General features: G+C 72.0%; 56 protein-coding genes, 2 tRNA genes and 1 pseudogene (1 of these 59 only partly in view). 22 read left to right on the forward strand and 37 right to left on the reverse strand.

The features are described from left to right. The 3 genes from ABTY62_RS41290 to ABTY62_RS41300 all read right to left on the reverse strand — a co-directional run. The coding region (locus ABTY62_RS41290; protein WP_352134521.1) for a hypothetical protein at positions 1-435 on the reverse strand (435 nt) is incomplete at its 3' end. A gap of 91 nt (positions 436-526) precedes the next feature. Further along, positions 527-1,090: a hypothetical protein gene (locus ABTY62_RS41295; protein WP_352134522.1), complete on the reverse strand. Its 564-nt coding sequence runs from the start codon at positions 1,088-1,090 to the stop codon at positions 527-529. A gap of 118 nt (positions 1,091-1,208) precedes the next feature. Beyond that, on the reverse strand, positions 1,209-1,448 hold the full coding sequence (locus ABTY62_RS41300) for a hypothetical protein (protein ID WP_352134523.1): 240 nt from the start codon (positions 1,446-1,448) through the stop codon (positions 1,209-1,211). Between the two features lie 143 nt (positions 1,449-1,591). Here ABTY62_RS41300 and ABTY62_RS41305 point away from each other — a divergent pair, with 143 nt between their 5' ends. Next, on the forward strand, positions 1,592-2,425 hold the full coding sequence (locus tag ABTY62_RS41305; protein ID WP_352134524.1) for a DUF6461 domain-containing protein: 834 nt from the start codon (positions 1,592-1,594) through the stop codon (positions 2,423-2,425). 55 nt (positions 2,426-2,480) lie between these two features. On the opposite strand, the gene ABTY62_RS41310 is transcribed toward ABTY62_RS41305, so the two are convergent. Further along, positions 2,481-2,954: a hypothetical protein gene (locus ABTY62_RS41310; protein WP_352134525.1), complete on the reverse strand. Its 474-nt coding sequence runs from the start codon at positions 2,952-2,954 to the stop codon at positions 2,481-2,483. 117 nt (positions 2,955-3,071) lie between these two features. Between ABTY62_RS41310 and ABTY62_RS41315 the strand changes: the two genes are divergently transcribed. Both ABTY62_RS41315 and ABTY62_RS41320 read left to right on the forward strand, forming a co-directional pair. Next, positions 3,072-3,680, forward strand: coding sequence for a class I SAM-dependent methyltransferase (locus tag ABTY62_RS41315; RefSeq protein ID WP_352134526.1), 609 nt, complete (start codon positions 3,072-3,074; stop codon positions 3,678-3,680). Positions 3,681-3,689: 9 nt separating this feature from the next. Next, complete coding sequence (locus tag ABTY62_RS41320) at positions 3,690-4,046, forward strand: hypothetical protein (RefSeq protein ID WP_352134527.1); 357 nt, start codon at positions 3,690-3,692, stop codon at positions 4,044-4,046. Here the strand turns inward: ABTY62_RS41320 and ABTY62_RS41325 are convergent. Continuing rightward, complete coding sequence (locus tag ABTY62_RS41325) at positions 4,040-4,621, reverse strand: cysteine hydrolase family protein (protein WP_352134528.1); 582 nt, start codon at positions 4,619-4,621, stop codon at positions 4,040-4,042. The two genes, ABTY62_RS41320 and ABTY62_RS41325, sit on opposite strands and share 7 nt — an antisense overlap. 41 nt (positions 4,622-4,662) lie before the next feature. Beyond that, complete coding sequence (locus ABTY62_RS41330; protein ID WP_352134529.1) at positions 4,663-5,283, reverse strand: TetR/AcrR family transcriptional regulator; 621 nt, start codon at positions 5,281-5,283, stop codon at positions 4,663-4,665. 139 nt (positions 5,284-5,422) lie between these two features. Between ABTY62_RS41330 and ABTY62_RS41335 the strand changes: the two genes are divergently transcribed. Next, positions 5,423-6,391 (forward strand): quinone oxidoreductase family protein, encoded by a 969-nt coding sequence (locus ABTY62_RS41335; protein ID WP_352134530.1) that lies wholly within the window; start codon positions 5,423-5,425, stop codon positions 6,389-6,391. 102 nt (positions 6,392-6,493) lie between these two features. Here ABTY62_RS41335 and ABTY62_RS41340 read toward each other — a convergent pair whose 3' ends face one another. After that, positions 6,494-7,114, reverse strand: a complete 621-nt coding sequence (locus tag ABTY62_RS41340) for a hypothetical protein (RefSeq protein ID WP_352134531.1) — start codon at positions 7,112-7,114, stop codon at positions 6,494-6,496. Positions 7,115-7,371: 257 nt separating this feature from the next. Here ABTY62_RS41340 and ABTY62_RS41345 point away from each other — a divergent pair. Next, positions 7,372-7,445: transfer RNA gene (locus ABTY62_RS41345), tRNA-Met, on the forward strand. A 45-nt stretch (positions 7,446-7,490) separates the two neighbouring features. Here the strand turns inward: ABTY62_RS41345 and ABTY62_RS41350 are convergent. Both ABTY62_RS41350 and ABTY62_RS41355 read right to left on the reverse strand, forming a co-directional pair. Beyond that, the gene (locus ABTY62_RS41350; protein WP_352134532.1) at positions 7,491-8,108 is read right to left on the reverse strand and encodes a DUF4352 domain-containing protein; all 618 of its coding nucleotides are present in this window, start codon (positions 8,106-8,108) and stop codon (positions 7,491-7,493) included. A gap of 376 nt (positions 8,109-8,484) precedes the next feature. Next, a complete protein-coding gene (locus ABTY62_RS41355) occupies positions 8,485-9,450 on the reverse strand; it encodes an LLM class F420-dependent oxidoreductase (RefSeq protein ID WP_352134533.1) in 966 nt (321 codons plus the stop codon). 183 nt (positions 9,451-9,633) lie between these two features. Between ABTY62_RS41355 and ABTY62_RS41360 the strand changes: the two genes are divergently transcribed. The 6 genes from ABTY62_RS41360 to ABTY62_RS41385 all read left to right on the forward strand — a co-directional run bounded on the left by ABTY62_RS41360 (position 9,634) and on the right by ABTY62_RS41385 (position 18,367). Further along, a complete protein-coding gene (locus tag ABTY62_RS41360) occupies positions 9,634-10,371 on the forward strand; it encodes a response regulator transcription factor (protein ID WP_352134534.1) in 738 nt (245 codons plus the stop codon). A 112-nt stretch (positions 10,372-10,483) separates the two neighbouring features. After that, a complete protein-coding gene (locus ABTY62_RS41365) occupies positions 10,484-12,139 on the forward strand; it encodes a sensor histidine kinase (protein ID WP_352134535.1) in 1,656 nt (551 codons plus the stop codon). 26 nt (positions 12,140-12,165) lie between these two features. Beyond that, positions 12,166-13,491: a bifunctional glycosyltransferase family 2/GtrA family protein gene (locus ABTY62_RS41370; RefSeq protein WP_352134536.1), complete on the forward strand. Its 1,326-nt coding sequence runs from the start codon at positions 12,166-12,168 to the stop codon at positions 13,489-13,491. Next, positions 13,488-15,791: an ArnT family glycosyltransferase gene (locus ABTY62_RS41375; protein WP_352134537.1), complete on the forward strand. Its 2,304-nt coding sequence runs from the start codon at positions 13,488-13,490 to the stop codon at positions 15,789-15,791. The genes ABTY62_RS41370 and ABTY62_RS41375 overlap by 4 nt, the downstream gene beginning before the upstream one ends. 176 nt (positions 15,792-15,967) lie before the next feature. Next, positions 15,968-17,494, forward strand: a complete 1,527-nt coding sequence (locus tag ABTY62_RS41380; protein ID WP_352134538.1) for an MFS transporter — start codon at positions 15,968-15,970, stop codon at positions 17,492-17,494. 75 nt (positions 17,495-17,569) lie between these two features. Next, a complete protein-coding gene (locus ABTY62_RS41385; RefSeq protein ID WP_352134539.1) occupies positions 17,570-18,367 on the forward strand; it encodes a TetR/AcrR family transcriptional regulator in 798 nt (265 codons plus the stop codon). 10 nt (positions 18,368-18,377) lie between these two features. On the opposite strand, the gene ABTY62_RS41390 is transcribed toward ABTY62_RS41385, so the two are convergent. From ABTY62_RS41390 to ABTY62_RS41400, 3 genes are all read right to left on the reverse strand, one after another. Continuing rightward, complete coding sequence (locus tag ABTY62_RS41390) at positions 18,378-19,235, reverse strand: YceI family protein (protein WP_352134540.1); 858 nt, start codon at positions 19,233-19,235, stop codon at positions 18,378-18,380. 262 nt (positions 19,236-19,497) lie between these two features. Further along, positions 19,498-22,002: an MFS transporter gene (locus tag ABTY62_RS41395; protein ID WP_502997623.1), complete on the reverse strand. Its 2,505-nt coding sequence runs from the start codon at positions 22,000-22,002 to the stop codon at positions 19,498-19,500. A gap of 118 nt (positions 22,003-22,120) precedes the next feature. Beyond that, positions 22,121-22,606 carry a MarR family winged helix-turn-helix transcriptional regulator gene (locus ABTY62_RS41400; protein ID WP_352134542.1) on the reverse strand — a complete coding sequence of 162 codons (486 nt, stop codon included), beginning with the start codon at positions 22,604-22,606 and terminating at the stop codon, positions 22,121-22,123. Between the two features lie 208 nt (positions 22,607-22,814). On the opposite strand from ABTY62_RS41400, the gene ABTY62_RS41405 reads away from it, so the two are divergent. Continuing rightward, positions 22,815-23,024 (forward strand): hypothetical protein, encoded by a 210-nt coding sequence (locus ABTY62_RS41405; RefSeq protein WP_352134543.1) that lies wholly within the window; start codon positions 22,815-22,817, stop codon positions 23,022-23,024. Here ABTY62_RS41405 and ABTY62_RS41410 read toward each other — a convergent pair. From ABTY62_RS41410 to ABTY62_RS41425, 4 genes are all read right to left on the reverse strand, one after another. Then, positions 23,021-23,911 carry a hypothetical protein gene (locus tag ABTY62_RS41410; RefSeq protein WP_352134544.1) on the reverse strand — a complete coding sequence of 297 codons (891 nt, stop codon included), beginning with the start codon at positions 23,909-23,911 and terminating at the stop codon, positions 23,021-23,023. The two genes, ABTY62_RS41405 and ABTY62_RS41410, sit on opposite strands and share 4 nt — an antisense overlap. Positions 23,912-23,989: 78 nt before the next feature. Then, entirely contained in the window at positions 23,990-24,820 is an 831-nt protein-coding gene (locus tag ABTY62_RS41415; protein WP_311726146.1) for an RNA polymerase sigma factor SigF, read from the reverse strand. Between the two features lie 188 nt (positions 24,821-25,008). Then, on the reverse strand, positions 25,009-25,842 hold the full coding sequence (locus tag ABTY62_RS41420; RefSeq protein ID WP_352134545.1) for an RNA polymerase sigma factor SigF: 834 nt from the start codon (positions 25,840-25,842) through the stop codon (positions 25,009-25,011). A gap of 257 nt (positions 25,843-26,099) precedes the next feature. After that, a complete protein-coding gene (locus ABTY62_RS41425; protein ID WP_352134546.1) occupies positions 26,100-26,264 on the reverse strand; it encodes a hypothetical protein in 165 nt (54 codons plus the stop codon). Positions 26,265-26,491: 227 nt separating this feature from the next. Here ABTY62_RS41425 and ABTY62_RS41430 point away from each other — a divergent pair, with 227 nt between their 5' ends. Next, positions 26,492-27,517, forward strand: a complete 1,026-nt coding sequence (locus ABTY62_RS41430; protein WP_352134547.1) for a 6-phosphofructokinase — start codon at positions 26,492-26,494, stop codon at positions 27,515-27,517. Between the two features lie 68 nt (positions 27,518-27,585). Here the strand turns inward: ABTY62_RS41430 and ABTY62_RS41435 are convergent, their stop codons facing one another. After that, positions 27,586-28,470, reverse strand: a complete 885-nt coding sequence (locus ABTY62_RS41435) for a universal stress protein (protein ID WP_352134548.1) — start codon at positions 28,468-28,470, stop codon at positions 27,586-27,588. Positions 28,471-28,562: 92 nt separating this feature from the next. On the opposite strand from ABTY62_RS41435, the gene ABTY62_RS41440 reads away from it, so the two are divergent. Together ABTY62_RS41440 and ABTY62_RS41445 are read left to right on the forward strand one after the other, a co-directional pair. Then, positions 28,563-29,024, forward strand: coding sequence for an Hsp20/alpha crystallin family protein (locus tag ABTY62_RS41440; RefSeq protein ID WP_352134549.1), 462 nt, complete (start codon positions 28,563-28,565; stop codon positions 29,022-29,024). A 117-nt stretch (positions 29,025-29,141) separates the two neighbouring features. After that, positions 29,142-30,368, forward strand: coding sequence for an amidohydrolase family protein (locus tag ABTY62_RS41445; protein ID WP_352134550.1), 1,227 nt, complete (start codon positions 29,142-29,144; stop codon positions 30,366-30,368). On the opposite strand, the gene ABTY62_RS41450 is transcribed toward ABTY62_RS41445, so the two are convergent. Beyond that, positions 30,365-32,512 (reverse strand): MMPL family transporter, encoded by a 2,148-nt coding sequence (locus ABTY62_RS41450; RefSeq protein ID WP_352134582.1) that lies wholly within the window; start codon positions 32,510-32,512, stop codon positions 30,365-30,367. The genes ABTY62_RS41445 and ABTY62_RS41450 overlap by 4 nt on opposite strands. A gap of 108 nt (positions 32,513-32,620) precedes the next feature. Between ABTY62_RS41450 and ABTY62_RS41455 the strand changes: the two genes are divergently transcribed. Together ABTY62_RS41455 and ABTY62_RS41460 are read left to right on the forward strand one after the other, a co-directional pair. Further along, positions 32,621-33,307, forward strand: coding sequence for a MerR family transcriptional regulator (locus ABTY62_RS41455; RefSeq protein WP_352134551.1), 687 nt, complete (start codon positions 32,621-32,623; stop codon positions 33,305-33,307). A 74-nt stretch (positions 33,308-33,381) separates the two neighbouring features. Further along, positions 33,382-33,606: a hypothetical protein gene (locus tag ABTY62_RS41460; protein ID WP_352134552.1), complete on the forward strand. Its 225-nt coding sequence runs from the start codon at positions 33,382-33,384 to the stop codon at positions 33,604-33,606. 83 nt (positions 33,607-33,689) lie between these two features. Here ABTY62_RS41460 and ABTY62_RS41465 read toward each other — a convergent pair. The 3 genes from ABTY62_RS41465 to ABTY62_RS41475 form a co-directional block, all read right to left on the reverse strand. Further along, positions 33,690-33,776, reverse strand: a tRNA-Ser gene (locus ABTY62_RS41465). A gap of 42 nt (positions 33,777-33,818) precedes the next feature. After that, a complete protein-coding gene (gene tadA, locus ABTY62_RS41470; RefSeq protein ID WP_352134553.1) occupies positions 33,819-34,325 on the reverse strand; it encodes a tRNA adenosine(34) deaminase TadA in 507 nt (168 codons plus the stop codon). 82 nt (positions 34,326-34,407) lie between these two features. Continuing rightward, positions 34,408-34,947 carry a tRNA adenosine deaminase-associated protein gene (locus ABTY62_RS41475; RefSeq protein WP_352134554.1) on the reverse strand — a complete coding sequence of 180 codons (540 nt, stop codon included), beginning with the start codon at positions 34,945-34,947 and terminating at the stop codon, positions 34,408-34,410. A gap of 273 nt (positions 34,948-35,220) precedes the next feature. Between ABTY62_RS41475 and upp the strand changes: the two genes are divergently transcribed. Further along, the gene (upp, locus tag ABTY62_RS41480) at positions 35,221-35,856 is read left to right on the forward strand and encodes a uracil phosphoribosyltransferase (RefSeq protein WP_352134555.1); all 636 of its coding nucleotides are present in this window, start codon (positions 35,221-35,223) and stop codon (positions 35,854-35,856) included. A gap of 63 nt (positions 35,857-35,919) precedes the next feature. Here the strand turns inward: upp and ABTY62_RS41485 are convergent, their stop codons facing one another. The 3 genes from ABTY62_RS41485 to ABTY62_RS41495 all read right to left on the reverse strand — a co-directional run bounded on the left by ABTY62_RS41485 (position 35,920) and on the right by ABTY62_RS41495 (position 37,855). Continuing rightward, positions 35,920-36,585 (reverse strand): LytR C-terminal domain-containing protein, encoded by a 666-nt coding sequence (locus tag ABTY62_RS41485; RefSeq protein ID WP_352134556.1) that lies wholly within the window; start codon positions 36,583-36,585, stop codon positions 35,920-35,922. A 113-nt stretch (positions 36,586-36,698) separates the two neighbouring features. Continuing rightward, entirely contained in the window at positions 36,699-36,995 is a 297-nt protein-coding gene (locus ABTY62_RS41490) for a type II toxin-antitoxin system VapB family antitoxin (RefSeq protein WP_003986294.1), read from the reverse strand. Positions 36,996-37,498: 503 nt separating this feature from the next. Continuing rightward, positions 37,499-37,855, reverse strand: a complete 357-nt coding sequence (locus ABTY62_RS41495) for a PRC-barrel domain-containing protein (protein ID WP_352134557.1) — start codon at positions 37,853-37,855, stop codon at positions 37,499-37,501. A gap of 166 nt (positions 37,856-38,021) precedes the next feature. Here ABTY62_RS41495 and ABTY62_RS41500 point away from each other — a divergent pair, with 166 nt between their 5' ends. Then, on the forward strand, positions 38,022-39,506 hold the full coding sequence (locus ABTY62_RS41500; RefSeq protein ID WP_352134558.1) for an SDR family oxidoreductase: 1,485 nt from the start codon (positions 38,022-38,024) through the stop codon (positions 39,504-39,506). A 16-nt stretch (positions 39,507-39,522) separates the two neighbouring features. Continuing rightward, positions 39,523-40,908 (forward strand): cryptochrome/photolyase family protein, encoded by a 1,386-nt coding sequence (locus ABTY62_RS41505; RefSeq protein ID WP_352134559.1) that lies wholly within the window; start codon positions 39,523-39,525, stop codon positions 40,906-40,908. A 25-nt stretch (positions 40,909-40,933) separates the two neighbouring features. Here ABTY62_RS41505 and ABTY62_RS41510 read toward each other — a convergent pair whose 3' ends face one another. The 6 genes from ABTY62_RS41510 to ABTY62_RS41535 form a co-directional block, all read right to left on the reverse strand. Next, positions 40,934-42,187, reverse strand: coding sequence for a cytochrome P450 (locus ABTY62_RS41510; RefSeq protein ID WP_352134560.1), 1,254 nt, complete (start codon positions 42,185-42,187; stop codon positions 40,934-40,936). A 28-nt stretch (positions 42,188-42,215) separates the two neighbouring features. Beyond that, positions 42,216-43,607 (reverse strand): NAD(P)/FAD-dependent oxidoreductase, encoded by a 1,392-nt coding sequence (locus ABTY62_RS41515; RefSeq protein ID WP_352134561.1) that lies wholly within the window; start codon positions 43,605-43,607, stop codon positions 42,216-42,218. Further along, positions 43,597-43,839, reverse strand: a complete 243-nt coding sequence (locus ABTY62_RS41520; RefSeq protein ID WP_352134562.1) for a ferredoxin — start codon at positions 43,837-43,839, stop codon at positions 43,597-43,599. The genes ABTY62_RS41515 and ABTY62_RS41520 overlap by 11 nt, the downstream gene beginning before the upstream one ends. A gap of 85 nt (positions 43,840-43,924) precedes the next feature. Continuing rightward, positions 43,925-45,034 carry a polyprenyl synthetase family protein gene (locus tag ABTY62_RS41525; RefSeq protein WP_352134563.1) on the reverse strand — a complete coding sequence of 370 codons (1,110 nt, stop codon included), beginning with the start codon at positions 45,032-45,034 and terminating at the stop codon, positions 43,925-43,927. Then, complete coding sequence (locus ABTY62_RS41530) at positions 45,031-46,080, reverse strand: tetratricopeptide repeat protein (protein WP_352134564.1); 1,050 nt, start codon at positions 46,078-46,080, stop codon at positions 45,031-45,033. The genes ABTY62_RS41525 and ABTY62_RS41530 overlap by 4 nt, the downstream gene beginning before the upstream one ends. Positions 46,081-46,207: 127 nt before the next feature. Next, positions 46,208-46,615: a winged helix-turn-helix transcriptional regulator gene (locus ABTY62_RS41535; protein WP_352134565.1), complete on the reverse strand. Its 408-nt coding sequence runs from the start codon at positions 46,613-46,615 to the stop codon at positions 46,208-46,210. Between the two features lie 78 nt (positions 46,616-46,693). Between ABTY62_RS41535 and ABTY62_RS41540 the strand changes: the two genes are divergently transcribed. Beyond that, positions 46,694-47,407: an SDR family NAD(P)-dependent oxidoreductase gene (locus tag ABTY62_RS41540; protein ID WP_352134566.1), complete on the forward strand. Its 714-nt coding sequence runs from the start codon at positions 46,694-46,696 to the stop codon at positions 47,405-47,407. Positions 47,408-47,508: 101 nt separating this feature from the next. On the opposite strand, the gene ABTY62_RS41545 is transcribed toward ABTY62_RS41540, so the two are convergent. Continuing rightward, the gene (locus tag ABTY62_RS41545) at positions 47,509-48,507 is read right to left on the reverse strand and encodes a hypothetical protein (protein WP_352134567.1); all 999 of its coding nucleotides are present in this window, start codon (positions 48,505-48,507) and stop codon (positions 47,509-47,511) included. A 35-nt stretch (positions 48,508-48,542) separates the two neighbouring features. Here ABTY62_RS41545 and ABTY62_RS47645 point away from each other — a divergent pair. Continuing rightward, positions 48,543-48,632: pseudogene (locus tag ABTY62_RS47645) on the forward strand (short-chain dehydrogenase); the annotation flags it as partial. Positions 48,633-48,659: 27 nt separating this feature from the next. On the opposite strand, the gene ABTY62_RS41550 reads toward ABTY62_RS47645, so the two are convergent. The 6 genes in view from ABTY62_RS41550 to ABTY62_RS41575 are tightly spaced (at most 22 nt apart) and all read right to left on the reverse strand, a layout consistent with a single transcriptional unit that may run on beyond the window. Continuing rightward, positions 48,660-50,045 (reverse strand): NAD(P)/FAD-dependent oxidoreductase, encoded by a 1,386-nt coding sequence (locus ABTY62_RS41550; protein WP_352134568.1) that lies wholly within the window; start codon positions 50,043-50,045, stop codon positions 48,660-48,662. Positions 50,046-50,067: 22 nt separating this feature from the next. Beyond that, the gene (locus ABTY62_RS41555; RefSeq protein ID WP_352134569.1) at positions 50,068-51,192 is read right to left on the reverse strand and encodes an ABC transporter ATP-binding protein; all 1,125 of its coding nucleotides are present in this window, start codon (positions 51,190-51,192) and stop codon (positions 50,068-50,070) included. Beyond that, positions 51,182-51,964 (reverse strand): ABC transporter permease, encoded by a 783-nt coding sequence (locus ABTY62_RS41560; protein WP_352134570.1) that lies wholly within the window; start codon positions 51,962-51,964, stop codon positions 51,182-51,184. Before ABTY62_RS41560 ends, ABTY62_RS41555 begins: the two co-directional genes overlap by 11 nt. Beyond that, the gene (locus ABTY62_RS41565) at positions 51,961-52,899 is read right to left on the reverse strand and encodes an ABC transporter permease (protein ID WP_352134571.1); all 939 of its coding nucleotides are present in this window, start codon (positions 52,897-52,899) and stop codon (positions 51,961-51,963) included. The genes ABTY62_RS41560 and ABTY62_RS41565 overlap by 4 nt, the downstream gene beginning before the upstream one ends. Further along, positions 52,896-54,065, reverse strand: a complete 1,170-nt coding sequence (locus tag ABTY62_RS41570; protein WP_352134572.1) for an ABC transporter substrate-binding protein — start codon at positions 54,063-54,065, stop codon at positions 52,896-52,898. Before ABTY62_RS41570 ends, ABTY62_RS41565 begins: the two co-directional genes overlap by 4 nt. 3 nt (positions 54,066-54,068) lie before the next feature. Then, positions 54,069-54,331 carry the 3' portion of a helix-turn-helix domain-containing protein gene (locus ABTY62_RS41575; RefSeq protein ID WP_352134573.1) on the reverse strand. It continues 340 nt past the right edge of the window, so the window shows 263 of its 603 coding nt (coding positions 341-603); its start codon lies beyond the right edge, outside the window — the gene reads right to left on this strand; the stop codon is at positions 54,069-54,071.

Genomic DNA, 54,331 nt, shown 5'->3' on the forward strand with positions numbered 1-54,331 from the left:
CTCGCCGATGGAGTTGATTTCGGCGTTGGACCTGGAGTCTTCGCCGTAGTTGACCAGATCGGTGCACTTGATTCCGGGCTTCTTGGGGGTGCCCGACGGTGCCATGTCCTTGTTCGGCTCCGGGCAGTAGCCGGTGTCCTCGCCGATGGAGTTGATTTCGGCGTTGGACCTGGAGTCTTCGCCGTAGTTGACCAGATCGGTGCACTTGATTCCGGGCTTCTTGGGGGTGCCCGAGGGCTTCGCGCTCGCGGAGGTGGATGACGAGGGCGAGGCTTCGGTGTCGCTGCCCTGACAGGCGGTGAGCCCGAACGCGGCGATGGCGATCACCACGGCGGCGGCGTTGCGGGCGTGGCGGACTGCGGTGCGGTGCGACATGATCTTCCCCGTTTTCTCGACGTGGCGCTTCAGGTGCGTGAGAACAAGGTTGTCGGCCATCGCTGACGCTCTAGCGCCGTACGGCTAACGTGCCGCTAACGCGTCCGAAGTGGGCCGTCGGGCCCTCGGGTCCGCCCTGGCGGGTGCTTGCTCACCGGGCGGACGCTACGGCGATGCGTCGGGCTGTGCCGCCACCGCCGGTGTTCACTCCGCCGTGCGGGGACCGCGCGTTGTGGCCTTTGGCCCCGAACTTCCCGTCCTGTAGCTCGAAGTGCTCGGGCAGCGAGCAGCCGATCGCCGGGGTGATGAGCAGGCTCGTAATAATGGGCGCGGGGTTGGTGCTTGCCGTCGAGAACTGGCAGATCGCGGCCGGTCCGGTGACCGGGAACCAGAACCAGCCGTCGACCGCGCCGACCCGTACCTCGTCCGACAGCACGAGCCGGCCGTGCTGTTTGGTGAAGGCCTTCAAGCGGACGGTGGCTCTCAGCGGGTCGGCGGTGGATCGGATCGCGGTCAGGGTGAACTTGACGTTCTCGTCCGCGTCCAGGACGGAGGACGCGATCTGCTTGGTCTCGGCCTCCTTCCCGCCGCCTGTTCCCCCGCCGCGGGCTTCGGCACCGACGGTTTCGGCCGGAGTGGCCAGCATGGCGACGGTCGCGGCTGCGGTGACCAACACCGCGCCGCCGCGCACGAGCGCGTTCGCGCGTATCCGCATGTTTCCTCCTGGTGCTCATACGTCTTGTTCGCGCATGAATGCCACCTATTTCCTTCCACTTGGCAATGGGAAAACCACCAGAATCACCCGTTCGCGCGCGGTGTCACCCGGTCGGAAGTCAATTCTTGCGGCGACGCCCTTGGGCATAGGGGCCGTGGCGATCGTGTGCCCGCCACTCCTCCTCATGGATGTCGCGGTCTTCGTCGTCCGCCGCGCTGCCCGGAGTCGGAATCTCCTCGCCGTTGTCGACCTTGGCCAGCAGCGAGGCGAGCGGGTCGGGTTGCTCGTCGTCGAAACGCTCGCGGTCGCGCTCGGGCAGTGGGAGCGGGGAGGGCGGCTTGAGAGCGATCTGCTTCACCTTGGGGTGCTGCGGCTCCGGTGCCGCGCGCCCCGCTTCCGTGCCGTTCGGATGCGTCCGTGACGTACCGCTCACCTAACAGGCCCCCGTTTCACCGAAATCCGTGCGCAGTATGGAGAAATCATTCCCCGGAGGAGGCTCAGGTGAACGACTCGGTGACCGATCCTTGGGGCTGGGTTCGCGGTGGCTTGATGTGGTGCGTGACATTCACGCGGGGGATTGCGCCGGAGGAGGTTCTCACCCGATTCGGGGCCGATATCCGGGACGCGCGGCTCCTCGATGGGCAGCAGGCCGCGGCGCTCATGTTCGGCACCTACGACCAGGAGCCGAGAGGGTCGGTGATACGCGTCGGGGCGCTGGGCGAATGGTCGTTCTCGACGGAGGAATACGGCCTCATGGGAAGGATGCCCGGTCCGTTGTCCGCGCTGTCCGAAGGAAGGGAGACCTTTTCCATTCTGAAGGGCGGAGACGGCATGAACATCTTCGAGCATTGGCGCGATGGGCGGCGCACCGAGTGGTTCGAGCCCGGCTATTCCTATACGCGGCCCGTTGCGCCGCACCCTTGGTGGGACGCGGCGCAGGCGGGGATTGAGGCAGCGGGGTCGGAATACACCCGGCTCGAGATCGTGATGCGGGTGGTCGCCGACCACACGGGGGTCGTTCTCGACGATGACACGCTCAATGGCCCGCTTCTCGGCTTGCTGCTCGAGGACCGCCGCCGAACGCCGGACCCACCGCCGCCCAGCCGTCCGCGGCCGGCGGGCCGGCCGGGGCTGGGGCTGGGGCGTTTGCTGGGGACCATCGTCCCCGGGGACCCGTCGGCTCCCCGAGCGGACCGGATCCCCGCAGATGATCACGTCGTTCCGGTCGGGTCGTTCCGCGCGAGCGGCGTCATCGTGGAGGGCTCCGGAGACCCGCCGCGTTCAGCCCGCCGTCCTGAGGGCATGCCGGACCCAGACATTGGGCGCCTGCCTTGACGTGGACCCGTAGCCAGGGGTCTTCGGGCAGTCCGTCCTCGTGTCGCTGCCGGAGCTAGTCGGACATGGGGACGCGGGGTTGCAGATGCTTGGCGGTCGGACGGACCGGGGCCAGCAGCACGCTGTGGCCCTGGCCCTCCGCGGCGTCGCGGAGCGCCCGCAGCATGCGGTAGGACAGGCCGCGGCCGAGGTATTCGGTGTCCACCGTGATCTCCAGCGCGCTGGCCACGGTCGGCGGAAGTCCGTGCCGCCGGTCGCGGTCGCGGTCCCAACCCTGGTCGGGTGTTTCCGTACGGCCGTCCGCCTCGGCATTGAACGGTACGGCCAGGGCCCGCGCGATCACGCGGTCGCCGTCGGTGGCCACCGCGCAGTACTCCGGGAACTCCTCGACGACTCGGCTCAGCAGGGTACTTGCGACCAGGTCATGAGAGGTGAAGGGAGGCCAGGTCTCGTTGATCTCGTAGACACGGGAGATCAACGAAGGGCGGTCGGCGAGCGAGGTGATCGTCGGGGTGGTGCTGTCCGTCACGATCGGCACACTGTCATACGGGATACGGGATACGGGATACGGGATACGGGATACGGGATACGGGATACGGGCGAGCGAACCCTTTGCGGGCCGCCGGGCCCGGGTAGGTCCGCTCGCATGGGCTTGAACTACAACGATCACTACCACCGGCTGCTGCTGAAGCAGGTGCCGGACGGGGCGCTGACGGCGCTGGACGTCGGGTGCGGTGCGGGGCGGTTCGCGCGGCTGCTCGCGGGGCGTGGGCTGGACGTCGAGGGGGTGGACGCCGACGCGGGCGTCATCGAGGCGGCGCGGGCGGCCGGGGGCGGGCCTCGGTACCGGCGGGCCGATGTGCGTGAGTGGCAATTACCGGACGCCCACTACGACGTCATCTCGTGCATCGCCAGCCTCCACCACATGCCGTTCGACACGGTGCTGACGCTGCGAAGGGCCCTCGCCCCGGGCGGCGTTCTGGCGGTGCTGGGGCTCTATCCGATCAAGACGGCGGCCGACTTCGCATGGGCCGCCCCGGCGTCCTCGCTGCTCAAGGCGGAGCGGCTGCTGCGCGGGCGCCACGCCGCCCCGTCCGTGCGGGTCCCGATCGTCTGGCCGCCCCCGCTGACGTACGCCGAGACCCGCGCCGAGGCCGCCCGGCTGCTGCCCGGCGCGACGCTGCGCCGCCTGCTGTTCTGGCGGTATCTGCTGATTTACCGGGAGGAGCGGGGACGCGGGTTCGATGCGGCGTAGGGTCGGTTCATGGATGCGCTGCTGCCGCTCGCGATCGTTTTCGGTGTCCTGGCCGCGGTTCTGGGCGGCTTTGTGTGGCTGGCATCGCGCATCCGTCGCCGGGGGCTCGCCGGCGGCGCCATGAGTGCCGCCCTGGCCTCCTATGAGGAGGCGTTCCGGGTGACGTCTCACGAGGCCCACTACGAGATCAGGGCGCAAGCGGAGCGCAAGGCGCCGATCCTGTCGCCGGATGACGACTGGCGGCGGAGCCGTGCCGGGGTCGGTCGGCTGGGGGCGGGGGAAGGGCCGGAGCGGCCGTCTCGGTCGGCCCGCCGGCCGCGACGGGGCCTTGCGCGCTGGGCCGGTCGTCTGAGGCGCGGTCACTGACCCCGGCGCTCGGTTCGGAACGTGACGTCGGCGGCGCGCGGGACGATTTCGGCGTCGGATCCCAAGGCCCATTCGGCGACCCGTGACACCATCGCGGCCGGAACGGCGTCGCTGATGTCGGGCGCCGCCGGGATGTCGTAGGTCCCGTGGGCGTCGTGGGGCAGGACCACGCGGTATCCGAGGGCCAGCGCCGTACGCGCGGTCGCGCTGACGCACATCTCGGACATCACCCCGCACACGGCCAGGTCCGATATCCCGGCCTCGGTCAGCAGCGCGCCCAGGGGCGTCCCGTGGAAGCCGTCGTCCTCCGTCTTGCGGATCACGACTTCCCGCCGGCCCTTGTGGATGGGCAGATGCAGCTCCCAGCCCGGCGTCTTCGGTTCGTCGGCCGCGCCCGCGGGGCCGTCGTTCTGGAGGTGGACGACGAGCGCGCCTTCCGTACGCGCCCTGGCCAGCAGGCCCTCGATGCCCTCCAGCATCCGTGGCGCGTCGGGCACCGCGTCCGGGCCTGAGACGAAGGCCGCTTGGACATCCACGACGATCAGGGCCTGGACGGGCGGTACTTGAGTGGTCATGCCGGCGATTGTTCATCAGCTCGGCCGGGGCGGCACGCGGGTTATGGCCGTGGCGGGGCGTCGAGTGCGGCGGTGGCCAGGGTGTGGAGGCAGGCGGTGAGGCGCTGGCCGTCGCCCTGGCGCAGCAGGGCCAGGATCGGGTCGCTGTGCAGGGCGCTCAGGAGGATGTGGGTCAGCAACTCGGCGTCCAGGTCGGGGCGTTCCTCGGTGATGAGGGTGCTGATGTGGCGGTGCCAGGCGGTGTAGACCGGGTGCGCGTCCTGGGCGGTGGCCGGGGAGTCCTCGGCGGCGGGCTTGGGGGCGGTGGCCATGGCGTGGTCGAGCGCGGCGATGAGGCCCTTGTTGCGGGTGACGACGTCGACCATGGCGGCGAGGAAGGCCAGCAGGCGCTCGCGCGGGGGTGCGCCCGGGCCCAGCGGCGGTGGGCCGCCGGCGACGGACTCGCTCAGGGTGAGGGCCCGTTCCTCCATGAGCGCGCGCATGAGGCCCATGCGGTTGCCGAACCGGTGGAAGACGGTGCCCTTGCCGACGCCCGCCGCGGCGGCGACCTGTTCCATGGAGATCTGCTCGGGCCGGTACCTGGCCAGCAGTTCTTCGGTCGCGCACAGGATCGCGCGCCGGTTCCGTACGGCGTCGGCGCGTTCGCGGCGGCCCCCGGTCATGAATTCCACTCCCCTCGCATGCTCCTTCTGGCCTGCCCGCATGGTGTCACGCATGGACAACTGGACCGGCGGTCCAGTACGGTCTCGGACCATCCGGATAAGTTGACCGATGGTCCAGTTATTGGGGAGGGGTAGCGGCATGCGGCAGGTGCGTTACTACGAGTACGGCGGTCCCGAGGTCCTGCGGATCGAGGAGGTGGACACCCCCGTTCCGGGCGAGGGGCAGGTGCTCATCCGGGTCGAGGCGATCGGCGCCAACTTCGTCGACACCAAGTTCCGGAGCGGGGCGCAGGGGATCTTCCAGTGGCCGCTGCCCGGCACGGTCACCGGGGATGTGGTGGGCAGGATCGAGGCCGTGGGGCCCGGGGTCGACGAGGGACGGGTGGGGGAACGGGTGGCGACGCTCGTCAACGACGCGTTCGCGGATCAGGTCGTCGCCGACGCGGCCTGGCTGGCTCCCGTGCCCGAGGGGCTCGACGTGGGGGCGGCCACCATGCTGCCGATGGGCGCGCCGGTGGCCTTGCGGGTGCTGCGCCTGGGGCGGCTCACGGAGGGCGAGAGCGTGCTGGTGCACTCGGCCGCGGGAGGCATCGGCCATCTCGCCGTACAGCTCGCGCGGGTGCTGGGGGCCGGCACGGTCGTCGCCACCGTGGGCTCGCCCGCCAAGTTCGACTTCGCGCGGGAGCTGGGCGCCGATGTCGTCGTCGACTACACCGACGACGACTGGCCGGAGCAGGTGCGGAAGGCCGTGCCGGGCGGCGTGGACGTGGCCGTCGGGTCGGTCGGCGGGCGGGTGCTGCGGCAGACCGTCGAGCTGCTGGCCCCGTTGGGCCGGGCCGTCGAGTACGGGGCGGCGAGCGGGGAGTTGGGGGAGGTCGGGGTCATGGAGCTGATCGCGATGAAGCAGGTGGCCGGGTTCTCCCTGCTGGCCTGGCGGGCGGCCCGCCCCGAGCTGGCCCGCGAGGACATGGTGGAGGTCGCCGGTCACTTCGCGTCGGGGCGGCTGCGCACCGTCGTACACGGGCGCTTCCCGCTCACCGAGGCGGCCGAGGTCCACCGGCTGTTCGACGCGCGGGCTCAGCTCGGCCGGGTGCTGCTGGTGCCGTGACGCGGCGGGAGGCCGGTTCCGGGGTACGGAGCCGGCCTCCCGCGGGGCGGTGGAGGGGAGAGCGGCGGTCTCCCTGCGCTCGTCGGCCCTCCTTCGCCTGTGTCAGTCGTCCTTCGCCTTCCAGAACACCGGCTCCTTGTCGAAGTCACCCGTGTACGAGACGACCGACGGCGTCTCGTCCGAGGGGAGCAGGAAGACCTTGCAGAGCGTGGCGGTGTCGCCCGCCTTGAAGTCGTCCGGGTCCTCGCCGGGGCACTTGGCGACGTCGCCGCCCAGGGTGAGGAGGGACTTCCCCTCCTCGCCGCGGCTGTCGCGCAGGTGGGTGGGGGTGTTCAGGAAGGGGTACTCGATCGCGTCCTTGCCGATGTTCTTGAAGCTGACCGTCACGTAGTACGGCTGGAGCTTCCGCTCGTCGGCGTTGAGCGCCACCTTGTCCAGGTCCGACTGCGAGCCCTTCACCACGCTCTTCGCCGCGATGTTCAGGACGCCCGTCTTGTCCGAGCGCTTGTAGGTGATCGGGGTGGTCTCGCCGAGGGCGAGGGTCTTGCCCGCGTCGGAGTCGAGCGCCTTGCTGGCGGTGGCGGAGGGCTTGGGAGTCTTGGTGGGCGTGTCGTCGCCGCCGTCCTGGGCGAGGTTGTCGTTGCAGCCGGTGGCCAGCAGGGCGAAGCCGGCGGCACACAGGACTGCGGCGGCGGTGCGGTTATGCGTGGATCGGATGCGCATGAATGGGTCCCCGTTGAGTTGAGATGGTGCGAGTCGTGTCGGTGCGAGCTGGGCTCGCGTGAGTTGTGTTCACGGTGTTCGGGCCGGGTTCGGCGGGCCCGTCAGTGTGCGGTGCACACATCATGGCCGCGACAAAGCGCCAGGCCAGAGGCGAAGATCCACTCGAAGCGAGGCTGAGACCGGGTCGTTGCAAAGTAACCGGGAGCCGAAACGGATTTCCCTGGCGGCCCGGAATGACGTACAGTTACAAACACCGACGCGGGGTGGAGCAGCTCGGTAGCTCGCTGGGCTCATAACCCAGAGGTCGCAGGTTCAAATCCTGTCCCCGCTACTCATACGAGGGGCCCGGCGCATCAGCGCCGGGCCCCTCGGCCGTTCAGCCCGGGACCTTCCAGGACACCGGCTCCTCGGTGTCACCGCCCGTGGCATAGGTCACAGTGGCCGGGGTGACGCCCTTGGACAGCAGAAAGACCTTGCACAGGGTGGCGGTGTCGCCCGCCGCGAAGTCGTCCGGGTCCTTGCCGGGGCACCGCTTCACGCCGTCATCCGCGGTGATCAGGACCTCCTGGGACGCGCCGCCGCCGTCCTCCAGGCTGGTGGGGGTGTTCAGGAAGGGGTAGTGGATGGAGTCCTCGCCGATGTTCCTGAAGGTCATGGTGACGTAGTACGGCCGCAGCCCGCGGTCCGAGGCCTGGAGCGAGCCCCTGGGCAGGTCCGCCGGGATGCCCTTCACCACGCTCTCCGCCGTGACCCTCAGGGCGCCCCGGACGTTGTCCGAGCCGCGCTTGTAGGTGACCGTGGTGGCCTTGCCCAGGGCGAGGGTCCGGTGTCCGCCGCCGCCCGGCGCCCCGTCGTCCGTCGAGCCCGCGGTTCCCGGTCCCCGGCCCGGCCGCCCGGAGGCGGTGTCGTCCTCGCAGGCGAGGGCGAGCAGGGCGAGGCCGGCCGCGCAGCAGGTGAGGGCGGTGGCGCGGGTGCGGGCGGAGCGGTTGGGCACGTGGGCGGTCCCTCTGTGGTGGTCGTTCGCCGGCCGTCGGTTCGTCGTCAAGAACGTAGTGATCTTGTATGGCAGATCATCGTGGTCGTGACAAAAGACCTCTGGGATCCCGGTACCAATCCGCAGCGAGCCCGAGACGGGGCCGTGACGCGCCGCCCGCGCGCCCGGGGCCTGGCGAAGATGCAGGTCAGGACGATTGTCAGTGGGGGCTGCCATGCTGCTTGGCAGTGGTCGTCGCCGCCTCTGTGGCGGTCCTCGTCCCCGGGGGTCTCCCACGCCCGGGGACGGGCCTCCGGCTGAGCCGGCGGCGGCCGGAGCGGGCCCGACGGGGGTGGGCCCGCTCCGGCCAGGAGCCAACGGCGGGGGCCGGCCGGGCTCAGCCGCCGTGGCCGAGCGGCAGGGCCTCGGCCAGGGCGCGCCACTCGGCCAGCGGGAGGGTGCCGAAGGGGTCGGCGGTCACGACCTGGACGGCCAGGTGGTCCGCGCCGGCCGTCAGGAACTCGTCGGCGCGGCGGCGGATCGCGTCAACATCACCAAGGGCAAAAACAGATGAGACGAGGCGGTCGCTGCCACCGTCGCGGAAGTCGTCCTCGATGAAACCCAACCGGAGGAGGTTGTTGGTGTAGTTGGGCATCGGGAGGTAGTGGGCGAGATAGCCGCGGGCGATGGCGCGGGCGCGGTCGAGGTCCGGTTCGAGGACGACCTTGAGGTCCGGGGCGAGGAGCGGGTCGGCGCCGAGGATTTCGCGGGCCTCGGCGGTGAACTCGGGTGTGACGAGGTAGGGGTGGGCGCCCGCGGCGCGGACGCGGGACAGCTCCAGCATCTTCGGACCGAGGGCCGCCAGCACCCGGCGGGAGTCGGGGACGGGGGTCGGCGCGGCGTCGAGGGCGTCGAGGTACTCGCGCATCGCCGTGTACGGGCGGGAGTACTGCTTGACCATGTGGCCGTGGCTCACCCCGAGGCCGAGCAGAAAGCGGCCGCCGTGGGCCGCGTCGAGGGCGGCGTGGCGCTCGGCCACATAGGCGGCCTCGTGGTCCCAGATGCTGAGGATGCCGGTCGCGACCGTGATCCGGGAGGTCGCCTCCAGAAGGAAGGCGGCCTGGTCGGGCGACGGGCTGCCGCCGAGCCACAGCGCTCCGTACCCCAGCGCCTCCAGCTCGGCCGCGGCGTCCCTGACCGCGTCGTGCTGCGCGGGGTCCGCCGAGGGATCCGTCGCGGGGTCCGTCACGCGGAGGGCCGCGGTCCAGATGCCGGTCCTGCCGAGTGCGGTGGCGAGCGTCCTGCCGGGGGTCGGGTCAGGGGTGGTGCCGGGGGCGGTGCCCGGCTCGTGGTGAGAGGCCATGCGGTCATTCAACCGGAGGTGGCATCCGGTTGTTCCTCGCCGCGCGGTCGGGTACCGATTCGACACGGGTTTCTCACCTGAGAGGGCCTGGCGGCGGGCGCTGACGGGGGCGGCACAGGATTCTCAGGCTATTCACAGACAGTGGAAAGGGGACTCTCAGACGGCCGCCCGAAGGTGAGAACCATGAAGGCGACCTCGCCCCATGGGCGTTCCGAGCTGCTGCGACCCGACGGGAGCCCCGTCCGGGTGCTGGTTGTGGACGATGAGTCGGCCCTCGCCGACCTGCTCTCGATGGCCCTGCGCTACGAGGGCTGGGAGGTGCGGACGGCCGGCAACGGCGCGGAGGCACAGCGCATCACCCGCGAACTGCGCCCGGACGCCGTCATCCTGGACATCATGCTGCCCGACATGGACGGGCTCACGCTGCTGGGGCGGGTGCGCAACGAGCTTCCCGAGGTGCCGGTGCTCTTCCTGACCGCGAAGGACGCGGTCGAGGACCGGATCGCCGGGCTGACCGCGGGCGGCGACGACTATGTCACCAAGCCGTTCAGCCTGGAGGAGGTCGTCGCCCGGCTGCGTGGCCTGCTGCGCAGGTCGGGGGCCGCGGCGGCGCGCAGCGAGTCGCTGCTGACCGTCGGCGACCTGGTCCTGGACGAGGACAGCCACGAGGTCTCCCGGGCCGGTCAGGAGATCCACCTGACCGCGACCGAGTTCGAGCTGCTGCGCTATCTGATGCGCAATCCGCGCCGCGTGCTCAGCAAGGCCCAGATCCTCGACCGGGTGTGGAGCTATGACTTCGGCGGCCAGGCCAACGTCGTCGAGCTGTACATCTCGTATCTGCGCCGGAAGATCGACGCGGGCCGCAGCCCCATGATCCACACCCGGCGCGGCGCGGGGTATCTGATCAAGCCGGGCGAGTAGGCGAGCCGGATCGATGGCGTTCTCCCCTGCCGCCGGTGTGCCCTCCGCGCCTCAGCCGTCTCCTGTGCCTCAGCCGTTTCCGGTATCCCCGCCGCCCGCGTCCCCGCCGCCCGTGCCCCCGGCGCGCGGCAGGCGCTCCGCGCGCCGCCGGCGCAGGCCGTGGTCGCTGCGCACCCGGCTGGTCTTCTCCGCCGTCGGGCTGATCGCCGTCGTCTGCGCCGTGATCGGCACGGTCACCACGATCGCCCTCCACACCTATCTGTACGACCAGGTGGACAAGCAGCTCACCGGCGTCAGCATGCGGGTCGCCGGCCCGCCCTTCGACCTCGGCAAGGACCCGCGGCTCGGGGACGACCGGCGTACGCAGAACATCCGCGACACCGTGGCCGGGCCCGGCCAGCCGATGGGGACTGTCGCTGCCGAGGTTGAGGACGGTGAGCTCGGCGACGGCGCGATCAGCTCCCAGCAGGAGTCGAGCACGGGTGAGCCCAATATCTCCGGCAACTACCTGACCAGTGCTCAGCGAAGGGCGCTGAGCGAGGTCCCGCGGGACGGGGCCGAACACACCGTCGACATCCCCGGCAACGGCGAGTACCGCGTCAAGTACGTCACCGGGGCTCACGGCCACTTCCTCGTCGGCATCTCGACGTCCGACGCGCAGAACACCATCGACACCCTCATCCTCGCCGAGGTCTCCGTCACCGCCGCCGGGCTGGTCGCCGCCGGGATCGCCGGCGCGGCCATGGTCGGCATCTCGCTGCGCCCGCTGCGCCGGGTGGCGGCCACCGCCACCCGCGTCTCCGAGCTCCGGCTGCACAGCGGCGAGGTCGCCCTGCGCGAGCGGGTCCCGCAGTCCGAGGCCGACCCGCGCACCGAGGTCGGCCAGGTCGGCGCGGCCCTGAACCGCATGCTCGGGCATGTGGAGTCGGCGCTCGCGGCCCGCCAGGAGAGCGAGACGCGGGTACGCCAGTTCGTCGCCGACGCCAGCCATGAGCTGCGCACGCCGCTCGCCTCGATCCGCGGCTACGCCGAGCTGACCAGACGCGGCCGCGAGGAGATCGGGCCCGACACCCGCCACGCCCTCGGCCGCGTCGAGTCCGAGGCGGCGCGGATGACCGGCCTGGTCGAGGACCTGCTGCTGCTGGCGCGCCTGGACGCGGGCCGCCCCGTCGAACGCGCGGAGCTGGACCTGTCGCCCGTGGTGGTCGACGCGGTCAGCGACTCCCGGGCGGCCGGGCCGGACCACAAGTGGCGGCTGGAGCTGCCCGACGACCCCGCGGTCGTCCACGGGGACGACGCCAGGCTGCGCCAGGTCCTGGTCAACCTGCTCGCCAACGCCCGTACGCACACCCCTCCCGGGACGACGGTCACCGCGCGCGTGCTGTGGCGCGGCCCGTACGGGGCGCCGCACCCTGCTCCCTCTCCGTCCCCGTATTCCACGCCCTGGGTGTCCCTGGAGGTCGAGGACGACGGGCCGGGCATCCCGCCCCACCTCCTGCCGCATGTCTTCGAGCGCTTCGCCCGCGGCGACGCCTCGCGCTCGCGCGCCGCCGGGAGCACGGGGCTGGGCCTCGCCATCGTGCACGCCGTGGTCACGGCGCACAGCGGCCGGGTGACGGTGGACAGCGTGCCGGGCCGCACCGTCTTCGGCGTCCACCTGCCCGTCCACCTCGCCGGCGACGTCCCCGCGGACGTCCCTGCCCACCTTCCTGTTCACCACCCCGTAACGCACTCACAGGCAGGGCACAGGCTGACCACACAGCCATGACAGCGCCGCTCGCGAATGTCGGTCACATGCGAACTGACACACCTCTCGAGGCACCGCCCGAGACACCCCTGGAGACCTTGCCCGCTCGCGAGCACGTGACGGTCGGCCGGAGCCAGCCGGTGCTCGACGTCGTGGTCCCCGTGTACAACGAGGAGGCCGACCTCGAGCGGTGCGTGCGGCGGCTGCACGACCACCTGGCCCGCACCTTCCCGTACGCCTTCCGCATCACCATCGCGGACAACGCGAGCACGGACCGCACCCCCGAGATCTCCGCCTACCTCGACGACGCCATCGACGAGGTCACGGCGGTCCGGCTGGAGCAGAAGGGCCGCGGGCGCGCGCTGCGCACGGTCTGGTCGATGTCGCAGGCGCCGGTGCTGGCGTACATGGACGTCGACCTGTCCACCGACCTCAACGCGCTGCTGCCGCTGGTGGCCCCGCTCATCTCCGGCCACTCCGACCTGGCGATCGGGTCGCGGCTGGCGCGCAGCTCGCGCGTGGTGCGCGGCCCCAAGCGGGAGTTCATCTCGCGCGCGTACAACCTCATCCTGCGCGGCAGCCTGGCCGCCCGCTTCTCCGACGCCCAGTGCGGCTTCAAGGCGATCCGCAAGGACGTCGCCGAGCGGCTGCTGCCGCTGGTCGAGGACACCGGGTGGTTCTTCGACACCGAGATGCTGGTGCTGGCCGAGCGGGCCGGGCTGCGCATCCACGAGGTGCCGGTGGACTGGGTCGACGACCCCAACAGCACGGTCCACATCGTGAAGACGGCCACCGACGACCTCAAGGGTGTCTGGCGGGTGGGGCGCGCGCTGGCCACCGGCGCGCTGCCGCTCGACCGGCTGCGCCGCCCCTTCGGCGACGACCCGCGCGACCGCGGGCTGAGCGGGGTCCCGGGCGGGCTGGCACGGCAGTTGGTCGGCTTCTGTGTGGTGGGCGCCCTCAGCACCCTTGTCTACCTGCTGCTCTACTCCCTCTTCCGGATGGGCACGGGCCCGCAGATCGCCAACGCGCTGGCCCTGCTGCTGTCGGCGCTCGGCAACACCGCGGCCAACCGGAGGCTCACCTTCGGCGTACGCGGCCGGGACCGGGCGGTGCGTCACCAGGCCCAGGGGCTGGTGGTGTTCGGCATCGGCCTCGCCCTGACCAGCGGCTCCCTGGCCGCCCTGGACGCCGCCGCCTCCGGCACCCCGGCGCACAGCACCGAACTGGCCGTCCTGATCGCGGCCAACCTCGCCGCGACCGTCCTGCGCTTCCTGCTCTTCCGGGCCTGGGTCTTCCCCTCCGAAGGCCCGCAGGGCGGGACCGCCACCGACCACGACCTGACCGACCACGATCCGAGGAACCCCCGATGACGACCTACGACCAGGGCCTCCGCGCAGCGGGGCCGCCGCCCCCGACCCCCCCGGCCGCGCACCACGCACGGCCGGCGGCCCCGCAGGGCTCGCGCCTGGCCCGGGCGTGGCGCGGCCGGCCGGAGGACCCGCGCTGGGCGCGGCCCGCCCTGTGGGTTCTGCTGGCCGTCACCACCGTGCTCTACCTGTGGAGCCTGGGCGCGTCCGGTTACGCGAACCAGTTCTACTCGGCGGCGGTGCAGGCGGGCAGCGAGAGCTGGAAGGCGTTCTTCTTCGGCTCCTCCGACGCCGGGAACTCCATCACCGTCGACAAGCCCCCGGCCTCCCTGTGGCCGATGGCCCTGTCGGTGCGGGTGTTCGGCCTCAGCTCCTGGGCGATCCTGGTCCCCGAGGCGCTGATGGGCGTGGCGACGGTCGGCGTGCTCTACGCGGCGGTGCGGCGCCGGTTCAGCGCGGCCGCCGGTCTCATCGCGGCGGCGGCGCTGGCGGTGACCCCGGTCGCGGCGCTGATGTTCCGGTTCAACAACCCCGACGCGCTGCTGTGCCTGCTGATGGTCTCGGCGATCTACTGCGTGCTGCGCGCGCTGGAGGACGCCCGCACCAAGTGGCTGCTGCTGGCCGGGGTCTGCTTCGGGTTCGGCTTTCTGACCAAGACGCTTCAGGCCTGGCTGATCCTGCCGCCGCTCGCCGTGGTGTACGCGGTGTGCGCGCCGGCGAAGCTCGGCAAGCGGATCCGCCAGCTGCTGCTCGCCGGGGTCGCGATGGTCGTCGCCGGCGGCTGGTGGGTGGCGATCGTCGAGCTGTGGCCGAAGTCCTCGCGCCCGTACATCGGCGGCTCGCAGGACAACAGCTTCCTGGAGCTGACCTTCGGCTACAACGGCCTGGGCCGGATCAACGGCAACGAGACCGGCAGCGTCGGCGGCGGCGGTGGTGGTGGCGGGAACGGCGGCGGCCAGTGGGGCGAGACCGGCATCGACCGGCTGTTCAGCTCCGACATGGGCGGTCAGATCGCGTGGCTGCTGCCCGCGGCCTTCATCCTGCTGCTCGCGGGGATCTGGCTGACCTGGCGGGCCAGGCGCACCGACACCCAGCGCTCGGCGTTCCTGGTGTGGGGCGGGGCGCTGCTCATGACCTTCGCCACCTTCAGCTTCATGTCCGGGATCTTCCACCAGTACTACAACATCGCGCTCGCGCCGTATATCGCGGCGATCGTGGGCATGGGCGCCGCGATGCTGTGGGAGCGGCGGTCCACCGCCGCGGCGTCGGTGGTGCTCGCGGTCGCGGTCGCGGTGACGGCCGTCTGGTCGTACGTGCTGCTGAACCGCTCCGCCGACTGGCACCCCTGGCTGCGCTGGGCGGTGCTGATCGCCGGGCTCGCGGCGGCGGCCGGGCTGCTGGTCGCGTCGCGCCTGGGCGGGCGGCTGGCGCTGGGCGTGGCGGGTCTCGGCCTCGCGGCGTCGCTGGCCGGGCCCATCGCGTACACGCTCAACACGGTCGACACGGCGCACGGCGGCTCGATCGTCACGGCCGGTCCCGCGGTGTCGGGCGGCATGGGCGGCCCCGGCGGCGGCCGTCCGGGCGGCTTCCCGGGCGGGGGCAACGGCGGTCCGCCGGGGATGCGGAACGGCAACACCCAGGGCCAGACCGGTGGCCAGACCGGCGGTCAGACCGGCCAGCAGGGCATGCTCCCCGGCGGCGGTCAGCAGGGCGGTCAGACCGGTGGTCAGAACGGGGGCTTCCCCGGCGGCGCCTTCCCGGGCGGCGGCTCGTCGCAGCAGAACGGCAACGGCCAGGGCCAGGGCCAGAACAGCCAGGGCCAGAACAGCCAGGGTCAGCAGGGCAACCGGCAGGGCATGTTCCCCGGTGGCACGGGCGGCGAAGGCGGCCGGCGCGGCGGCGGCATGGGCGGTCTGCTCGACGGCCCGAGCGTCAGCTCCAAGGTCAAGGCCGCGCTGGAGAAGAACGCGAGTGCGTACACCTGGGTCGCGGCGGCGATCGGCTCGCAGAACGCCGCGGGCTACCAGCTCGCCACCGAGGACCCGGTGATGGCGATCGGCGGCTTCAACGGCAGCGACCCGTCCCCGACCCTCGCGCAGTTCCAGGCCTATGTGAAGCAGGGGAAGATCCACTACTTCATCGGCTCGAGCGGCATGGGCGGCATGGGCGGCGGTCCCGGGGGCGGGAACGGCACCTCGTCCAAGATCAGCTCCTGGGTCCAGGCCAACTTCAAGAAGGTCACGGTCGACGGCACCACCCTCTATGACCTGACCCAGAAGGCGTCGAAGTCCTCGAAGTCCTGACGCGGGCGAACGCGCAGGTCCACGGGCCGGTGACGGGCCGGTGGCGGAGGAACCCCCTCCGCCACCGGCCCGTCCGCATGGCCCGCCGGAAATCTCCTGTACGGCGTAGGGGAGTCGCTGTACGGTGTACATCGCCGCCCGAGCCCGTACACCGTATAAGCGCGCAAGGAGAGTCCATGACGGCGCAGACCGCCGACCCCACGTCCGACAGCCCGCCCGGTCCACCGGCCGGCGGGCACCCCCAGCGCTGGCTGATCCTCGGCGTCATCTGCCTCGCCCAGCTCACCGTGTTGCTGGACAACACCATCCTCAACGTCGCGATCCCCTCCCTCACCGAGGAGATGGACGCCACCACGGCCGACATCCAGTGGATGATCAACGCCTATTCGCTCGTCCAGTCCGGCCTGCTGCTCACCGCGGGCAACGCCGCCGACCGCTACGGCCGGAAGAAGATGCTCTTCACGGGGCTCGCCCTCTTCGGGATCGGCTCGCTGGCCGCCTCGCTGGCGCAGGGGCCGGGCCAGCTGATCGCCGCCCGCGCGGGCATGGGGATCGGCGGGGCGCTGCTGATGACCACGACCCTCGCCGTGGTCGTGCAGGTCTTCGAGGCGAGCGAACGGCCCAAGGCCATCGGCCTGTGGGGGGCGGTCAGCTCGCTCGGGCTCGCCGCGGGCCCGCTGATCGGCGGCGCGCTCCTCGAACACTTCTGGTGGGGCTCGATCTTCCTGATCAACCTCCCGGTGGCGCTGCTCGGCCTCGTCGCCGTCGTCTGGCTGGTGCCGGAGTCGAAGAACCCCACCGGTGACCGGCCCGACCTGCTCGGCGCGCTGCTGTCCACGATCGGCATGACCGGCGTCGTCTTCGCCATCATCTCCGGGCCCGAGCACGGCTGGACGTCCCAGCGGGTGCTGCTGTCGGCCCTGGTGGGTGTGGTGGTGCTGGCGGCCTTCGCGCTGTGGGAGAGCCGCATTCCCTACCCGATGCTGGACATGCACTTCTTCCGCGACCGCCGCTTCGTGGGCGCCGTCGCGGGCGGCATCCTCGTCGCCTTCGGCCTGGGCGGCTCGATGTTCCTGCTCACCCAGCATCTTCAGTTCGTGCTCGGCTACGACCCGCTGGGCGCGGGTCTGCGCACCGCTCCGCTCGCCCTGGTGATCGTGGTGCTCAACCTCACCGGAGTCGGCGCCCGGCTGCTGCCCAAGCTAGGCACCCCGGCCACGATCCTGTGCGGCATGGGGATGCTGGCCGTGGGACTGGCCCTGATCGCGACGCTCGGCGCCGACGAGTACAGCGGGATGCTTCTCGGACTGGTGGTCATGGGCTCGGGCATCGCGATCTCCATGCCCGCGATGGCGACGGCGATCATGTCGGCGATCCCGCCGGAGAAGGCGGGCGTGGGCGCGGGCGTCAACGGCACGCTCACCGAGTTCGGCAACGGCCTGGGCGTGGCCGTCCTCGGCGCGGTCCTCAACTCCCGGTTCGTCGGGCTGCTGCCCGCGGTCGCCGTCGGGGCGGGCTCGCTCCCGGCCGCCTACGCGTCGGCGCGCACCGACGAGGACCGGGCCGCCGTCGCGGACGCCTTCGCCTCCGGTGTGCACACCAGCCAGCTGGTCGGAGCGGTCGCCGTACTGGCGGGCGGCGCGCTGACGGCGCTGCTGCTGCGCCGGGCCGAGCGATCTTCACAGGAGACCTCGGCGGCATAGCATCGGGTAGTAAGACGCCATCGGCCGCGCGCCCCAGCCGCGCGGCCCTGGCGCATGGAAGAAGGAGAGCGCGCCATGGCGACAGGCAGCCGGGTCATCCGTCCGCGGACCAGCATCTGGCTCTCCGAGCGCAAGGCCCCGAAGCGCAGGGCGGAGCAGCAGCCGTCCGGGCTCGACCATGTGAAGATCGTCGCGGCCACGGTCCGGCTGCTGGACGCCGAGGGGCTCGCCGGGTTCTCGATGCGCCGGCTGGCGGCCGAGCTGGAGGTCACCGCGATGTCGGTCTACTGGTACGTCGAGACCAAGGACCAGCTTCTCGAACTCGCCCTCGACACGGCCATGGGCGAGATGTCGCTGCCCGCCGGGAGCCTGGGCCCCGTCGAGGGCTATGAGCACCTGGAGCCGCCCCAGGAGCGGGACTGGCGCGACCAGCTGCGCCAGATCGCCTCCGAGTACCGCAGGCTGCTGGTCGCCCACTCCTGGGTCCCCCCGCTGCTGGGGGAGTACATGAACATCGGGCCGAACGCCATGGCCTTCTCCACCGCGGTGCAGCGCGTGTTGCGCGACAGCGGCCTGCCCGCCTCGCAGGTGCCGGGCGCGCTGGCCCTCGTGTTCCAGTTCGTCTACGGCTTCAGCACCATTGAGGGCCGCTTCGCCGCCCGCTCCCGCGCCGCGGGCATCACCCAGGACGAGCTCTTCGCCGAGACGATGGCCAGTATCGAGGGCCGCCCGGAGTTCGACGAATCGCGGGCCGTGATGGAGGCCCGGGGCGGCTCCACCGTCCAGGAGATGCGCGAGCGGGACTTCACCTTCGCCCTGGACTGCGCCATCGTCGGCATCGAGGCCCTCCGCGACGCAGGCGGCCAGGACTGAAGGCGGCGCCTCAGACGCCCGGCAGCTCCGTGCCCTGGACGGCCTGGACGTCCAGCTCCACCCGCAGCGTCGTGCCGATGGCGGCTATGCCCGCCGCGACCACCTGGTTGTAGTTCATCGCGAAGTCCTCGCGGTGCAGCTGCGCCGTCGCGCGGAAGGCCGCCCGCACCCCGCCCCACGGGTCGGGGCCCGTCCCCAGGTACGTCAGGTCCAGGTCCACCTCCCGGATCACGCCGTGCAGGGACAGCTTGCCGTGCACCGTCCAGCGGTCCGCGCCGGCCGGGGTCAGCCCGGTGCTCTGGTACGTCAGGACCGGGAACCGCTCCACGTCGAGGAAGTCGGCCGACCGCAGATGGCCGTCCCGCATCCCGTTTCCCGTGTCGATGCTCACGGCCTGTATGACCGCCTCGACCCCGGACTTCTCGATGTCCTCGGCTATCTCGATCCGCCCGCTGAACTCCGTGAACCGGCCGCGCACGCTGGAGATGCCCAGGTGCTGGGCGATGGCCCCCACCGTCGAGTGCGCCGGGTCGATCGTCCACGCGCCGGGCGGCGGCAGCTCCACCCCGCCCTGCCGCGCCAGCACCACCGTGCCGACATCGGCGCGGCCCGAGGCCGTGACGATCGACGTCGAGGCGGCGGGGGCGTAGCCCACGGCCGTGGCGATGACCGTGTACGGCCCGGGCGGCAGCGGCTCCCGCGTGCGCACCGCGCCGTTGTCGTCGGCCTGGGCGCGCAGTACCTGAGCGCCCGTCATGTCCGTGACGGTCAGCACGGCGTGCTGCACCGCCCAGCCGTCGCGCGTACGGATCTGGGCGCGCAGCCCCCCGCCCGCGCTTCCGCCCGTTCCTGCTGCTGTGGTCGTCATGCCGCCTCTCGCTCTCGCTCCCGTTTCCGTTTCCGTCAGGGCTGTCTCGTCTGTGCTGTGCGCTGTCTGTGGGGTGTCTTCGTACGCCGGACCCGGACGGCGGTGTCAGGCCGTCCCCTGCCTGGCAGGTCTTCACCTGCTATACACCGCCGCCGGGTTCCGGGTTCCGGGACCGGCGCTCCGGCGCCGTCCCGGCCGGGGCCGGGGCGCGTCTCCGCTCTGCGCGCTCCGGCCCCGGGGGTCCTCAGGACGTTCAGGCCACCTAGTCGACGGGGTGGGCGAGCTCGACGTCGTGTCCGTCGACCCCCTGCCCCTGGACCGTCAGCGCCCCCGCGACGGGCGGGTAGCCGCTCGCGATGACCGTGTAGTCGCCCGCGTCCAGGTCGGTGAAGGCGTACGCCCCGTCCTCGCCGGTCGTCGCGGTGGCAACCACGTTCCCGGCCGCGTCCACCAGCGTGACCCGCGCGTCCGGCAGCGGCCGCCGGTCGGCGCCGGCCCGCACCACGCCCTGCACCCGCGCACCGGCCTGGAGCGCGATCTCGACCCGGGTCAGACCCTGGGCGCCGACGTCGACGGGCAGCGCGGCGGGCCGGAACCCGGCGGCGTTGACCGCGACCGTGAAGGTCCCGGGGACCAGCTCCTCGAAGCGGAAGTCGCCCCGCTCACCGGTCTTGCCGGTGGCCAGCACCTCGCCGCGGACATCGGTGATCACGACCATGGCCGCCTCGACCGGCTCCCCGTCGGAGGCGCCGTGCACGGTGCCCGCCAGGCCGCTGGTCGCCGCCAGTACGACGTCGAACGCGAGCGGCTCGTCGCCGACCACGACGGTGGACGCCTGCGGCTGGTGGCCGTCGGCGGCCGCGATCAGGACGTAGGTGCCGGAGCCCGGCGCGTCCAGCGCGAACGAGCCGTCGACGTGCGCCACCGAACGGCCCAGCTGCCGCCCGTTCAGCGAGATCAGCGTGACCGCGGCGCGCGGGACGGCGGTGCGGTCGGCGTTCCGTACGAAGCCGTGCACGCCCTGCCGGGGGTGGTGGCCGTCGCCGCCGTCGCCGCCATCAGCGACAGAGGCAAATGCGGAAAGCCGCTGCGGAACGGTCGCGTCCGCCAGGGCGTACTCCGACGCGGTGTCGGACGAGCCGGCGGCCGGCGCGCCCACGAGCGCGGGCTCCGGCTGCTCCACGGCGGGCGGCTCCTGGTCCGCCGGGGTGCCCCCGGCCGCGGCCGGGGTCTCGACGGCGTCCTCGGAGGAGGCTGCCTGGGAGCCGGACCGGGTCTTCAGCGGGACCTCCTTGATGAACAGCGTGACGACGAAGGCCAGCAGCGCGGCCCCCGAGGCGTACAGGAAGACATCCGCGATGCCGTGGCCGTACGCGCTCTCCATGACGGTGCGGATCGGCGCGGGGAGCTTGTCCAGGTTGGGGATCCCGCCGCCGCCGGTGCCGCCGTGGCCCAGGGCCTGGCCCTTGGGGCCGAGCTCTGTCAGGCCCTCCTTGACGTAGTGGGTGACGCGGTTGCCGAGCACGGCGCCGAGTGCCGAGACGCCGACCGCACCGCCCAGGGAGCGGAAGAAGGTCACGACGGCGCTGGCCGAGCCCAGGTCCTGCGGGGCCACCTGGTTCTGGGTGGCCAGCACCAGGTTCTGCATCATCATGCCGATGCCGAGGCCCATGAGCGCCATATAGATGGCCAGGTGCCAGTAGGGCGTGTCGTACCGCATGGTGCCCAGCAGCCCCAGGCCCGCGGTCACCAGCACACCGCCGGCGACCAGCCAGGCCTTCCAGCGGCCGGTCTTGGTGATGACCTGGCCCGAGACGGTCGAGGAGATGAACAGGCCGCCGATCATCGGGATGGTCATGACGCCGGACATGGTCGGCGACTTGTCGCGCGCCAGCTGGAAGTACTGGCTGAAGAAGACGGTCCCGGCGAACATCGCGATACCGACGAACAGCGAGGCGATCGAGGCGAGGGCGATCGTCTTGTTGCGGAACAGGCGGAGCGGGATGATCGGCTCGCTCGCCTTGCTCTCGATCAGGAGGAAGATCAGTCCGAGGGCGATCGAGCCGCCGACCATCGCGTAGGTCTGCCAGGAGACCCAGTCGTACTTGTCACCCGCGAAGGTCACCCAGATCAGCAGCAGCGAGACCGCGGCGCTGATGAAGAAGGCACCGGACCAGTCGACCTTGACCTGCCGCTTCACGACCGGCAGCTTCAGGGTCTTCTGGAGCACGATCAGCGCGATCACGGCGAACGGCACACCGACGTAGAAGCACCAGCGCCAGCCGAGCCACGAGGTGTCGGTGATCACGCCGCCCAGCAGCGGGCCGCCGACGGTCGCCACCGCGAAGGTCGCGCCGAGGTAGCCGCTGTAGCGGCCGCGCTCGCGCGGGGAGATCATCGCGGCCATCACGATCTGTGCGAGGGCCGACAGACCGCCCACGCCGATGCCCTGCACCACACGGCAGGCGATCAGCATGCCCGCGTTCTGCGAGAGTCCGGCGACCACCGAACCGGCCACATAGATGACCAGCGATATCTGGACCAGGAGCTTCTTGCTGAACAGGTCGGAGAGCTTGCCCCACAGCGGGGTGGTGGCGGTCATCGACAGCAGGGCGGCGGTGACCACCCAGGTGTAGGCGGACTGGCCGCCATGGAGGTCGGCGATGATCTCCGGGAGGGCGTTCGAGACGATCGTCGAGGAGAGGATCGCGACGAACATGCCGAGCAGCAGCCCGGACAGCGCCTCCATGATCTGCCGGTGGGTCATCGGTGCCGTCGAGCCGGAGTCGTGGCCTTGGTGGCCTCCGCCGCCGCGCTTGGCATGGGCGGGGTGCCCCGCGGGTCCCCGCACACCGCCGTCCGGTGTGGTCGTTGCCATGAAGTTCCTATCGTTGCGTCGGTGTACGGGTGGTGCTCTCGTCGATCAGCTGGGGAACCCGGGATCTGGTGTCACCGAAGCTCGTCCGCAGCCGTGCGAGTAGTTCGTTGAGGCGGCCGACGTCGTCGTCGGACCAGTCGCTCAGACAGGCGGCGAGCGCCTGCGTATAGCGCTCGGAGACCTCGCCGAGCAGCTTCTCGCCGCTGGCGTTGATGCTCAGCAGCCGCGACCGGCGGTCCAGTGGATCCGGGTTCCGGTCGATCCAGCCGCGCTCGGCGGCGTGGGCGACATGGCGGCTCGTGACCGACATGTCGATGCCGAGCAGCTCGGCGAGTTTGCTCATGCGCATCTCGCCGTAGCGGCTGAGCAGCATGAGGACGATGGCCGCGCCGGCCGCGCAGTCTTGGGGGAGGACACGCGACAGCCCTCGCTTGACGGTGCCGATGGCGCTGAGTTGCCGTGCCAGCTCCTCGTACTGACTCCGTGCTGCCATGGCGCCTCCAGAGCTATCGGTTGCTTAGGGCAACCATAGATAAGTTAGTTGCTATAGGCAAACGAAATCGGGCTTCGCAGAGTAAATTGCCCGCAAAGGCTCGCTCAGGGGTCGGTCAAGAGGCCGGTCTGTGGTGCGGGAGGGGTGTGTGGGGGTGTTGGGGACCGGGGGTGTGCGGGAATCCGCTCATTCGCTAGGGTCGTGGGCCATGGCGAACAACCCCCAAGGTCCTGAGGGCAACTACGACCCGGCCGGCTCGACCCAGATGTTCCGGGCCTTCGTCGACGACGAAGGCGGCGGGCGGCAGCAGCAGGCGGCCGCTCCCTCCGCCTCCAGCGGTCCGCGGATCGGCGTGATCGTCGGTGTGATCGTCGCGATCGCCGTCGTCGCCGGAGTCGCCTGGCTGGCTCTGGCCTAACCCCCGGACCGGTCCCCGGTCTCATCCGCGGCCTGGTCCTCGGGCGGGCTCTCGGCCCGGCCCCCGGGCCAGGCCGCCGAGGCGGTCCGGGTCTCGATGTGCATGCCGAGCGGCACCCGCCAGTCGTCCACGCACACCTCCCAGGTCTTCTCCTTCTTCTCCCCCGCCCCGATCGGCACCGGCAGGTCGCGCTTCGACTCGATCGTCGTCCAGTCGATGCCGAGGGCGTCGATGATGTGGGTCGCGAAGGTGATCGTCCCCGAGGTCACGGGGGCACCCCCGGTGTTCCGGAACTCGACGGTCACCTTCTCGCACCAGCGGTCGTCGGCCGCTGCGCGTACCAGCTCGCCGAGCGTCAGCTCGGCCGGGTCGCTCGGGGTGGAGGGCGAGCCGGGCGTGGACTGAGGGGGCGCCGAGCCCCCGCCTGAGCCGCCTGGGTCGGTCGAGCCGCCTGAGCTGCCGGGTGTCCCGGAGCTACCCGATCCGCTTCCGTCGCTCGCGCCGTCAGAAGGACTGTCGGCCCGGTCGCCGTCGCTCCCGGGCGGCTCGCCCGGCGTCGGCGTCGCGGCGGACCCGTCCGGCCGGGTCGAGGCGCCCGGGGCGCTCGGAGCCCCGGTTCCCCCGGCCCCGGAGGGCCGCCGCTTCCCGTCCCGGCCGGAGCCCTTGCCCGTGCCGTGGCCGCTGCTGTCGAGCGGCACCAGCTCCACGTCGCCCCTCGGCGGCGCGGACGTGGCCCGCGGTGCGTCCGGTCCGGCCGCCTCGGCCGCCAGATATCCGTCGTCGCCGCCGGCGCAGCCGCTGAGCAGCGCGCCGAGGCACAGCGCGGCCGCCGAGGAGGCGATCGCCGTGCCCCGGCGGCCCGTTGTCCGGCTCCACGCGTATCGCATCGGGCCAGTGTGGCTGACGCCCCGTCAGGAGTACAGGGTCGCGCAACAGCCCACCGGAGGCGCCCGACGGACGGCGCGTCAGTCGGCGATGAGGCCCTCTCGCAGCTGCGCCAGAGTCCGCGTCAGCAGCCGTGAGACATGCATCTGGGAGATCCCGACCTCTTCGCCGATTTGCGACTGCGTCATGTTGGCGAAGAAGCGGAGCATGATGATCTGGCGCTCGCGCGGCGGGAGTTTGGCCAGCAGCGGCTTGAGCGACTCGCGGTACTCCACGCCCTCCAGCGCGGTGTCCTCGTAGCCGAGCCGGTCGGCCAGCGACCCCTCGCCGCCGTCGTCCTCGGGGGACGGGGAGTCGAGCGAGGAGGCGGTGTAGGCGTTGCCCACCGCGAGCCCGTCGACGACGTCCTCCTCGGAGACGCCGAGCGCGGTGGCGAGCTCGGGGACCGTCGGGGAGCGGTCGAGCTTCTGTGACAGCTCGTCACTGGCCTTGGTGAGGGCCAGACGCAGCTCCTGGAGCCGCCGCGGCACCCGTACGGACCAGCTGGTGTCGCGGAAGAAGCGCTTGATCTCGCCCACGACGGTCGGCATGGCGAAGGTCGGGAACTCCACGCCCCGCTCGCAGTCGAACCGGTCGATCGCCTTGATCAGGCCGATCGTCCCGACCTGGACGATGTCCTCCATCGGTTCGTTGCGGCTGCGGAACCGGGCCGCGGCGTAGCGCACCAGAGGGAGGTTCAGCTCGATGAGGGTGTCACGTACGTAGGTGCGCTCCGCGCTGTCCCGGTCGAGCGCGGCGAGCCGCAGAAACAGGGAGCGGGAGAGGGTGCGGGTGTCGATGGCGTCGCCGTCGTTGAGCACGTGCGGTGCGTCGTTGGTGAGCACCTTCGAGCTGCCCAGTTCTACGGACATGCCACCCCCTTTGGGTCGCGGTCGGATCCCAGCTGCGCTCGTCGCGTCGAACGCAGCCTCCCCCTGAATACCGGAGGTCGGGCCGCGGCAAACGCGGTTCAAGCAGAATGTCACATGTCGGCAACACGCTGTAGCGCCATGTCGACATTACTGCCCGGAAGGAGTGAGGGAGGGATCCCCCGTCCCGGTTATGACTCGATCCGGTTTGCGGACCTGAGTCTGGCAAAGCTGCGGGACAGCAGCCGTGAGACATGCATCTGCGAGACGCCGAGCTCGGCGCTGATCTGAGATTGAGTCAGATTGCTGTAGTAACGCAGCAAAAGGATGCGCTGCTCGCGCTCGGGCAGTTGGACGAGGAGGTGCCGCACCAGATCGCGGTGCTCGACTCCGGCGAGCGCCGGATCCTCGTAGCCGAGCCGGTCGACCAGCCCTGGCAGTCCGTCACCTTCCTGGGCGGCCTCGAGCGAGGTGGCGTGGTACGAGCGCCCGGCCTCGATGCAGGCCAGCACCTCGTCCTCGCCGAGCCCGAGCCGTTCGGCGATCTCGGCCGTGGTGGGGGACCGGCCGTGCAGCACCGTCAGATCCTCGGTCGCGCCGTTGACCTGCACCCACAGCTCATGCAGCCGGCGCGGCACATGGACGGTGCGGACGTTGTCGCGGAAGTAGCGCTTGATCTCGCCGACCACGGTGGGCATGGCGAAGGTCGGGAACTGCACCCCGCGCTCGGGGTCGAACCGGTCGATCGCGTTGATCAGGCCGATCGTCCCGACCTGGACCACGTCCTCCATCGGCTCGTTGCGGCTGCGGAACCGGGCCGCGGCGTAGCGCACCAGCGGCAGGTTGGCCTCGATCAGCGCGTCGCGCACGCGGCCGTGTTCGGGGGTGCCGGGCGTCAGGCAGGAGAGCTCGGCGAACAGCACCTGGGTGAGCGCCCTGGCGTCCGCCCCGCGGCTTCTGCCGCTGTCGCTGCCGCTTTCGCCCTGGGGCGGGGTTCTTGGCGCGGTACGGGCCGACACGGTCACGCCACCCCTTCACGATGTACTCACCCGGCAAAGCGGTCATAGCATCACAAGACATGTGCACTGTGTGCAAGCACCGCATTACTACGTGTTGGTAGCGGTATTGCCACGTGTTCGAAAGGTGAAGTGAGGGAGGGGGCGGGTGCGCGCCGGGGTGTGAGCAGGTACGAAACGACCCCGGGCGGGGTGGGGCCGGAGGTCCGGAGAGGCCTGGTGAGAGCCGCCGGCCGGTTGGTCGGCCGGGCAGATGATCGGGTGAATCAGTTGATCAGTTCGGTCATGAACTCGCCGACGCTCTTGGCGGCGTCCGATATGCCCTCGAAGCCCACCTGGACCAGGTCGGCGGCGCGTGCCGGGCTGTTGATGATCGTGTACAGCACGAAGACGATGACCATGTAGAGCACGACTTTCTTCGCCTGTGCCATCTCGTGCTGCCTCCCCGCGGACCCCTGTGCAGTCGCGTGAGTCTATCCACACGTTTGGCGCAGTGGTCGCATCAGTCCTACGAATCAAATCGTGTCCCGCGCCGAGCTCGGGCCCCTTCCGCACGCGTACGCGGGCACCGCGGGGCACGGTGGGCAAAGCGGGGCGCAAGGGTGGATTCTGGGAGTGGAGGGGCATGGAGCGGGCGAGCGGCCGGAAGGGGGTTCGGATGCGTGTCGGTGTGCTGACCGGTGGCGGGGACTGCCCGGGCCTCAACGCGGCGATCCGCGCGATCGTGCGCAAGGGCGTGCAGGAGTGCGGCTTCGAGTTCGTCGGTCTGCGGGACGGCTGGCGCGGCGCCCTGGAGGGCGCGGTCGTGCCGCTGGACATCCCCGCCGTACGCGGCATCCTCCCGCGCGGCGGGACCATCCTCGGCTCCTCCCGGACCAACCCGCTCAAGAGCGAGGACGGGGTGGCCCGGGTGCGGGAGACCCTTGCCGCGTACGAGATGGACGCCCTCATCGCGATCGGCGGCGAGGACACGCTCGGGGTCGCGGCGGTGCTCGCGGGCGAGGGGATCGACGTGGTCGGCGTGCCCAAGACCATCGACAACGACGTCACGGGCACCGACTACACCTTCGGCTTCGACACCGCGGTCAATATCGCGACCGAGGCCATCGACCGCCTGCACACCACCGCCGAGTCGCACTCCCGGACGCTGGTCGTCGAGGTGATGGGCCGGCACGCGGGCTGGATCGCCCTGCACTCGGGCATCGCGGGCGGCGCCAACGTCATCCTCATCCCCGAGCAGCCGTTCGACGTGGACCAGGTCTGCGCCTGGGTGGAGGACCGCTTCAAGATCCGGTACGCCCCGATCGTCGTGGTCGCCGAGGGCGCGGTCCCGAAGGCGGGGCAGATGGTGGTGAAGGACTCCTCGCTCGACGAGTTCGGCCATGTGCGGCTGTCGGGCATCGGGGAGTGGCTGGCGCGGGAGATCGCCGACCGCACCGGCAAGGAGGCCCGTACCACGGTCCTCGGGCACATCCAGCGCGGCGGCACCCCCAGCGCGTTCGACCGCTGGCTGGCGACGCGCTTCGGGCTGCGCGCGATCGACGCGGTGTACGAGCGGGACTTCGGCACGATGGTGGCGCTGCGCGGCGCGGACATCGTGCGGGTGCCGCTATCCGAGGTCACGGTGGGGACCAAGGGCGTCGACCCGGCCCTCTACGCGGAGTTCGGCGTCTTCTTCGGCTGAGGTCGACGGGTCGATGGGCTGATGGGCTGACGGGTCGACAGCCCGATGGGCCGATGGGCCGACCGGAGTCAGGCCGGGTGCGGGACCACGGCGACCGGGCAGCGCGCGTGGTGCAGTACGGCGTGGGCGACCGGCCCGAGGTGCCGCTCGGCGACCCGGTCGCCCGTACGGCGGCCGACGACCAGCAGCAGTGCCCGCTCCGAGGATCTGACCAGCGCCTGCGCCGGGTTGAGCAGGACGACGTCGACGAGGACCTCGACCCGCGGATGGCTCGCCCGCCACGGCCGCAGGGCGTCGGCCACCGCCTGGCCCTCCTGGTCCTCCCACATGGCGCGGTCCTCTTCGAGGACGCCGATCATCCACGCGGAGGGGGTGGGCGCGGGCAGTGCCCACGCGTGCACCACGCGCAGCCGGGCCCGGCGCGCCTGGGCGGCGCGGAAGGCGAAGTCGGCGGTCTCGGCCATGCGGCCGTGTGTGTCCAGGGCGGCGACGACCTCGGCTTCCGCGCCCGCCCCGGCCTCCGTACCCGCCCCGGCGCACCCCTCGGGGACCGTCACCACAGGGCAGTCGGCGGCGGTCGCCACCCGCAGCGCCACGGACCCCACCGCCAGCCCGTCGAAGCCGCCCCACCCGCGCGCCCCCACGACCAGGAGCCCGGCGCTCCGCGCCGCTCTGAGCAGCGCCTTGTCCGCGGCCGTCGCGATGTGTTCGCCGGTCACCTCCAGGCCCGGATGGCGGTCGGCGAGGTCCGCCGCGGCCTGTTGGATCATCTGCGCGCCGACGTGCCGCCAGGCCTCCGCGCCCGGTACGGGGGAGATCCGGGGCGGAAGGGGCTGGGAGGCGTGCAACAGCAGCAGCGGAACCGCTCGGTCCAGCGCCTCCCCGGCGGCCCAGCCGGCCGCCGCCAGACTGTGCTCGGAACCGTCGACTCCGGCCACAACGGGTCCGTTCATCAGAGGCTCCTTTCCTCATTTAGTCTAGATATGAGGTGAATGTCCGTAGTAGTGGACCGGGAGGGGAAGCGTCGAAGGGAAGGTGACCGGGGGTGAGTGTGCCCGTACGGCGAGGGCGGGCCGGTGTGCCGGCCGAGCAGCGGCTCTCCAGGTGGCGGGAGCAGATGGGCACGCTGCTGGAGTCCGCCGTCGGCGGTGGACTGCCGCCCACCGCACCAGGGCGGGCGTGGATGCCGCCGGCCGAGGTGACCGAGACCGACGAGGCGTACACGGTCGAACTCGAACTGCCCGGCGCCCGGCGGGACGACATCGACATCCAGGTCGGCGAGCGGGAACTGACCGTCTCCGGCGAGCTGAAGAAGCCGGAGCGCCCCGGGGCGCTGCGCCGCAGCACGCGCCGCACCGGCCGGTTCGAGTTCCGCATGGCGCTGCCCGGCGAGGTGAACGCCGCCAAGGCGAGCGCCCGGCTGGCCGGCGGGGTGCTCGGCCTGATCGTCCCGAAGGCCGAGGCCACCAAGCCGCGCCGGGTCGAGATCGCCGGCGGCGAACCGTAGGCGAGGCAGCCGTCGGTTTCTCTTGCTGCTTGGAGCGGGACTCCGTACTCTCCATCTGACGGATCGTCAGATTAGGGCTGTCCGGCCGGATCGCCGGACGCCAGGGGAGAGGACGGCATGGCTGGCGAGACGAACGGCGCAAGCGAACTGCCCATGGTCATCAGCGTGGACGACCACGTGATCGAGCCCGCGCACCTCTTCGACACCTGGCTGCCCGCCAAGTACCGGGACCGCGGCCCGAAGCCCATGACCGCCGGAATCGGCGAGCTGGCCTACATCGGCGGCAAGTACCGCATCACCACCGACCCGGACGGCCCGCCGACCGACTGGTGGACGTACGAGGGGCTGCTGTTCCCGTACAAGCGGATCATCGCGGCCGTCGGCTTCTCGCGCGACGAGATGACCCTCGAGGGCATCACCCGCGAGCAGATGCGGCGCGGCTGCTGGGACCCCAAGGCCCGGATCGCGGACATGGAGATGAACCACGTCGAGGCCTCGCTGTGCTTCCCGACCTTCCCGCGCTTCTGCGGCCAGACCTTCGCCGAGGCCGAAGACAAGGAGGTCGGCCTCGCGTGCGTGCGCGCGTACAACGACTGGATGGTGGAGGAGTGGTGCGGCGACAGCGGGGGGCGGCTGATCCCGCTGTGCCTGATCCCGCTGTGGGACGTGGAGCTGGCCGTCCAGGAGATCCGCCGGAACGCAGGCCGTGGCGTGCGCGCCGTGACGTTCAGCGAGATCCCCACGTACTTGGGGCTGCCGAGCATCCACAGCGGCTACTGGGATCCGTTCTTCGCCGAGTGCGAGGCCACGGGCACGGTGGTGTGCATGCACATCGGCTCGTCCTCCCAGATGCCCGCCGCCTCACCGGACGCCCCACCCGCCGTCCAGGCGGCCCTGAGCTTCAACAACGCCATGGCGTCGATGATGGACTTCCTGTTCAGCGGCGTCCTGGTGCGCTTCCCGCGGCTGAAGCTCGCGTACGCCGAGGGCCAGATGGGATGGATCCCCTACGCCCTGGAGCGCGCGGACGACGTCTGGGAGGAGCACCGGGCCTGGGGCGGGGTGCGCGACCTGATCCCGGAGCCGCCGTCCACGTACTACTACCGGCAGATCTTCTGCTGCTTCTTCCGCGACAAACACGGCGTCGCCTCGCTGGACACCGTCGGCGTCGACAACGCGACCTTCGAGACGGACTATCCGCACGTCGACTCGACCTGGCCGCACACCAAGCGGGTCGCGGCCGAGCATGTGACCGGGCTGCCGCCGGAGACCGTCTACAAGATCCTCCGGGGCAACGCGATCCGGATGCTCGACCTCGACTTCGACAAGGACCGGGTGGGCTAGCGCTCCTGCGGGGCCCGGCGGCGCCAGGCGCGGTGACCGAGCAGGCCGAGGACGGCGGGCAGCATCAGGGCCCGTACGACCAGCACGTCGAGGGCGATGGCCAGGATCAGGCCGATGCCGATCATCTTCAGGAACGTGATGGAGGAGAACGCGAATCCGCCGACCACGACGGCGAGCAGCAGCCCGGCGCTGGTGATGGTCCCGGCCGTGCGCTGGAGGGCGGTGGCCGTGGACTCGGCCGGGTCGCCGGTGGCCAGATAGCGTTCGCGGACCCGGGAGAGCAGGAAGACCTGGTAGTCCATGGCCAGCCCGAAGGCGATGGCGACGATGAGGACGGGGAAGTTCGCGTCCACGGCCCCGACCGCCTCGACGCCGAGCGGCCCGGCTCCCACGCCGTACTGGAAGATCAAGGTGATCACCCCGAAGGCGGCGAGCAGCGACAGGGCGCTCATGGCCACCGTGATGAGGGGGACGGCCAGGGAGCGGAACGCCAGGAACAGGACGAGGGCCGAGACGACGGCCACGAACAACCCCATCCACAGGGCCCGCTCGCCGATCATGTCGACGATGTCGACCCGTGAGGCGGGCATGCCGGTGAACCGCGCCTCGGCCCCCGGGGGCGGGGTCTGCGCGCGCAGCTCCGTCACCATGGCGCGCGCCTTGCGGGACATCGGGTCCGGCGCGTAGTGGAGGGTGATCCGGGCCAGCTCGCCGTGGGTGGCGGTGACGGCGACGTCCTTGACGCCCTCGACCGCGCCGAGCCGCCCGGCGTAGCCGGCCAGCTGTTCCGAGCGGCCCGCCGCGCCGCCTCGCAGGTCGACAACGGCGGTGACGACCTTGGTGGGGTCGTGGTCGAAGCGGTCGCCCAGCCCTTGTGCGACCTGCCGGGCGTCGGCTCCGGCGGGCAGTACCCAGTCCGCGGGGCGGGCCCAGTTGACGCCGAGCGCCGGTCCGGCGAGCCCCAGCAGGGAGAGAGTGAGGAGGGCGGTGGTGAGCAGCGGGCGGCGCATGACCGTGCGGGCCAGCCGGTACCAGCGCCCCCGTTCGTCGCCGCCCGGGGCGTGTGTTCGGGGCGTACGGCGCAGGACGCGGGGAAGCGGGAGCCGTCCGGCGTCGATGCGGTGCCCGGCGAATCGCAGGAGGGCGGGCAGCAGGGTCAGCGAACCGATCACGGCGAAGATCACGACCGAGACCGCCGCGTACCCCATGGAGCTGAGGAAGCGGGAGGGGAACAGGATGAGGCCGGAGAAGGAGATGGCCACGGCCAGGCCGGAGAAGGCCACGGTGCGCCCGGCGGTGGCGGTGGTGCGCTCCACCGCCTCGTCCACCTCGGCTCCGGCGGCCAACTCCTCGCGGAACCGCCCGACCATGAACAGCGCGTAGTCGATCGCGAGCCCCAGGCCCAGGATGGTGATCACGTTGATCACGGAGCTGGACAGGTCCGTGAACAGGGACAGGACGCGCAGCACCACCAGCGAACCGAGCGCCACCAGGACGCCCACGGCCAGCGGGAGCGAGGCCGCGACGGCACTGCCGAAGACCAGCAGCAGCAGCACCGCCAGGATCGGCAGGGACAGCATCTCGGCGCGCCCGATGTCGGCCCCGGTACGGGCGTTGACCTGCTCGGTCATGGCCGCGGTGCCGCCGAACCGCACGGTGACGCCGGAGCCTTCGGGGACCGCGAACCGGTCCTTGATCTCGCCCAGGGCGGCGACCTGGTCCTGGTCGCCGTCGGCGGTGAACTGGACGGTGGCGTAGGTGGCGTGGCGGTCGCGGGAGACGAACTCCCGGGCCCGGGCCCCGTCGTCCTCCTTCACCGACCAGTACGTCTCCAGGCGCGCGATGCCCTCGCGGTCCACGCCGTCCAGGGCCTTGCGGACCGGGCCGGCGAAGGCCGGGTCGTCCACCGTGCGCTTCTCGCTGGTGTAGAGCACCACCACATCGGCCGACCGGCGCCCCAGCGGACCGGCGAGTATCCGGTCGGCCCGCACCGACTCGCTGTGCGGATCGTCGAATCCGGCGCCGCCGGTCAGCGTCCCGAAGGTGCCCGTTCCCCAGACTCCGCCCAACACGGCCAGCAGCGCCGCCGCGACCACGACCCACTGTCGATGCCGCGCCATGAGCCGTCCCAGCGAGGACAGCATGAGCTCCACCCCCTGAATAGATAGTAGATAGTTTCACTTCCGATAGTGAAACTATCTATCATGGGGATGCGAGAGTGCAAGGAGAGTCCACAAGCCGGAGGGTCATCGATGCGCGTCGGGGAGCTCAGCAGCCTCAGCGGCGTACCCACGCCAACGATCAAGTACTACATGCGGGAGGGGCTGCTGCCGCCCGGCGAGCGCACCAGCCGCAACCAGGCCCACTACGACGACCGCCATCTGCGGAGACTGCGCCTGATCCGCGCGCTCCTCGACGTCGGCGGCCTGTCCGTCGCCGAGGCGGGCGATGTCATCGCCGCCCTCGAAAGCCCCGACACCGGCACCCACAAACTCCTCGGCGCGGCCCAGCAGACCGGCATCCGCACCGCCGCCTCCTGCGACGACGACGCCCGCGAGGACGCGACGGCCGAGGTCCTCGATCTCGTCCGGCGCCAGGGCTGGAAGGTCTCCGCCGACAGCCCCTCGGTCGCCGCGACCGCCGAAGTCCTGGGCGCCCTGGGCCGACTGGGTTTGCACGACTTCGTCGACCGGCTCGACGACTACGCCCGCGCCGCCGACGCCATCGCCGCGACCGATCTCGACCTCGTCCGCCGCCGCCCCGACGTCGACGGCATGGCCGAGGCCGTGATCCTCGGCAACATCCTCGGCGACGCTCTCCTTGTCGCGCTCCGCCGCCTGGCCCAGGTCCACCACTCCGCCGCGCTCTTCGACGCAGACGCAGACGCAGACGCAGACGCAGACGCCGGCGCCGGCGCCGGCGCTGAGCCACACGGCTGATATTCGCCCCGCCCGGGCCACCCGGTCGACGGGCCCGAGGTGCGGGCGGCGCGGGTCGCGGTGAGGCTGGTCGTATGGAGGACAAGACCAGGGACCGGCCCCGCGTGGTGGTGGACGAGCCGCTCGACGGCCGCCGCCGCATCATGATCGACGGCAAGGACGTCGGGGTCGTCGTCAGCGCCGACGAACTGCGCGGCGTACTGAGCCGTGCGGGCCTGATGGCGGCGGACGCCCCCATCGACAACCCCCGACTGATCGAGTGGCACGGCGGCGGCCCCGACGACTGGCCGGCGGTATAGGCCCCACGCCGGGCGGCCGGCACGCGCCGCGCGAAAAACACCGAGGGCCCGGCTCGTACGAACCGGGCCCTGCGACGTGAGAGCGGTAGCGGTGGGATTTGAACCCACGGAGGAGTTGCCCCCTCACACGCTTTCGAGGCGTGCTCCTTAGGCCGCTCGGACACGCTACCGAGAGAGAGCTTAGCGGACGGGTGGCCGTGCTCCTAAATCGGTTATGGGCGGGAGGTGCGGAAGAAGGCGGTGAGAAGCGCGGCGCACTGGTCGGCGAGGACGCCGGAGACGACCTCGGGGCGGTGGTTGAGGCGGCGGTCGCGGACGACGTCCCAGAGGGAGCCGACGGCGCCGGCCTTGTCGTCGATGGCGCCGTAGACCACGCGGTCCAGGCGGGACAGGACGATCGCGCCGGCGCACATGGTGCAGGGTTCGAGCGTCACCACAAGAGTGCATCCGGTCAGACGCCAGCCGCCGAGACGGGCGGCGGCGTCGCGGAGCGCGAGGATCTCGGCGTGGGCTGTGGGGTCGCCGTGGGCCTCGCGCTCGTTGCGGCCGTGGCCGAGGGGGGAGCCGTCGGGGCCCAGCACGATGGCGCCGACCGGCACGTCGCCTGTCTCCGGCGCCCGCGCCGCCTCCTCCAGCGCCAGGCGCATGGGGGCGCGCCAGGGGTCGCGGAGGGGGTCGGGGGCGGGCCCGGAGACGAGGCCGGACAGCGGATCGGTCATGGCACCAGTGTGGGGGACGGCGCGGCCTGGGTCCGGCGTCGAAGAGGGCACCCTCCGACGTCAGGGCCTGGATCGGCAGCGGTCAGCGCACCGCCTCCAGCCCCTCCATGCTGCACCCCAGCATGTCGGCGATGGATTCGAGCGCGTCCCCGTCCAGGGCCTTCAGCTCCTTCTCGTCCATGCCGAGGTCGGCGAGGATGTCGGCGTCGCCGAGCGGGCCCGCCGGGACCGGCGTGTCCGAGTCGGCGTCCTCGTCGTCGCTCGCCTCGGGCTCGCCGTCCTCGGTGCCGTCGAGGTCGACGAGGCTGTCCAGGTCCTCGTCGGGGCCCCGGCCGAGCAGTTCGTCGGTGAGCATCTGGCCGTACGAGCTGCGGGCGGCCGCGGCGGCGTCCGATACGTAGATGTGCGGGTCCTCCTCGCCGTCCACGCGGACGACGCCGAACCACGCGTCTTCGTGCTCGATGAAGGCCAGCACCGTGTCGTCGTCTGAGGCCTCACGGGCCAGCTCGATCAGATCTGCCAGGGTCTCCACATCATCGAGCTCTGTGTCGCTCGCTTCCCACCCTTCTGCGGTGCGCGCGAGCAATGCGGCGAAGTACACCGTGACTCTCCCACTGGTCATAGGCGTGCCGGGGCGGGCGGGACAGTGCCCCGCCCCAATCGGCATCGTGGCAGAAACCTTCGCTTTGCGAGAGGTCTTCCGCGCTGCGTCGTGCCCCAGTCCCAAGAGATGTAACTCACGCGGACCGAAACGGACCACTGTGAGCGCCGTCGTGCGGCCTCACCAGCGGAAGGCCCGGCCGGCGTGGCGCCTGGCGCGTCCGGAGGGCCGGACAGGGGCCGGAAGGGCGGCCGGGCGGCGTGGGCGCCGCCGGGCTCGGTTACTGTCGATGCCATGCGGATCCATGTCGTCGACCACCCGCTGGTGGCGCACAAACTCACCACGCTGCGCGACAAGCGCACCGACTCCCCCACCTTCCGGCGGCTCGCCGACGAGCTGGTCACCCTGCTCGCGTACGAGGCGACCCGGGACGTGCGCACCGAGCAGGTCGACATCGAGACCCCGGTGACGGCGACGACCGGGGTGCGGCTGTCCCACCCGCGCCCCATGGTGGTGCCGATCCTGCGGGCCGGACTGGGGATGCTGGACGGCATGGTGCGGCTGCTGCCGACCGCCGAGGTCGGCTTCCTGGGCATGATCCGCGACGAGGAGACGCTTCAGGCGTCGACGTACGCGACCCGGATGCCCGAGGACCTCTCCGGTCGTCAGGTGTACGTCCTGGACCCGATGCTGGCGACCGGCGGGACGCTCGTCGCGGCGATCAGGGAGCTGATAGCGCGGGGCGCCGACGATGTCACCGCCCTGTGTCTGCTGGCCGCGCCCGAGGGCGTGGAGACCCTGGAGCGCGAGCTGGCCGGCGCGCCCGTCACGGTGGTCACCGCCTCGGTCGACGAGCGGCTGAACGAGAACGGGTACATCGTCCCGGGGCTCGGCGACGCCGGGGACCGGATGTACGGGACGGCGGGCTGAGCGGAACGGCGGGCTGACCCGGGGCCGAGAGGCCGGCCCCGGGGCGGTCAGCAGGTCAGCTGATCAGCAGGTCGGGGCGGGGGACGACGGCTTCGGCTCGGCCAGGGCGGTCAGCGCCTTGACGGCGTCCTTCTTCTTGACCAGGTCCTTGAAGCCGTTTCCGATGATCAGGTCGATGTCGTTGCCCGAGCGCGCGTCGTTCTTCGTCTCGGCGCCCGCGAGCTGAGTGCCGAGCACGTCGAAGGGGCCGTTGGTGGCCGCCGGGGCGCCGAGCAGCATGCCGGGGGCCTTGACCTTCTTGTCGTACGCGGTGGGCGCGTTGCCCACCTTTCCGATCTTGAAGCCGCGCTTCTTCAGCTCGTCGGCGGTCTCCTTGGCCAGCCCGGTGCGCGGGGTGGCGTTGTAGACGTTGACGGTGATGTCGGCGGGCTTCGGCAGCGTCTTGGAGGCCTTGTTCGGGGCCTTCACCTGGCCCTTGACCTGGCCCTTGGCGGGCTCGCGCTTGCAGTCCGCCGTGCCGCGCGCCGCGCGCACCGTCTTCTCGTCGTCGCCGCCCGAGAACACGTCGATGAGCTGAATGGTCCCCCAGCCGACCAGGCCGAGGGCGACCGTCGCACCCATCGCGGCGAACGCGAGCCGACGGCGGCCTCGGGGCCGGCGCATGCGCGGGTATCGATTGCCCGTGATGCGGTACTTTCCGCCCATGCCGGGAGGGGTGAGCATGCTCATAGGCGCAGCGTAGTGCCGCTCGGTGACGATGCCTACTAAATGATCAATGGTTGCCGCGCAGCCCAACCCGAAAGGGCCAACGAGGGGCCGAACGAGGGGTCGACGAGGGTCGGCTAGCCGAGTTCGAGGACGCGCGCGTGCAGCACCTGGCGCTGCTGGAGCGCGGCGCGCACGGCGCGGTGCAGCCCGTCCTCCAGGTACAGATCGCCCTGCCATTTCACGACATGGGCGAAGAGATCCCCGTAGAACGTCGAGTCCTCCGCGAGCAGCGTCTCGAGGTCGAGCTGCTGCTTCGTGGTGACCAGCTGGTCAAGACGTACCGGGCGTGGGGCGACATCCGCCCACTGGCGGGTGCTTTCCCGGCCGTGGTCGGGGTACGGCCGACCGTTTCCGATGCGCTTGAAGATCACACGGAAAGCCTACCGGGCAAGCGGCACCTGGCGCAGCCAAGGCGCGGGAGTGGACGGCACCTGTCGCCCACTCCGAGGCGACTCCGGGGCGGGTGGGGCCGGGTGGGTCGGTGTCGGGGCCGCTCCGGGCCTGCTCCGAGGGGGTGGAAGCGAAAAAGTCCGCAAATCGGGAAAAAATGTTTGAACGGGACTAGTCGCACGGAAGGTGCGGGAGTAACGTAAATAACAGCCTGCGGGGCGAGCGAGGGAGCTCGACCGGAGACACGTTCAGGAAAGAGAACGTCAGGACTCCAGGAAGAAGGGCTTCGGTTCTTCGGAACGGAGAGGTTTTCTGGAGAGGGCGCGTCCTAGATGGCCGGGCTGAGAGGCCGGAAGGTCGGGGAGACCGGAAGGCGACCTCCATACACCTGATCCGGACAATGCCGGCGAAGGGAGCCCACCTCGCAGGTTTTGTCGTGCCCGCGAGTCGTGCCTGCGATCCGGTGGCCGCGCCGCTCGGCCGCTCAGGGGCGGCCCAGCCGCCGCTCGCCGCCGGTGCCCGGCTGATAGCTCAGCTTGTAGTGCTGGAAGACCGCCTCTTCCTCCGAGGCGGGCAGCACGCCGTCGGTCCTGATGGACGGGGCGTCCCGCACCTGGTCCTTGGAATAGGTGACCTTCAGATAGTCCGGGCCCACCTTCGAGCCGCCCAAGGGGACGAACACCAGCCGCCGCCGGGTCGGCATGCCGACCGTGACCGTCGCGAAGGCGGGTTGGTCGGTGGCGGTGTCCACATAGATGGACTCCAAGGTGCCGATCTTGCGACCGCTGCTGTCCACGACGTCATGGTCGCGCCACTTCCGGATGTCGTCGGCCTCGAACACCGTGCCCTCCAAACATCGCTTGCCCCCATCCTCCAACGGCCCTTGGCGCGCGGCCACTCCAGCGCCCGCCGGTTGCACCGCCCGGCGGAGGCTCCGAGCATGGGCAGGGGGAAGCAGTGGACATCAGTCGCGCAGTCCGCGCAGTCGCGCAGTCACGGAGTCCGGCATGGCAGACCGCCGAAACCCTGGCCCGTCCGCAGCACCGCCGCGCTGTCTGGTCACCGGAGCGACCGGCTACCTCGGCAGCCGGCTGGTGCCCGAGCTGCTGGCGGCCGGGCATCCGGTGCGCTGCCTGGCCCGTTCGCCCGACAAGCTGCGCCGGCACCCCTGGGCCGCGCGGGTGGGGCAGGCGCGCGGGGACGTCATGGACGCGCGGTCCGTGCGGGCGGCCCTGGAGGGCGTGGACGTCGCCTACTACCTGGTGCACTCGCTGGGGACCGGCCCCGGCTTCGAGGAGACCGACCGCCGGGCGGCCCGGATCTTCGGCGAGCAGGCGCGGGCCGCCGGGGTCCGGCGGATCGTCTACCTCGGCGGGCTCACTCCGTCCGGGGTGCCCGAGCGCGAGCTGTCGCCCCATCTGCGCTCGCGCGCCGAGGTGGGCCGGGTGCTGCTGGCGTCGGGGGTGCCGACCGCCGTACTGCGGGCCGGTGTGATCATCGGCTCGGGTTCGGCCTCGTTCGAGATGCTGCGCCATCTGACCGAACGCCTTCCGGTGATGGTCACCCCGCGCTGGGTGCGCACCCGGACCCAGCCGATCGCCGTCCGCGATGTGCTCCGGGTGCTGGTGGGCTGCGCCCGGCTGCCGTACGAGGTGAACCGCGCCTTCGACATCGGCGGGCCGGACGTGGTGACGTACCGCGACATGATGCGGCGGTACGCGGCCGTGGCCCGGCTGCCGCGGCGGGTGGTGATCCCCGTGCCGGTGCTCACCCCGTATCTCTCCAGCCTGTGGGTCGGCCTGGTCACGCCCGTGCCGGGCGCCCTCGCACGCCCGCTGGTGGAGTCGCTGCGGCACGAGGTGGTCTGCCGGGAGGACGACATCGCCCGCTATGTGCCGCCGCCCCCCGACGGCCTGCTTCCGCTGGACCGGGCGCTGCGGCTGGCGCTGCGGCCGCCCGCCGACCGCGGTGAGCCGAGCGATCCGCTGCCGACGGACCCGCCCTGGGCGCGCGGCAGCTGCCGTACGGACGACCGCGAGCGGGCGGTGGACGCCGCGCCCGAGGAGCTGTGGCAGGCGGTGGAGGGCATCGCGGGCGGCGGCCGCTGGCAGTCCCTGCCGCCCGCCTGGGCGCTGCGCGGCTGGCTGGACGCGGCGGTCGGCGGGGTGGGTCTGCACCTGGGGCGCCCGGAGGCGGCGCCGCTGCGGGCCGGGGACCGGCTGGGCTTCTGGCGGGTCGAGGACGTGGAGCCGCGCCGCCGGCTGCGGCTGCGCTCCGAGCTGCCGCTGCCCGGCCCGGCCTGGCTGGAGATCGCGGTGGCCGAGGACGGGGCGGGCGGGGCGGTGTACCGGCAGCGCGCCGTCTTCGAGCCGCGCGGACTGACCGGACGGCTGTGCGGGTGGGGCGGTGCGGCCTGCAGCGGTCTGGTCTTCGGCGGCATGGCCCGGAACGTCGTCGCCAGGGCCGAGGCGCACGCGGCCGTGCCCGGCTGAGCGGGGGTGGGTGCCGGTGCGGGTCAGCGTCGCCCTGTTCACCGCGGATCTGCGGGTGCACGACAACCCGGTGCTGCACGGCGCGCTGCGGGACGCGGAGAGCGTGGTGCCGCTGTTCGTCGTCGATTCCGGGATACGGGAAGCCGGTTTCACCACGCCCAACAGGGCGGCGTTTCTCGCCGACTGCCTCGCCGATCTCGACGCGGCGCTGCGGGCGCGCGGCGGACGGCTGGTGGTCCGGCGCGGCGAGGTGGTCCAGGAGACCTGCCGGGTGGCGGAGCGCACCGGCGCCGGATCGGTGCATCTGACGGCCGGGGTGAGCGGTTACGCGGCGCGGCGCGAGGAGCGGCTGCGGGCGGCGCTGGCGGAGGCCGGGCGCGAGCTGCGGGTGCACGAGGCGGCGCTGACGGTGGTCGCGCCCGGCGCGCTCGTCCCCTCGGGCTCCTCGGGCGGAGGCCGGGGCAAGGACCACTTCGCGGTCTTCACGCCGTACTACCGCCGATGGCGCGAGGAGCCCTGGCGCGCCCCGCTCGCCGCGCCGCGCGCGGTCCGCGTGCCCCGGATCCGCTCCGCGGGCCTGCCCACCGCGGCGTCCCTGGCCCCGGGCGCGGCCTCCCCGGAGCTGCCCGCCGGGGGAGAGACGGCGGCCCGCCGCAGGCTGCGGCTCTGGGCGTCGGGCCCGCTGGCCGACTACGCCGAGCGCCACGACGACCTCGCCGGGGACGCCACCTCCCGGCTCTCCCCTTATCTGCACTTCGGCTGTCTGTCGCCGGGCGAGGTGGCGCGCCGGGCGCTGGAGGCGCGCGGCCCGGGCGCGGACGCCTTCGTACGCCAGCTGGCCTGGCGGGACTTCCACCACCAGGTCCTGGCCGCGCGCCCGGACGCCGCCCACCGCGACTACCGCCCGCGCCACGACCGCTGGCGCCACGACGCGGACGAGATCGCGGCCTGGCAGGAGGGGCTGACGGGCTTTCCGGTCGTGGACGCGGCGATGCGTCAGCTGAGGCAGGAGGGCTGGATGCACAATCGGGCGCGGCTGCTGACGGCGAGCTTCCTGGCCAAGACCCTGTACGCCGACTGGCGCATCGGAGCGCGGCACTTCCTGGCGCTCCTGGTGGACGGCGACCTCGCGAACAACCAGCTCAACTGGCAGTGGGTGGCGGGCACCGGCACCGACACCCGCCCCAATCGCATCCTCAACCCGCTCGCCCAGGCGCTGCGCCACGACCCCGACGGGGCGTACGTGCGCCGCTGGGTGCCCGAACTCGCCGCCGTCCAGGGCCCCGCCGTGCACCGCCCCTGGCGGCTGCCAGGACCGGACCGCGCCGCCCTGGCCTACCCCGACCCGATCGTGGACCTCGACGAGGCGGCGGCCCGCTTCAGACGTTGCCGCGGCTCCTGAGCCCGAGCCGAAACCAGCGGCGCTTTCAGGGTTCCCGGGCCGCGTGCACCCCGTCGAACCCGACCGGCAGGTGACGCGGGCCGCGCAGCACCGCGTTCCGGCGGTACGGGGGCGGGTCCTCCAGCAGCCGGGGGTTCTCGAGCCTGCGGGCCAGCTCGGTCAGCGCGAGCTGCGCCTCCAGCCGGGCCAGCGGCGCGCCGTAGCAGATGTGGATGCCGCTGCCGAAGCCCAGGTGCTGGTTGTCCTTGCGGTCCGGGTCGAACCGGTCGGGGTCGGGGAAGCGCCGGGGGTCGCGGTTGCCCGAGGCCAGGATCAGCCAGATCGACTCGCCCTTGGGGATGGTGACGCCCGCGATGTCGACGTCGGTGAGCGGGGTGCGCTGCGGCAGCAGCTGGACCGGGGGCTCGTAGCGCAGCACCTCCTCCACCAGCGAGGCGGCCAGATGCGGATCGTCGTGCAGCCGCTTGAGGACATCGGGGTGGCGCAGCAGGGTCAGCATGCCGTTGGTGATCAGGTTGACCGTCGTCTCGTGCCCGGCGATCAGCAGCAGCGAGGCGGTGCTGACCAGTTCGGCGTGGGTCATCCGCTCCTCCGGCCCGTCCCCGTGGACCAGCGCGGAGAGCATGTCCTCGCCGGGGGTGCGGCGGCGGTCCTCGATCAACTCGGACAGGTACATGCTCAGTTCGGTGCGGGCCCGCCGGACGGTGGCGCGCCGCTCCGTGGCGTCCGCGTCCGGGTCGGGGTCCGCGCCGGCGATGATGGTGTCGGCCCAGTCGTGGAACAGCGGCTCGTCGTTGCGGGGCACCCCCAGCAGCCGGCAGATCACGGTCACCGGGAAGGGGTACGCGAAGTCGTCGACGAGGTCGGCCCCGTCCCGGCCCTGGAAGTCGTCGATCAGCCCGGAGATGATCCGGCCGAGCTCGCCGCGCATGTCGTGGATCCGCCGCGGGGTGTGCGGCGGCCCGAAGGGGGACATCGCGATCCGGCGCAGCCGGTCGTGGTCGGGCGGGTCGAGCCGGATGAAGTTCGGGGTCAGCATCGGGTCGTCCTCCTCCTCGTCGAGGGCGACCAGACGCGCGGCGTCCGGGTTGAGGTTGCGGCGGTCCGAGCTGATCCGCGGGTCGTGCAGCAGGCCGTGGATCTCCCAGTACGTGCTGACGAGGTACGGGCCCTCCTCGTCCCGCAGCACGGGCGTCTTCCGCAGCTCGGAGTAGAGGGGATAGGGGTCGGCGCGGTTGGCGTAGTCGATGATCTTCCGCATATACGTGCCGTGCGTCATGACGGAGAGTCCTTCCGGGTGAGGCCCGCTAGGCCCGGGCGGGCGTGAAGACGATCCGCCGGTCGGTGGGTGAGTAGCCGCTGAGGGTGACGGTCGGCCCGTGGGTGGGCAGGGAGGGGTCGGGGAAGTCGGCGGGGACCGGGCGCAGCGCGTCGGGGCCGCGGTCCGCGGTGGGGTAGTCCGGCGGGAAGGGCGCGGCCGTCTCGATCTGCCGCCGGTAGAAGTCCAGCCACCTGGTCCGGTCGAAGGTGACGGCGGCGATGACGCGGCCCTGGTGGCCGTAGACGCCGGCGAAGCTGCGCTCGGCGAGCGACCCCTGGGCGATGAGGAGCTCGTCGCCGAGGGAGGGCACCCCGATCGACTTGATGTTCACCCCGAACTGCGCGGACCAGAAGGCGGGGACCCAGAGGTGGGGGCGGCGGTCAGGACCGGCGCTGATCATGTTGTGCGCCGCGATCTCGGCCTGCGCGACGGCGTTGCCCCAGTGTTCGAGGGACAGGAACTGGTAGCCGAAGAGCGGATGCGGGGACCGGGCGACATCCCCGGCCGCGAAGACGTTGTCGGTGACCAGGCCCCGGACGTCGAAGACCCGGCACCCGGCGTCGCAGGCGACCCCGCGGGGCCCGGCGCCGAGCCCCGAGCCGGCGAGCCACTCGGTGTTGCGGACGGTGCCGAGCGCGATCACGGCCAGGTCCACGTCGAGGGCGGTGCCGTCGGACAGATGGGCGCGCCGCAGCCGCCCGGCCGCGTCCCCCTCAAGACCGGTGACCATGACCGAGCAGCGCAGATCGACGCCGTGCGCGCGCTGGAGCTCCGCCGCGACCTGGCCGATCACCCCGCCCAGGGCGCCCACCAGCGGCGTCGGGCCGCGCTCAGCGACGGTGACCGGCAGCCCCAGCTCCCGGCAGGCGGACGCGATCTCCGAGCCGGTGAAGCCGCCGCCGACGACCAGCACCCGCCGCGGACCGGCCGCCAGCCGGCGCCGCAGCCGCGCCGCCTCCCGGCTGGTGCGCAGCACGAAGACGCCGTCGAGCTCGGCTTCGGCGGGGTTCGGCCACGGGCGGGAGCGGACGCCGGTGGCGATCAGCAGCCGGTCGTACGGCACCTCGTCGCCGTCGGCCAGGCGCACCCGGCGGGCCGCCGGGTCCAGCCCGACCGCGGCCGTCCCCAGGCGCCAGTGGGCCTCGACCGCCCGGCGCCGGGGCAGCGTGGTGCGGTCCGCGGGCGCGTCGCCCACCAGGACCTGTTTGGACAGCGGCGGCCGGTCGTACGGCTCGTCGGGCTCGTCGCCGATGAGCGTGAGCGAGCCGGTGAACCCCTCCTCGCGCAGGGTCTCCGCGGCCCGCAGCCCGGCCAGGGAGGCGCCGACGATCACGATCCGCCCCTCGCGCCGCAGCCACTCCAGGCCGTCAGCGGACATCGGAGCCCACCGGGGGCAGGCCGTAAGCCTCGTCCACCTCGTCCGCCTCGTCCAGGAGGATCGCCTGGACCGGGCAGGCGGCCACCGCGCGGGCCACCTGCTCGCGCCGCGAGTCGTCGGCGTAGGGCGCGTACCGCAGCGCCTCGTCCCCGTGCAGGGCGAACACGTCGGGCGCCAGGAAGACGCACTGCGCGTACCCCTGACAGCGGTTCAGATCGACAACAAGCCTCATCGGGCCCCGTCCTTCCACACCAGCAGCATGGGCGAGGCGGCGCACCGCCGCGCGCACAGCCGGGCCAAAGGGGTGGTCCGACGCGTCAGAGCGCGCGGTCGACGAGGAACGGCATCAGGCCCAGCAGCTCTCCGGCCGCGGCCGGGGCCAGCGGGACGGAGGCCAGACTGGCGCGGGCGGCGTCCAGATGGTGGTGGGCCTCGGCCAGCGTGGCGGCGCGGCCGCCCGCCCGCTCGACCAGCTCGGCGGCGCGGCGGACGGCGGCGTCGGAGGCGCCTGGGTCGGCGGTGCCCGGGTCGGGGGTGCCCGGGTCGGGGGTGCCCGGGTCGGCGGTGAGGAGCGCGGCGAGTTCGCGGGCGGCCGGGCCGTCCGCGGCCAGGGCCGCCAGCACGGGCAGCGTCTTCTTCCGCCGGCGCAGATCGCCGTGCACGGGCTTGCCCGTGACCTCCGGGTCACCCCACATGCCGAGCAGATCGTCCACGGCCTGGAAGGCCACCCCCAGGTGGCGCCCGGCCCGGTCCAGCGCCGTGACGACCGGCTCCGGGGCCCCGGCCAGTACGGCGCCGAGGGCCGCGGCACAGCCCAGCAGCGCTCCGGTCTTGGCCTCGGCCATCGCGCGGTACTCGGCGGTGCGGACCGCGTCGGGGCCGGTCCAGGGGCGGGACTCGAACAGCAGGTCCTCCGCCTGACCGCGCACCAAGTCGCCCAGCGCCCCCGACAGATGCCGGATCGCCGCGCCGCCGTGCGGGCCGGGCGACTCGGCGAGCGTCTGCACCGCGAGGGCGAACAGCGCGTCCCCGGCCAGGACGGCGGGGCCGGTGCCGTACGCCTTCCACACGGTCGCGCGCCGGCGCCGGGTCTCGTCGCCGTCCATGATGTCGTCGTGCAGGAGCGAGAAGGCGTGGACCAGCTCGACGGCCACCGCCCCGGGGATCGCGGCCGCCCCGGGCGCGCCCGCCGCCTCCGCGCCGAGCACGGCCAGGGCCTGGCGCACGCCCTTGCCGCCCCCGGGCCGGACGGCCGGGCCGCCGCCCACCTCGCACCAGCCGAAGGAGAAGGCGGCCATCTCGCCGGGATACGGGTGGAGCCGCTCGACGGCCGCGGTCAGCGCGGGGCGTACGAGGCCGCGGCAGCGGGTGAGGGTCCGCGAAGCGGAGGCGGAAGCGGGGAGGAGCGTGGCCGGTGGCGCGGTCATCGGGTGGCCATCCTCTCCCGGGTCGATATGCCCAGCTCCTCGTGCGCCGCGTCGACCATCTCGCGGGCGTGCCGCAGCCCGATCCGGTCCAGCTCCCCCCGAAGCTCGTCCAGTTCCGCGGCGGTGACCGCCGGGTCCTGCCCGAGGCGGGCGAGCGTCTTGGCCAGCCCGAGGCGGGACAGCGCGGTGCCGCGCGGCTCGCTCATGGCGCGGAACTCGGCCAGCGCCGTCTCGTAGTACTCCCGGGCCGACGGGTAACGGGCGGCGCGGTACAGGACGTTGCCGCGCATCTTGTGGTTGTAGGCCAGCGCGCTGGACAGCTTCATCTCGCGGCAGGTGAGCTCGGCCTCGGACAGCAGCGCCAGGGCCCGGTCCGCGTCCTTGTCCCGCAGGGACACGATGTCGGCCATGCCGCGCAGCGCCCACGCGTGGCCGCGCTGGTCCTCGGCCTGGGCCGCGATGGCCGCGGCCTCCTCGAACATCGCGAAGGCGGTGTCGTACGAACCGGTGTTCCGGTGGATCTGGGCGATGCCCTCCAGCGCCCACACGGTGTGGCGGGCCTCGCCGCGCTTGCGGGCCTCGGCGAGCAACTGCTCGTGGAGGGTGCGCACGGCCTCGTAGTCGCCCTGGATACGGCCGGTCTCCGCGAGGCCGGCCAGCGAGTAGCCCCGGGCCACGATGTCGTCGCCGCGCTTGCCCAACTCGGCGGCGTGGGTGAGCAGCCGGCGGGCCAGTGCGAGGGAGCCCCGCTGCCGGGCGAGGGTGCCGCCGCTCCACACCGCCCACGCCATCGCGCCCACGTCGCCCGCCGACCGGGCGGCGCGGTAGCTCGCCTTCCAGGCGCGGTCGGCCTCCTCGATGTGGCCCAGCCGGCGGTACGCCTCCGCCACGGCGAGCCCCGAGCGAGCCACCTCCCCCTGCGACCCCGCCCGCTCGGCGGCGCGCAGCCGGTCGGTGCCCTCGGCGAGGACATCGGCGAGGGAGGAGTTCACGGACAGGGAACTGAGCGCGCCTTGGTACTCGGGCGCTAATGCCTTGGCGTACATGGGTGCCTTTCCGACCCGTCGGCGGATGCCGTGGTCTTGATCGACACCGGACTATACATGGAGCGTATAAACGTGGTGTATAGATGGCTGTGGGGGCGTACTTCCCTGGTGGCAGCCCCGCGAGCAGTCAGCGCATGTCGTAGTGGTGGCGCGCGGTTTCGATCTCGTCGTTGTGGTCGGTGACCCACTGGGCGAGGGCGTGGACCGTTCCGCGCAAGCTCTCCCCGAGCGCGGTCAGTTCGTATTCGACGCGCGGCGGGACCTCGGCGTAGGCGGTGCGGGTGACGATGCCGTCGCGTTCCAGGTGGCGCAGGGTGAGGGTGAGCATGCGCTGGGAGACCCCCGGGACCCGCTGGTGCAGAGTGCCGAAGCGCAGGGGGCCCTGGCTGAGGATGCCGATGACCAGGACCGACCACTTGTCGCCGATCCGGTCGAGGGTCTCCCGGAATCCGCGCCCGTTGTCCGGCCAGGACTCGCACGGATGCGGGGCGGGGACAGCGGCGCGATCAGGATCAGTGGTGTGCTCTGCGAACATCAATGTGCCTTTTGTGAGGTCGTCCATACATACCTACCGTGGGGCTACGCACTCATCGTAAGCAAGCGAGGTAGCAGTATGTCCGCCACACCTTCCACGCCCCCCACGGTCGCGGTCATCGGCGCCGGCCCGGGCCTGGGACGCGCGATCGCCCGCCGCTTCGGCAGCGCCGGGCACCCCGTCGCCCTGATCGCCCGCAACGCCGACAAGCTGCGCGGCATCGCCGGCGCTCTGGCCGCCGAGGGCATCACCGCCCGCGCCTACCCGGCCGACGTCACCGACGCCGCGGGCCTGACCGGTGCGCTGAACACGGCCGCCGGGGAACTCGGGCGGATCGGCGTGCTCTCCTACAGCCCGGCCCCCACCTTCCCCAATGTGGCCGGCCAGGTGCCCGACCTGAAGGCGATGGGGTTCACCTCCGCGGCGGAGACCACCCCGGAATCGGTGCGCCCCATGTTCGACATGCTCGTCGGCGGCGCTCTCACCGCGGCCGCCGCGGTCCTGCCGGCCATGCGCGAGGCCCGCGACGGCGCACTCCTGTTCACCACCGGCACGACCGCCCTCGCCCCCATCCCCGGGATGAGCAACTCGGGCATCGCCCTGGCCGGGCTGCGCTCCTGGGCCCGCGGCCTGCACGACGACCTCGCCGGCGAAGGCGTCTGGGTCGGCCACTTGTCCATCGGCCTGCCGATCGTGCCCGGCTCGGGCGACGGCGACCCGGACGCCCTCGCCGACCGCTGGTACCAACTCGCGCAGGCGCGCGACGCTTTCGAGACCACAGTCGGCTTCTGAACCAGTGCTCGGTCCTGCGATCCGGCCGTACTCGGCGAGCGCCTGTCCCAGCGGGGTCGGACGCGCGCGGATACCGAAGGCGCTACCAACCTGACCAAGACCTACTGGCTGTCGGTGAAGGTGAGGGTCCACGACCCGCGGGCCCGCACCTGATACCACCCGGGGCCGGGAAGGGAGAATGACACGTCCTGGTCGTCCGTCCCGGACGCGGCCGTGGCCCACCTGACGAGCCGTCCGTTCAGGGCGAGCAGCTCGAACCGTCCGGGGCCGCGATGGGCGAAAACAGCCGGGCCGGCCGGGCCGTCGTGGCGGACCAGGCCGTCGCCGTGGCCGAGGGTCATCGCATCGTGCGTCGCAACCTCGTCCAGGGTGTGAGCGGTGGCAGCCCAGTCCGTGCCTGCGGCTCCGTCATCCGTCGCGGCCTCCACCCACACCTCGGTCCGGCCCTTCCTGGCCGGGAGCGGAAGCAGGGCTTCGGCCGGTCCGCCGCCGCCGTGCACCCTGTAGGCCTGCCCTCCGCGGCCCGGGTCCCCGCTCACGATGAAACGGGCCGGTGAGACGGTCACCACCCGCAGGACGTGGGGTCCCGGCGCGTCCGGCAGTGTCACGCGACGACGACGCTCGTCTCCGTACGCCTCGTCCTTGCCGGACGCCCTCGGGCCGGAGATCTCGGCCAGGCGCGCGGCGTCGGTGGCGCAGACGGCCACGAGGCGCTCCCGGCCGCCCTCCGGCGCCCACCGGACGCGCGCCGTCGCGCGGCCGTGAACGGGGTCGAAGAAGCACTCCGGCATCCGGTCCGGCGGACGCTGCCCCGCGAGCCTCGCGTCGAGGACGGCCAGCGCGTGCCGACCGTCCTCCAGCGCTTCCCGCGCGCCGCACGGGTCGTCGTCCGCTGCCCTGCGTTTGGCCTGGTCGTAGGCGTCAAGGGCGTCCAGCAGGTCCCGCCGCATGGCGGCCGTCGTACCGTCCTGACCGGGGCGGAAGGGATGCTCGTCAAGGGCGATGCCGAGAGCCGTGATCGCCGCGTCGAGCCGCGCCCGCTCCGCAGCCCGCGGCTTTTTCGGCCTCCCGGCGAACGGACTCCGCCACCGCCACCTCATGCCGTCCCTCCCGCGAACATCGTGTCCGGTAGGCGTTCGACCGCCTGTTCGCAGTGAACGTGAGGGCACCGTACTTCATCATCCGGCCGGCGCTGCCGCTGATGGGCGACGGCGGCCGGATCATCTGGGGGAGAACCGAGCCCAGAGAGGAATCAGTGCCGGCCGGTGATCGTGTCCGCCAGCCGGGCGAAGGCCGAGGTGCCCTCGTGGCGGGCGCTGCCCTCGCTGAGGTCGGCGATTCGGTAGAGGCCGTACATGGCGTAGGAGCCCAGCCAGCGCAGGGGTTCCGGCTCCCAGCGGGGGGAGGTGCGGCCCGACCAGGGCAGGCGGGTGTAGCGGGTCTCCTTCCCGGCCACCAGGTCGGCGAGGGTGCGGCCGGCCAGGTAGGAGGCCGTCACGCCCTGGCCGACGTAGCCCCCGGCGTGGCCGAGGCCCGTCGCCGGGTCCCACACCACCGAGGGCGACCAGTCGCGCGGTACGCCCAGGGAGCCGCACCAGGCGTGGGCGAGTTCGAAGCGCACCTCGGGCCACAGGCCGCGCAGCACTCCGTGCAGCTGGCCGATGGTCCAGCGGTCCAGGCGGCCGTCCCGGTCGAGCCGGGAGCCGAAGCGGTACGGGAGGCCGCGGCCGCCGAGGGCGATGCGGCCGTCGGCGGTGCGCTGGGCGTAGAAGTAGGTGTGCTGGGCGCCGGAGAGGGCCTCGCCGCCGGTCCAGCCGATGGTCTTCCAGTCCGCTTCGGACAGCGGCTCGGTGATGACCATCGAGCTGTTCATGGGCAGCATGTCGCGGCGCCGGCCGGGCAGCCGCGCGGTGTATCCCTCGGTGGCGCGCAGGACGTGGCGGGCGGTCACAGTGCCGTGCGGGGTGCGGACGCGGCCGGGGGCGATGTCCAGGGCCGGGGTGCGCTCGGCGATCCGGACGCCGGCGGCCTCGGCGGCCGAGGCCAGGCCGGCGACCAGCTTTCCGGGGTGGAGCCGTACGTTGTGCGGGCTGTAGAGCGCGCCGAGCATTCCGTCGATGCTGATCCGGTCGGCCGCCTCGGCCGCGGACAGCAGCCGTACGTCGTCCTCGGTCATGCCCCACGCGCGCTCGGCCTCGACCGCCGCCCGGATCCGGGCGAGTTCGGCGGGGGTGCGGCCGATGGTGAGGTAGCCGCCGTGCACGGCGTCCACGTCCACGGCGTGGTCGGCCATGATCCCGAGGATCTCGTCGAACGCGTCGACTGCCGCGCGCCGCAGTTCGAGGACCGCCTCCCGGCCCCCGGGGCCCTCGGCCATGTGGCGGGAGAGCCCGATCATCTTGCCGGAGAGCCAGCCGCCGTTGCGGCCGGAGGCGCCGTAGCCGACGTGCTGCGCCTCGACCACGAGGATCGAGGCGTCGGGCAGCGCCTGGCGGAGCCAGTACGCGGTCCACAGCCCGGTGTATCCGGCGCCGACGACGCACACGTCGACGGTGGTGTCCCCGTCCAGCGGGGGCCTTTCCGGGCGTTCGGTGGCGGCCGTGTCCTGCATCCAGTAGGAGACCTGACCGTTGATCACTTCGCTTGTCCTTATAAAGAGGTCATGTGGCGGGGACCACGGCGGCGACGGCCGGGTCCCAGGTGGCGAAGCCGGTGTCGCCGACGCGCAGCCCGGAGGCGGTGCCGGGACCCTCCCGGACCAGCCCGGTGGACCCGCCGGGCAGCTCGACGGTCAGCTTGCGCGAGTGGCCGAGGTACGTCTCGTCGCGCACGGTGATCGGCACCCCGGCCCGGCCGGGGGCCGGCTGCTCGGCCGACAGCCGCAGCCGCTCGGGGCGGATCACGACCACGGCGTCGCCGCGCACCGTGTGGGCGCCGCCCAGCGGTACGCCGTACGCGCCCGCGTGCAGCCGCTTGGGGTCGTCGGGGTGGACGACGCCGCGCAGCAGCGTGGACTCGCCGAGGAACTGGGCCACGAACAGCGACTCGGGCCGCTCGTAGAGCTCCTCCGCGGTGCCCACCTGCACGATCCGCCCGTCGTCGTAGACGGCGATCCGGTCGGAGAGGGTGAGCGCCTCCTCCTGGTCGTGGGTGACATAGAGGAACGTGGTGCCCACCTGGCGGTGGATCTCCCGGATCTCCTCCTGGAGGGCCTCGCGGAGCTTCTTGTCGAGCGCGCCCAGCGGCTCGTCCATGAGCAGCACCGGCGGCCGGTAGACGATCGCCCGCGCGAAGGCGACGCGCTGCTGCTGGCCGCCGGACAGCTCCGCGGGGCGGCGCCGTTCGAACCCCTCCAGCTGTACGGTCCGCACCGCCGCGCGCACCAGTTCGCGCCGCCGCGCCTTCGGCAGCTTCCGCTGCCGCAGCGGGAATTCGATGTTGTCCCACACGCTCAGGTGCGGGAACAGGGCGTAGCCCTGGAAGACCATGCCCATCTCGCGCCGGTGCGGGGGCACGGAGTTCAGCGGCTTGCCGTCGACCAGGATGTCGCCCGAGGTCGGCGGCACAAAGCCCGCGATCATGTTGAGCGTGGTCGTCTTGCCCGAGCCGCTGGGGCCCAGGAAGGTCATGAACTCGCCCGGCTGGATGGTGAGATCGACGCCGCGCACGGCCCGGCTCGACCCGTAGTCCTTGGTCAGGCCGCGCAGTTCGATGGCGGCCCCGGTGCGCTTGAGGTCGGCCGACGTGAGATCGGCGGCCCCGCCGCGCTTGAGGTCAGCTGACACGTCGCCTCCGCGATTGTGCGAGCAGCGCGATCGCGATCAGCGCGCTGGTGAAGCAGATGATGAGGGTGGCCGCGGCGGCGATGGTGGGATCGACGTCGCGCTGGATGCTGCTGTACATCCGCACCGGCAGGGTCTCCAGATAGGGGCTGGAGATGAACATGGACACCACGACCTCGTCGAAGGAGGTCACGAAGGCGAACATGAACCCGGACAGCAGACCGGGCGCGATCACCGGCAGGGTGACCGTGAGAAAGGCGCGCCCGCGGCTCGCGCCGCAGATCGCCGCCGCGCGCTCCAGCGTGGTGTCGAACCGCGACAGCACCGAGGACACCGGGACGATCACGAACGGCAGGGCCAGCACGGTGTGCGCGATCAGGAACCCGGTGAACGTCCCCACCAGCCGCAGCTGGAGGAACAGCGCGTAGAGGCCCACCGCGAAGACGACCGTGGGCACCAGCATCGGGGCGATCAGCAGCGCGCCCGCCACGCCCCGGCCCCGGAACCGGCCGCGGGTCAGGGCGTAGCTGGCGGCCGTGCCCAGCACGGTGGCCAGGACCCCGACGAGGGCGCCGATCTGGAGCGAGTTCAGCAGATCGGCCACCCAGCGGCTGTCCGAGAAGAACGACTCGTACCACCGCAGGGACCAGCGCTCGGGCGGAAACGCCAGCGAGCGCTGCCCGGTGAAGCTGAGCGGGATCACCACCAGCGTCGGGGCGACCAGCCAGAGCGCGACCAGCGCGCCGAAGATCTTGAGGGGGATTCGCCTGCTCACAGCTCCAGACCTCCCGTGACCTGGGCCGACTTACCGGTCACCCGCTTGGACACCCAGGCCGTCACCGCGAGCAGCAGGCCCGCCGTGAGCAGCAGCGCCACCGCGAGCGCCCCGCCGCGGCCCCAGTTCAGCAACTCGCTGATCTGCGTGTACAGCGCGTTGGGCAGCAGCTCCTGGCGGGGCGAGCCGAGCACGGCGGGGGTGATGTAGAAGCCGAGCGAGAGGATGAACACCATCAGCGACCCGGCGAACACCCCGGGCAGCGACAGCGGGACGAAGACCCGCCGGAACGCCGTCCAGGGCGGTGCGCCGCAGATCATCCCGGCCTGCACCACCCGCCGGTCGATCGAGCGCATCGCGTTGAACAGGGGCAGCACCATGAACGGCATCAGGAGCTGGCACATGCCGATCAGCACGCCCGTGGTGGTCCCCAGCAGATGAGTCTCGCCGAGGCCCAGCGCGCCCAGGACCGTGTTGAGCACGCCGTTGTCCTGAAGGATGATCACCCAGGCGAAGACGCGCACCATCAGGCTGGTCCAGAACGGCATCAGCACGGCCAGCATCAGCAGCCCGCGCAGCGCCGGTCCGGACACGGTCATCAGATACGCGTACGGGTAGCCGAGCACCAGGGTGATCAGCGTGGCCAGGGCGGCGACGGCCAGGGTGCGGCCCAGCACCTCGAGCGAGGTGGTGTCGTGCAGCAGCCACGAGAAGTTCTGGAGACCGGGCTCCGGCTGGGTGACGCTGCGCACCACGATCGTGGCGACCGGGTAGACGAAGCCGGCCAACACCAGCAGCGCGGTCGGCACGATCAGCAGCCAGCGCCGGGGGGAGCCGGGGGCCCGGTCGGTGGCGGCGGCGGAGGGGGCCGCCGACCGCCCGCCCGGCCGGCCGGCGTGCCGGCCGGGCGTCGTACGGGGGGAGGGCGCTGTCATCCGTTCAGCCAGTCGGACCAGGCCTTGGACAGCTTGTCCCGGTTCTTGCCCCAGTAGGTGAAGTCGGGGGTGATGGACTGGTTGAGCACCGTCTCCTGGGTCGGGTCGAGCTTCTTGCCCTGCGGGGACAGCTTGGGCTTGGCGCCGACGTTGACCGGCGCGTAGCTGGTGTACTCGGACTGCCTGGTCTGCTGCTCGGCCCCGAGCGCGTAGTTGATCAGGCCCATCGCGGCCTTGTCGTTCTTCGAGCCCTTCGGGACGGCGAACACGTCATAGAGGGTGAAGCTGTTGTTCCACACCGGGCGGAAGTTCGCCCCGTTGGCGTTGGCCTCGTAGATACGGCCGCTCCAGGCCATGATCATGTCCGCCTGGCCGGACTGCACGATCTGGGTCTGCTGGGCGCCGGTCTTCCAGTACGTGAGGTCGGACTTGACGCTGTCCCACTTGCGCAGCGCCCGCTTGGTGTCCAGCGGGTACAGCTTGCTCGGGCCCACGCCGTCGGCCAGCAGGGCCGCCTCGAAGATGCCGGGGGTGGGGGTCGGGCGGCCGTCGACGCCCCGCTTGCCCGGGAACTTCTCGGTGTCGAAGAAGTCCGCCCAGGTCGTGGGGGGATTGTCCCCGTACTTCTCGGCGTTGTAGAAGAGGCCGTACCCGTAGATCAGCGAGGGGACCATGCAGTCCGACTCGGGGGTCTGGCGCGGCAGCTGGCTGGTGTCGATGATTTTGTAGTCCAGCTTTTCGTACAGCGTCCCGCAGTTGGCGGCGGCGTCCCACGGGGTGGTGTCGACCACGTCCCACAGCACGTTCTTGGAGTCCACCTGCGTCTTGATCTTGGCCGGGTCGGTGGGGCCGTCGGTGAGCACATCGGCGCCGGACTCCTTGGCGAACGGCTCGACGAACGCGGCCTCCTGGCCGTCCTGCATGCCGCCGCCGTATGACACATAGGTCATCCGGACGTCCTTGAGCGCTTCCTTCTTGACCGTGCCCGCGGGCTTGCCGACGAGATCGGCCGCGTCGGCCTCCTTGCCGGGCCCCCCTTGCGCGCAGCCGGCCGTGAGCAGCACACCGACGGTCGCGAAGGCGGTCCCGGCCAGCGCGGGGCGTCGGGTCCGCACTCCGCGGAACGCCCCGTGGAATGCTCCGGAGAATGGGGATCGGGGGGACATCGGCTACTCCTTGTCGCCGGGCTGAACGGGGCCCAGCACCCAGTGGACGACGGACATGGCGTCGGTCTCGTTGACGATGCGGTGCGGTTGCCTGGAGTCGAAGTCCAGGCTGTCTCCCTCGCCGAGCACGAAGCGTTCGGTGTCGAGCAGTACGGTCACCTGGTTGGTCAGCACCACGACGACCTCATGCCACCCGGGGTGGCTGTACTGCTCGTCCCCGGTCGAGCCCCCCGGCGCGAACTCGGCCTCGTACACCCCGAAACCGG

Origin of the sequence: Streptomyces sp. NPDC097640 (genome assembly GCF_040302705.1) — a bacterium.
Taxonomy (GTDB): domain Bacteria; phylum Actinomycetota; class Actinomycetes; order Streptomycetales; family Streptomycetaceae; genus Streptomyces.

Bases quoted from the DNA above. Each gene is read 5' to 3' on its own strand.
- ABTY62_RS41295 (WP_352134522.1), bottom strand. From the start codon at position 1,090: ATGCGGATACGCGCGAACGCGCTCGTGCGCGGCGGCGCGGTGTTGGTC.
- ABTY62_RS41315 (WP_352134526.1), top strand. From the start codon at position 3,072: ATGGGCTTGAACTACAACGATCACTACCACCGGCTGCTGCTGAAGCAG.
- ABTY62_RS41320 (WP_352134527.1), top strand. From the start codon at position 3,690: ATGGATGCGCTGCTGCCGCTCGCGATCGTTTTCGGTGTCCTGGCCGCG.
- ABTY62_RS41325 (WP_352134528.1), bottom strand. From the start codon at position 4,621: ATGACCACTCAAGTACCGCCCGTCCAGGCCCTGATCGTCGTGGATGTC.
- ABTY62_RS41330 (WP_352134529.1), bottom strand. From the start codon at position 5,283: ATGACCGGGGGCCGCCGCGAACGCGCCGACGCCGTACGGAACCGGCGC.
- ABTY62_RS41335 (WP_352134530.1), top strand. From the start codon at position 5,423: ATGCGGCAGGTGCGTTACTACGAGTACGGCGGTCCCGAGGTCCTGCGG.
- ABTY62_RS41340 (WP_352134531.1), bottom strand. From the start codon at position 7,114: ATGCGCATCCGATCCACGCATAACCGCACCGCCGCCGCAGTCCTGTGT.
- ABTY62_RS41355 (WP_352134533.1), bottom strand. From the start codon at position 9,450: ATGGCCTCTCACCACGAGCCGGGCACCGCCCCCGGCACCACCCCTGAC.
- ABTY62_RS41360 (WP_352134534.1), top strand. From the start codon at position 9,634: ATGAAGGCGACCTCGCCCCATGGGCGTTCCGAGCTGCTGCGACCCGAC.
- ABTY62_RS41370 (WP_352134536.1), top strand. From the start codon at position 12,166: ATGCGAACTGACACACCTCTCGAGGCACCGCCCGAGACACCCCTGGAG.
- ABTY62_RS41375 (WP_352134537.1), top strand. From the start codon at position 13,488: ATGACGACCTACGACCAGGGCCTCCGCGCAGCGGGGCCGCCGCCCCCG.
- ABTY62_RS41380 (WP_352134538.1), top strand. From the start codon at position 15,968: ATGACGGCGCAGACCGCCGACCCCACGTCCGACAGCCCGCCCGGTCCA.
- ABTY62_RS41385 (WP_352134539.1), top strand. From the start codon at position 17,570: ATGGCGACAGGCAGCCGGGTCATCCGTCCGCGGACCAGCATCTGGCTC.
- ABTY62_RS41390 (WP_352134540.1), bottom strand. From the start codon at position 19,235: ATGACGACCACAGCAGCAGGAACGGGCGGAAGCGCGGGCGGGGGGCTG.
- ABTY62_RS41395 (WP_502997623.1), bottom strand. From the start codon at position 22,002: ATGACCCACCGGCAGATCATGGAGGCGCTGTCCGGGCTGCTGCTCGGC.
- ABTY62_RS41400 (WP_352134542.1), bottom strand. From the start codon at position 22,606: ATGGCAGCACGGAGTCAGTACGAGGAGCTGGCACGGCAACTCAGCGCC.
- ABTY62_RS41405 (WP_352134543.1), top strand. From the start codon at position 22,815: ATGGCGAACAACCCCCAAGGTCCTGAGGGCAACTACGACCCGGCCGGC.
- ABTY62_RS41410 (WP_352134544.1), bottom strand. From the start codon at position 23,911: ATGCGATACGCGTGGAGCCGGACAACGGGCCGCCGGGGCACGGCGATC.
- ABTY62_RS41415 (WP_311726146.1), bottom strand. From the start codon at position 24,820: ATGTCCGTAGAACTGGGCAGCTCGAAGGTGCTCACCAACGACGCACCG.
- ABTY62_RS41425 (WP_352134546.1), bottom strand. From the start codon at position 26,264: ATGGCACAGGCGAAGAAAGTCGTGCTCTACATGGTCATCGTCTTCGTG.
- ABTY62_RS41430 (WP_352134547.1), top strand. From the start codon at position 26,492: ATGCGTGTCGGTGTGCTGACCGGTGGCGGGGACTGCCCGGGCCTCAAC.
- ABTY62_RS41435 (WP_352134548.1), bottom strand. From the start codon at position 28,470: ATGAACGGACCCGTTGTGGCCGGAGTCGACGGTTCCGAGCACAGTCTG.
- ABTY62_RS41445 (WP_352134550.1), top strand. From the start codon at position 29,142: ATGGCTGGCGAGACGAACGGCGCAAGCGAACTGCCCATGGTCATCAGC.
- ABTY62_RS41450 (WP_352134582.1), bottom strand. From the start codon at position 32,512: ATGCTGTCCTCGCTGGGACGGCTCATGGCGCGGCATCGACAGTGGGTC.
- ABTY62_RS41455 (WP_352134551.1), top strand. From the start codon at position 32,621: ATGCGCGTCGGGGAGCTCAGCAGCCTCAGCGGCGTACCCACGCCAACG.
- ABTY62_RS41460 (WP_352134552.1), top strand. From the start codon at position 33,382: ATGGAGGACAAGACCAGGGACCGGCCCCGCGTGGTGGTGGACGAGCCG.
- tadA (WP_352134553.1), bottom strand. From the start codon at position 34,325: ATGACCGATCCGCTGTCCGGCCTCGTCTCCGGGCCCGCCCCCGACCCC.
- ABTY62_RS41475 (WP_352134554.1), bottom strand. From the start codon at position 34,947: ATGACCAGTGGGAGAGTCACGGTGTACTTCGCCGCATTGCTCGCGCGC.
- upp (WP_352134555.1), top strand. From the start codon at position 35,221: ATGCGGATCCATGTCGTCGACCACCCGCTGGTGGCGCACAAACTCACC.
- ABTY62_RS41485 (WP_352134556.1), bottom strand. From the start codon at position 36,585: ATGAGCATGCTCACCCCTCCCGGCATGGGCGGAAAGTACCGCATCACG.
- ABTY62_RS41500 (WP_352134558.1), top strand. From the start codon at position 38,022: ATGGCAGACCGCCGAAACCCTGGCCCGTCCGCAGCACCGCCGCGCTGT.
- ABTY62_RS41510 (WP_352134560.1), bottom strand. From the start codon at position 42,187: ATGACGCACGGCACGTATATGCGGAAGATCATCGACTACGCCAACCGC.
- ABTY62_RS41515 (WP_352134561.1), bottom strand. From the start codon at position 43,607: ATGTCCGCTGACGGCCTGGAGTGGCTGCGGCGCGAGGGGCGGATCGTG.
- ABTY62_RS41520 (WP_352134562.1), bottom strand. From the start codon at position 43,839: ATGAGGCTTGTTGTCGATCTGAACCGCTGTCAGGGGTACGCGCAGTGC.
- ABTY62_RS41525 (WP_352134563.1), bottom strand. From the start codon at position 45,034: ATGACCGCGCCACCGGCCACGCTCCTCCCCGCTTCCGCCTCCGCTTCG.
- ABTY62_RS41530 (WP_352134564.1), bottom strand. From the start codon at position 46,080: ATGTACGCCAAGGCATTAGCGCCCGAGTACCAAGGCGCGCTCAGTTCC.
- ABTY62_RS41535 (WP_352134565.1), bottom strand. From the start codon at position 46,615: ATGTTCGCAGAGCACACCACTGATCCTGATCGCGCCGCTGTCCCCGCC.
- ABTY62_RS41540 (WP_352134566.1), top strand. From the start codon at position 46,694: ATGTCCGCCACACCTTCCACGCCCCCCACGGTCGCGGTCATCGGCGCC.
- ABTY62_RS41545 (WP_352134567.1), bottom strand. From the start codon at position 48,507: ATGAGGTGGCGGTGGCGGAGTCCGTTCGCCGGGAGGCCGAAAAAGCCG.
- ABTY62_RS41565 (WP_352134571.1), bottom strand. From the start codon at position 52,899: ATGACAGCGCCCTCCCCCCGTACGACGCCCGGCCGGCACGCCGGCCGG.
- ABTY62_RS41570 (WP_352134572.1), bottom strand. From the start codon at position 54,065: ATGTCCCCCCGATCCCCATTCTCCGGAGCATTCCACGGGGCGTTCCGC.